This window comes from Alkalihalophilus pseudofirmus OF4 (genome assembly GCF_000005825.2).
GTDB lineage: Bacteria > Bacillota > Bacilli > Bacillales > Bacillaceae_D > Alkalihalophilus > Alkalihalophilus pseudofirmus.
The window spans coordinates 2,362,501-2,420,171 of record NC_013791.2 but is presented as its reverse complement, the minus strand read 5'-3'; the positions used below and the strand labels follow the sequence as shown (position 1 = coordinate 2,420,171).

The 57,671-nt window shown below is 40.6% G+C and carries 53 protein-coding genes and 1 other annotated feature (2 of these 54 only partly in view); of the genes, 49 read left to right on the top strand and 4 right to left on the bottom strand.

Annotated elements, in window-relative coordinates:
* The 37 genes from BPOF4_RS12210 to BPOF4_RS12030 all read left to right on the top strand — a co-directional run.
* A protein-coding gene (locus BPOF4_RS12210) for a UDP-N-acetylmuramoyl-tripeptide--D-alanyl-D-alanine ligase (protein ID WP_012959491.1) crosses the window boundary here: on the top strand, positions 1-1,034 show its 3' portion. It extends 334 nt beyond the left edge of the window; the window shows 1,034 of its 1,368 coding nt (coding positions 335-1,368); its start codon lies off the left edge, out of view; it ends in the stop codon at positions 1,032-1,034.
* Positions 1,035-1,079: 45 nt separating this feature from the next.
* Positions 1,080-2,054, top strand: a complete 975-nt coding sequence (gene mraY, locus BPOF4_RS12205; RefSeq protein WP_012959490.1) for a phospho-N-acetylmuramoyl-pentapeptide-transferase — start codon at positions 1,080-1,082, stop codon at positions 2,052-2,054.
* A 17-nt stretch (positions 2,055-2,071) separates the two neighbouring features.
* On the top strand, positions 2,072-3,424 hold the full coding sequence (gene murD / locus BPOF4_RS12200) for a UDP-N-acetylmuramoyl-L-alanine--D-glutamate ligase (RefSeq protein ID WP_012959489.1): 1,353 nt from the start codon (positions 2,072-2,074) through the stop codon (positions 3,422-3,424).
* A 170-nt stretch (positions 3,425-3,594) separates the two neighbouring features.
* Positions 3,595-4,695, top strand: coding sequence for a stage V sporulation protein E (gene spoVE / locus BPOF4_RS12195; RefSeq protein WP_012959488.1), 1,101 nt, complete (start codon positions 3,595-3,597; stop codon positions 4,693-4,695).
* A gap of 169 nt (positions 4,696-4,864) precedes the next feature.
* The gene (murG, locus tag BPOF4_RS12190; RefSeq protein ID WP_012959487.1) at positions 4,865-5,956 is read left to right on the top strand and encodes an undecaprenyldiphospho-muramoylpentapeptide beta-N-acetylglucosaminyltransferase; all 1,092 of its coding nucleotides are present in this window, start codon (positions 4,865-4,867) and stop codon (positions 5,954-5,956) included.
* Between the two features lie 92 nt (positions 5,957-6,048).
* Positions 6,049-6,966: a UDP-N-acetylmuramate dehydrogenase gene (gene murB / locus BPOF4_RS12185; protein ID WP_012959486.1), complete on the top strand. Its 918-nt coding sequence runs from the start codon at positions 6,049-6,051 to the stop codon at positions 6,964-6,966.
* Between the two features lie 129 nt (positions 6,967-7,095).
* Positions 7,096-7,881 carry a cell division protein FtsQ/DivIB gene (locus BPOF4_RS12180; protein WP_012959485.1) on the top strand — a complete coding sequence of 262 codons (786 nt, stop codon included), beginning with the start codon at positions 7,096-7,098 and terminating at the stop codon, positions 7,879-7,881.
* Positions 7,859-8,581: a DUF881 domain-containing protein gene (locus tag BPOF4_RS12175; protein WP_012959484.1), complete on the top strand. Its 723-nt coding sequence runs from the start codon at positions 7,859-7,861 to the stop codon at positions 8,579-8,581. The genes BPOF4_RS12180 and BPOF4_RS12175 overlap by 23 nt, the downstream gene beginning before the upstream one ends.
* A 3-nt stretch (positions 8,582-8,584) precedes the next feature.
* Complete coding sequence (locus tag BPOF4_RS12170) at positions 8,585-9,295, top strand: DUF881 domain-containing protein (protein ID WP_075682610.1); 711 nt, start codon at positions 8,585-8,587, stop codon at positions 9,293-9,295.
* Between the two features lie 6 nt (positions 9,296-9,301).
* Positions 9,302-9,661, top strand: a complete 360-nt coding sequence (locus tag BPOF4_RS12165) for a small basic family protein (RefSeq protein ID WP_012959482.1) — start codon at positions 9,302-9,304, stop codon at positions 9,659-9,661.
* Positions 9,662-9,835: 174 nt separating this feature from the next.
* A complete protein-coding gene (gene ftsA / locus BPOF4_RS12160) occupies positions 9,836-11,128 on the top strand; it encodes a cell division protein FtsA (RefSeq protein ID WP_012959480.1) in 1,293 nt (430 codons plus the stop codon).
* Positions 11,129-11,166: 38 nt separating this feature from the next.
* On the top strand, positions 11,167-12,312 hold the full coding sequence (gene ftsZ, locus BPOF4_RS12155) for a cell division protein FtsZ (protein WP_012959479.1): 1,146 nt from the start codon (positions 11,167-11,169) through the stop codon (positions 12,310-12,312).
* A gap of 180 nt (positions 12,313-12,492) precedes the next feature.
* Complete coding sequence (gene spoIIGA / locus BPOF4_RS12150) at positions 12,493-13,422, top strand: sigma-E processing peptidase SpoIIGA (RefSeq protein WP_012959478.1); 930 nt, start codon at positions 12,493-12,495, stop codon at positions 13,420-13,422.
* Positions 13,423-13,456: 34 nt separating this feature from the next.
* Positions 13,457-14,170: an RNA polymerase sporulation sigma factor SigE gene (gene sigE / locus BPOF4_RS12145; protein WP_012959477.1), complete on the top strand. Its 714-nt coding sequence runs from the start codon at positions 13,457-13,459 to the stop codon at positions 14,168-14,170.
* A gap of 108 nt (positions 14,171-14,278) precedes the next feature.
* Positions 14,279-15,097, top strand: coding sequence for an RNA polymerase sporulation sigma factor SigG (gene sigG / locus BPOF4_RS12140; protein ID WP_238446461.1), 819 nt, complete (start codon positions 14,279-14,281; stop codon positions 15,095-15,097).
* A 165-nt stretch (positions 15,098-15,262) separates the two neighbouring features.
* Complete coding sequence (locus BPOF4_RS12135) at positions 15,263-15,556, top strand: YlmC/YmxH family sporulation protein (RefSeq protein ID WP_041822900.1); 294 nt, start codon at positions 15,263-15,265, stop codon at positions 15,554-15,556.
* Positions 15,557-15,649: 93 nt separating this feature from the next.
* Entirely contained in the window at positions 15,650-16,468 is an 819-nt protein-coding gene (gene pgeF, locus BPOF4_RS12130) for a peptidoglycan editing factor PgeF (protein WP_012959474.1), read from the top strand.
* Between the two features lie 34 nt (positions 16,469-16,502).
* The gene (locus tag BPOF4_RS12125) at positions 16,503-17,192 is read left to right on the top strand and encodes a YggS family pyridoxal phosphate-dependent enzyme (protein ID WP_012959473.1); all 690 of its coding nucleotides are present in this window, start codon (positions 16,503-16,505) and stop codon (positions 17,190-17,192) included.
* A gap of 35 nt (positions 17,193-17,227) precedes the next feature.
* The gene (locus tag BPOF4_RS12120; RefSeq protein ID WP_012959472.1) at positions 17,228-17,674 is read left to right on the top strand and encodes a cell division protein SepF; all 447 of its coding nucleotides are present in this window, start codon (positions 17,228-17,230) and stop codon (positions 17,672-17,674) included.
* A gap of 26 nt (positions 17,675-17,700) precedes the next feature.
* Complete coding sequence (locus BPOF4_RS12115; protein ID WP_012959471.1) at positions 17,701-17,955, top strand: YggT family protein; 255 nt, start codon at positions 17,701-17,703, stop codon at positions 17,953-17,955.
* A gap of 53 nt (positions 17,956-18,008) precedes the next feature.
* Entirely contained in the window at positions 18,009-18,782 is a 774-nt protein-coding gene (locus BPOF4_RS12110) for a YlmH family RNA-binding protein (protein ID WP_012959470.1), read from the top strand.
* Positions 18,783-18,920: 138 nt separating this feature from the next.
* Entirely contained in the window at positions 18,921-19,415 is a 495-nt protein-coding gene (locus BPOF4_RS12105; protein ID WP_012959469.1) for a DivIVA domain-containing protein, read from the top strand.
* Between the two features lie 70 nt (positions 19,416-19,485).
* Positions 19,486-19,740 (top strand) — a binding site (T-box leader).
* Between the two features lie 104 nt (positions 19,741-19,844).
* Positions 19,845-22,610 (top strand): isoleucine--tRNA ligase, encoded by a 2,766-nt coding sequence (ileS, locus tag BPOF4_RS12100; protein WP_012959468.1) that lies wholly within the window; start codon positions 19,845-19,847, stop codon positions 22,608-22,610.
* A gap of 146 nt (positions 22,611-22,756) precedes the next feature.
* Positions 22,757-23,407 (top strand): TraR/DksA C4-type zinc finger protein, encoded by a 651-nt coding sequence (locus BPOF4_RS12095; RefSeq protein ID WP_012959467.1) that lies wholly within the window; start codon positions 22,757-22,759, stop codon positions 23,405-23,407.
* Between the two features lie 75 nt (positions 23,408-23,482).
* Entirely contained in the window at positions 23,483-23,947 is a 465-nt protein-coding gene (lspA, locus tag BPOF4_RS12090) for a signal peptidase II (protein WP_031311540.1), read from the top strand.
* Positions 23,948-24,862 carry an RluA family pseudouridine synthase gene (locus tag BPOF4_RS12085; protein ID WP_012959465.1) on the top strand — a complete coding sequence of 305 codons (915 nt, stop codon included), beginning with the start codon at positions 23,948-23,950 and terminating at the stop codon, positions 24,860-24,862.
* Between the two features lie 191 nt (positions 24,863-25,053).
* Complete coding sequence (pyrR, locus tag BPOF4_RS12080; protein ID WP_022628233.1) at positions 25,054-25,620, top strand: bifunctional pyr operon transcriptional regulator/uracil phosphoribosyltransferase PyrR; 567 nt, start codon at positions 25,054-25,056, stop codon at positions 25,618-25,620.
* A gap of 193 nt (positions 25,621-25,813) precedes the next feature.
* Positions 25,814-27,127 carry a solute carrier family 23 protein gene (locus tag BPOF4_RS12075; protein WP_012959463.1) on the top strand — a complete coding sequence of 438 codons (1,314 nt, stop codon included), beginning with the start codon at positions 25,814-25,816 and terminating at the stop codon, positions 27,125-27,127.
* Between the two features lie 218 nt (positions 27,128-27,345).
* On the top strand, positions 27,346-28,233 hold the full coding sequence (locus BPOF4_RS12070; RefSeq protein ID WP_139314700.1) for an aspartate carbamoyltransferase catalytic subunit: 888 nt from the start codon (positions 27,346-27,348) through the stop codon (positions 28,231-28,233).
* Between the two features lie 29 nt (positions 28,234-28,262).
* Positions 28,263-29,540 carry a dihydroorotase gene (locus BPOF4_RS12065; protein WP_012959461.1) on the top strand — a complete coding sequence of 426 codons (1,278 nt, stop codon included), beginning with the start codon at positions 28,263-28,265 and terminating at the stop codon, positions 29,538-29,540.
* Positions 29,540-30,634 (top strand): carbamoyl phosphate synthase small subunit, encoded by a 1,095-nt coding sequence (locus tag BPOF4_RS12060; RefSeq protein ID WP_012959460.1) that lies wholly within the window; start codon positions 29,540-29,542, stop codon positions 30,632-30,634. Before BPOF4_RS12065 ends, BPOF4_RS12060 begins: the two co-directional genes overlap by 1 nt.
* A 66-nt stretch (positions 30,635-30,700) precedes the next feature.
* Complete coding sequence (carB, locus tag BPOF4_RS12055; RefSeq protein WP_012959459.1) at positions 30,701-33,970, top strand: carbamoyl-phosphate synthase large subunit; 3,270 nt, start codon at positions 30,701-30,703, stop codon at positions 33,968-33,970.
* Positions 33,909-34,688: a dihydroorotate dehydrogenase electron transfer subunit gene (locus BPOF4_RS12050; RefSeq protein ID WP_012959458.1), complete on the top strand. Its 780-nt coding sequence runs from the start codon at positions 33,909-33,911 to the stop codon at positions 34,686-34,688. Before carB ends, BPOF4_RS12050 begins: the two co-directional genes overlap by 62 nt.
* Positions 34,685-35,629, top strand: a complete 945-nt coding sequence (locus tag BPOF4_RS12045) for a dihydroorotate dehydrogenase (RefSeq protein WP_012959457.1) — start codon at positions 34,685-34,687, stop codon at positions 35,627-35,629. Before BPOF4_RS12050 ends, BPOF4_RS12045 begins: the two co-directional genes overlap by 4 nt.
* Entirely contained in the window at positions 35,614-36,327 is a 714-nt protein-coding gene (gene pyrF / locus BPOF4_RS12040; protein ID WP_012959456.1) for an orotidine-5'-phosphate decarboxylase, read from the top strand. The genes BPOF4_RS12045 and pyrF overlap by 16 nt, the downstream gene beginning before the upstream one ends.
* Complete coding sequence (pyrE, locus tag BPOF4_RS12035) at positions 36,324-36,950, top strand: orotate phosphoribosyltransferase (RefSeq protein ID WP_012959455.1); 627 nt, start codon at positions 36,324-36,326, stop codon at positions 36,948-36,950. The genes pyrF and pyrE overlap by 4 nt, the downstream gene beginning before the upstream one ends.
* A gap of 19 nt (positions 36,951-36,969) precedes the next feature.
* On the top strand, positions 36,970-37,626 hold the full coding sequence (locus BPOF4_RS12030; RefSeq protein ID WP_012959454.1) for a class I SAM-dependent methyltransferase: 657 nt from the start codon (positions 36,970-36,972) through the stop codon (positions 37,624-37,626).
* A gap of 188 nt (positions 37,627-37,814) precedes the next feature.
* Here the strand turns inward: BPOF4_RS12030 and BPOF4_RS12025 are convergent, their stop codons facing one another.
* The 3 genes from BPOF4_RS12025 to BPOF4_RS12015 form a co-directional block, all read right to left on the bottom strand.
* A complete protein-coding gene (locus tag BPOF4_RS12025; protein ID WP_012959452.1) occupies positions 37,815-38,153 on the bottom strand; it encodes a hypothetical protein in 339 nt (112 codons plus the stop codon).
* Between the two features lie 133 nt (positions 38,154-38,286).
* A complete protein-coding gene (locus BPOF4_RS12020; protein WP_012959451.1) occupies positions 38,287-38,652 on the bottom strand; it encodes a Na-translocating system protein MpsC family protein in 366 nt (121 codons plus the stop codon).
* Between the two features lie 77 nt (positions 38,653-38,729).
* A complete protein-coding gene (locus BPOF4_RS12015) occupies positions 38,730-39,995 on the bottom strand; it encodes an L-lactate MFS transporter (protein WP_012959450.1) in 1,266 nt (421 codons plus the stop codon).
* A gap of 548 nt (positions 39,996-40,543) precedes the next feature.
* Between BPOF4_RS12015 and moaA the strand changes: the two genes are divergently transcribed.
* Positions 40,544-41,557 carry a GTP 3',8-cyclase MoaA gene (gene moaA / locus BPOF4_RS12010; protein WP_041822476.1) on the top strand — a complete coding sequence of 338 codons (1,014 nt, stop codon included), beginning with the start codon at positions 40,544-40,546 and terminating at the stop codon, positions 41,555-41,557.
* A 36-nt stretch (positions 41,558-41,593) separates the two neighbouring features.
* Here the strand turns inward: moaA and BPOF4_RS12005 are convergent, their stop codons facing one another.
* Positions 41,594-43,315: an Rqc2 family fibronectin-binding protein gene (locus tag BPOF4_RS12005; protein WP_012959448.1), complete on the bottom strand. Its 1,722-nt coding sequence runs from the start codon at positions 43,313-43,315 to the stop codon at positions 41,594-41,596.
* 217 nt (positions 43,316-43,532) lie between these two features.
* Here BPOF4_RS12005 and BPOF4_RS12000 point away from each other — a divergent pair, with 217 nt between their 5' ends.
* The 11 genes from BPOF4_RS12000 to pknB form a co-directional block, all read left to right on the top strand.
* The gene (locus tag BPOF4_RS12000) at positions 43,533-46,238 is read left to right on the top strand and encodes a calcium-translocating P-type ATPase, SERCA-type (RefSeq protein WP_012959447.1); all 2,706 of its coding nucleotides are present in this window, start codon (positions 43,533-43,535) and stop codon (positions 46,236-46,238) included.
* Between the two features lie 133 nt (positions 46,239-46,371).
* Complete coding sequence (locus BPOF4_RS11995) at positions 46,372-47,259, top strand: YicC/YloC family endoribonuclease (protein ID WP_012959446.1); 888 nt, start codon at positions 46,372-46,374, stop codon at positions 47,257-47,259.
* 98 nt (positions 47,260-47,357) lie between these two features.
* Positions 47,358-47,621 (top strand): extracellular matrix/biofilm regulator RemA, encoded by a 264-nt coding sequence (gene remA / locus BPOF4_RS11990; protein WP_012959445.1) that lies wholly within the window; start codon positions 47,358-47,360, stop codon positions 47,619-47,621.
* Positions 47,622-47,716: 95 nt separating this feature from the next.
* Positions 47,717-48,331 carry a guanylate kinase gene (gene gmk / locus BPOF4_RS11985; RefSeq protein ID WP_012959444.1) on the top strand — a complete coding sequence of 205 codons (615 nt, stop codon included), beginning with the start codon at positions 47,717-47,719 and terminating at the stop codon, positions 48,329-48,331.
* The gene (gene rpoZ, locus BPOF4_RS11980) at positions 48,332-48,550 is read left to right on the top strand and encodes a DNA-directed RNA polymerase subunit omega (protein ID WP_012959443.1); all 219 of its coding nucleotides are present in this window, start codon (positions 48,332-48,334) and stop codon (positions 48,548-48,550) included.
* Positions 48,551-48,761: 211 nt separating this feature from the next.
* Entirely contained in the window at positions 48,762-49,985 is a 1,224-nt protein-coding gene (gene coaBC / locus BPOF4_RS11975; RefSeq protein WP_012959442.1) for a bifunctional phosphopantothenoylcysteine decarboxylase/phosphopantothenate--cysteine ligase CoaBC, read from the top strand.
* Positions 49,982-52,393: a primosomal protein N' gene (gene priA, locus BPOF4_RS11970; RefSeq protein WP_012959441.1), complete on the top strand. Its 2,412-nt coding sequence runs from the start codon at positions 49,982-49,984 to the stop codon at positions 52,391-52,393. Before coaBC ends, priA begins: the two co-directional genes overlap by 4 nt.
* Before the next feature lie 68 nt (positions 52,394-52,461).
* Positions 52,462-53,412, top strand: a complete 951-nt coding sequence (gene fmt / locus BPOF4_RS11965; RefSeq protein WP_012959440.1) for a methionyl-tRNA formyltransferase — start codon at positions 52,462-52,464, stop codon at positions 53,410-53,412.
* Positions 53,405-54,751 carry a 16S rRNA (cytosine(967)-C(5))-methyltransferase RsmB gene (gene rsmB, locus BPOF4_RS11960; protein WP_012959439.1) on the top strand — a complete coding sequence of 449 codons (1,347 nt, stop codon included), beginning with the start codon at positions 53,405-53,407 and terminating at the stop codon, positions 54,749-54,751. The genes fmt and rsmB overlap by 8 nt, the downstream gene beginning before the upstream one ends.
* Positions 54,752-54,892: 141 nt before the next feature.
* Entirely contained in the window at positions 54,893-55,660 is a 768-nt protein-coding gene (locus tag BPOF4_RS11955) for a Stp1/IreP family PP2C-type Ser/Thr phosphatase (RefSeq protein ID WP_041822473.1), read from the top strand.
* Between the two features lie 5 nt (positions 55,661-55,665).
* A protein-coding gene (pknB, locus tag BPOF4_RS11950; protein WP_012959437.1) for a Stk1 family PASTA domain-containing Ser/Thr kinase crosses the window boundary here: on the top strand, positions 55,666-57,671 show its 5' portion. The gene runs 79 nt beyond the window's last position; 2,006 of the gene's 2,085 nt are visible here — the first part of the coding sequence; it begins with the start codon at positions 55,666-55,668; its stop codon lies off the right edge, out of view.

The window sequence follows — 57,671 nt, the reverse complement described above, 5'->3', positions numbered from 1 at the left end:
GCAGCAATGGCAAAACAACGACAAAAGACATCTTGGCTTCTCTTTTGTCACTTGAGGGTGAAACATATAAAACGCAAGGTAACTATAATAATCACATTGGCTTGCCATTAACCATTTTAGCTATGCCGTCTACGTGTAAGTATCTGATTTTAGAAATGGGTATGAGCGGCTATGGTGAAATAGAAAGGTTAAGTGAGATTGCCAAACCTGATTTGGCGATCGTTACAAACATCGGCGAGTCTCATATGGAGCAATTAGGCTCTAGAGCCGGAATTGCTAAAGCTAAAATGGAAATTAAAGAAGGCCTAAGTCCAGCTGGTTTTCTTTTTATTGATAGTGACGAGCCTTTACTTGATGGCTGGAAACAATCTTCCATTATGCGAGTAGGCTTTAATCATGCAGATATCCTAGTTGAAAATGTAGCGGCGACTGTTGACGGGTATCAATTTGACATAGAAGGTCATCATTTTGAGTTATCATTACTAGGCAAACATAATGTGAAAAATGCCGCATATTGTATAGCTGTTGCCCGTAAATTCGGGTTAGTTACAAGCAAGATTCAAACAGGACTTAGACAAATCTCACTCACTTCCATGCGATTAGAAAAGCTTACTGGGAACAAAGGTGAGCTTATCGTGAACGATGCTTATAACGCTAGTCCTACTTCAATGATTGCTGCTATAGACGCGCTAAAAGCGATCCCTTCCTATGAAAAGAGAGTGGTTGTACTAGGGGATATGTTTGAACTTGGTACGGAGGAAGAGGCGTTACATAAATCTGTAGCACAAGTAATTACGCCGCCTATTACCCATGTTCTGACACTTGGGGATCGTGCAAAGTGGATCTATGAAGAGGCGAGCCATATCTCTTCATCAAGTACTTTTGATGAAATGGCCCATTTTACTACAAAGCAGGAGCTCGCTGATCACTTATCAAAGCTTGTTGATCAGAAAACAGTCATTTTGTTTAAAGCATCAAGAGGAATGAAGCTTGAAGAAGTGATAACAGCGTATCAAGATAAACAGCAAGACTAAAAACAACAAGAAAAAGATGCAAAAAGAAAGGAGGAATGATTAGCAATGTTAGAAAGAGTTTTACTAATAACTTTACTCGTTTCATTTGGAGTTGCTGTCATTTTATCACCATTATTTATTCCGTTTTTAAGACGTTTAAAATTTGGCCAAAGTATTAGAGAGGAAGGCCCTGAGTCTCACCAAAAAAAGAGCGGAACACCTACGATGGGTGGAATCGTTATTGTATTGTCTATTATTGCAACGACGCTCTTCGTATCCTTTCAATATCTATCATTCAGCATGGAAATCCTATTGCTTTTACTCGTTACAGTAGGCTTTGGCCTTGTTGGATTTTTAGATGATTATATTAAAGTTGTAAAAAAACGAAATTTAGGATTAACCTCTAAACAAAAATTAGCAGGCCAGCTGATCATTGCCGGGTTATTTTACTGGGGACTCCTGCACCTTGGGATATCAACAGAGATCATGATTCCTGCAACAACAATTTCCATTGATTTAGGCTGGTTATATTTGCCTCTTGTGATCGTAATGCTAGTTGGTGCGTCGAATGCCGTTAACTTAACGGACGGCCTTGATGGCCTTCTTGCAGGAACGGGTGCGATTGCTTTTGGTGCGTTTGCTATTTTGGCATGGTATGCAGACTTAATTGATGTAGCTATTTTTAGTGCTGCTATTGTTGGGGCGGTGTTAGGTTTTCTCGTATTTAATGCCCATCCAGCAAAAGTGTTTATGGGAGATACAGGGTCGCTTGCACTAGGAGGAGCGATTGCTGCTATTGCCATTTTAACAAAACAAGAATTATTGTTAGTGTTAATTGGCGGAGTATTTGTTATTGAAACTCTTTCTGTTATCATTCAAGTCATTTCGTTTAAAACAAGAGGCAAGCGAGTATTTAAAATGAGTCCGCTTCACCACCATTATGAATTATCAGGGTGGTCAGAATGGCGAGTTGTTGTCACATTTTGGATGGTCGGGATGATCTTAGCGGTGCTTGGAATATACTTAGAGGTATGGATGTAAATGAGGTGTAAACATACATGAAAAATACAGAAATGTATCGTGGTAAAAACGTATTAGTCTTAGGGCTTGCTAAAAGCGGGGAAGCAGCAGCGCTGCTGCTTCATGAGCTTGGTGCAAAGGTCATTGTGAATGATGCAAAATCATATGATGAAAATGATCAAGCAAAAGCACTCGAGAAAAAAGGAATCAAAGTTGTTTGCGGAGAGCATCCGTTATCTCTTTTAGATCAAGAGCTTGATTGTGTTGTGAAGAATCCGGGCATACCATATCATAATCCAATTGTAAAAGAGGCTGTTAGACGTAACATCCCTGTCATCACGGAAGTAGAGCTAGCGTCTGTCTTATCTGAAGCTGACATGATTGCGATTACTGGCTCGAATGGCAAGACGACCACAACAACGTTAATTTATGAAATGCTTAAAAACAGTGCCAAGAATCCGCTTATTGCAGGAAATATCGGCACGGTTTCATGTGATGTGGCTAAGGGAGCAGCAAGTGACGACGTGATCGTTTTAGAAGCCTCGAGTTTTCAACTTCTTGGTACGGAGAACTTTCATCCGAACGTAAGTGTACTGTTAAATCTTTTTGATGCTCATCTAGACTACCATGGCACAAAAGAAGAGTATGTAGCTGCAAAGTCTAAAATAACAGCGAATCAGACGGAAGACGATGTCTTTGTATACAATCTAGATGATCCACTTGTCAGTCAGGTTGCCGAGAAAAGCAAAGCAGCAAAACTTCCTTTTTCAACAAAAGAAGTAGTGTCAGAAGGTGTCTATGTTAATCAAGGCTCTATCTACTTTAAGGATCAATTAATTATCGCTCTCTCAGAGGTCGTGCTTCCTGGGTCACATAATGTGGAGAATATCTTAGCTGCGGTAGGTGCTGCCATGACAATGGGAGCAAAAGTCACTCAAATCCAACATGTTCTAAAGACGTTTAGCGGTGTTGAACATCGTTTGCAGTTTGTTAAGAAAATAAACGACCGACTGTTTTATAATGACTCAAAAGCGACGAATATTTTAGCTGCAAAAAAAGCACTTGAAGCATTTAGCCAGCCTGTAATCTTACTTGCAGGAGGACTAGATCGCGGAAATGAATTTGATGAATTAGCGTCTTCACTTTCAAATGTAAAAGCACTCGTTGCCTTTGGAGAAACAAAGGAGAAGTTAGCCCGTACGGCTAAGGGAGCTGGAATTGCGGAAGTGGAATATGCAGACCGTGTAAAAGATGCAGTAGAGTGTGCTTACCGCCTTTCAGAAGAAGGCGATGTTATTCTATTGTCACCAGCATGTGCTAGCTGGGATCAATATAAGACCTTTGAAGAACGCGGGAATGAATTTGTTGCTGCGGTTGATAAATTAAAGTGAATAGCATCATTAGTTCTTATTGGTTAGAAAGCTGTTATCTAAAAAGGTAGCAGCTTTTTTGCATGTTTTTTAGGACATGTTTTTCTAGGTTTGTACATATGGTGTATAGAGAGAAGGTGGCTGCGACAGCTTAGCAGCAAGACAAAATGGGTTAAAATGAGGTGTCCCTATTGCAAAAAGAAAGACATGCACCAGATTATGTATTATTTATAACAACGATTGCTTTACTGACGATTGGTTTGATCATGGTTTATAGTGCATCAGAAGCATGGGCCTCATACAGATTTGATGATGCTTTTTTCTTTGCCAAGCGTCAGCTGTTTTTTGCCGGTGTCGGTGTGGTTGTCATGATTTTTATTATGAATGTGGACTATTGGACATGGAGAACGTGGTCAAAATTAATATTGATTATTTGTTTTATACTGCTTGTCATCGTTTTGATCCCAGGTGTTGGGCTCGTTCGAGGCGGGGCCAGAAGCTGGCTTGGTGTCGGAGCATTTTCCATTCAGCCTTCTGAATTTATGAAAATGGCGATGATTGCGTTTCTAGCAAAATATTTGTCTGAGAATCAAAAAAGAATAGTTTCTTTCAAAAAAGGACTCATTCCGTCTCTCTCGCTAGTCATGCTTGCCTTTGGAATGATTATGCTTCAACCTGACCTTGGTACAGGAGCAGTAATGGTCGGGACTTGTGTAGCGATGATATTCGTAGCAGGGGCGAAAATAAGTCATTTTGTCGGGCTTGCTATGGTTGGTGTTGCTGGTTTCGTCGGATTGATTGCATCAGCACCCTACCGGATAAAGCGAATTACCTCATTTCTAGATCCTTGGTCCGATCCTCTCGGCAGTGGATTTCAAATCATTCAATCACTCTATGCTATTGGTCCTGGCGGGTTAATGGGGATGGGGTTAGGGGAGAGCCGTCAAAAATATTTCTATTTGCCCGAACCTCAAACTGATTTTATTTTTGCTATCTTAGCAGAAGAGTTAGGTTTCATAGGTGGATTGTTTGTTATCATTTTATTTGGAATCATGTTATGGCGGGGGATTAAGATAGCCTTAGGAGCACCAGATTTATTTGGCAGCTTTTTGGCTGTAGGAATTATCGGGATGATTGCGATTCAGGTAATGATTAATATAGGTGTAGTAACTGGCTTAATGCCGGTAACAGGAATTACACTGCCTTTTCTAAGTTACGGAGGTTCTTCTTTAACGCTTATGCTCGTTGCTGTAGGAGTTCTATTGAATATAAGCAGGCATGCCAGGATGTGATTTCTATATGGCTCATTTATGTGACTTTTCTTTTTTCAGGAGAGTCACTTTTTTGTGGGAAACAAGCGGTAGTAGGCGATTCCTACAAAAAATCACACAGAATTGCGGTATAAACCAAGCATTGTTCGTGATAAAATGAACAATATGAAACAATTGTTGGAGGTACAATATGAGAGTAGTAGTGAGCGGTGGAGGTACAGGCGGACATATTTATCCTGCCTTATCCTTAATTAAGGAAATAAAGAAACAAGATCCACAAGCAGAGATTTTATATATTGGTACGGAAAAAGGGCTAGAAAGTGAACTTGTCCCAAGAGAGGGAATTCCATTTAAAACGATACATATCACCGGATTTAGACGGAAACTATCAGTGGATAATGTTAAGACCGTGCTACGCTTTTTAAAGGGTACAAAAGACAGCAAGAGAATGATGAAGGAATTTAAACCAGATGTAGTGATCGGCACAGGGGGATACGTGTGCGGACCAGTTGTTTATGCTGCAGCAAAAATGGGAATTCCAACGGTTATTCATGAGCAGAATAGCGTTCCTGGCTTAACAAATAAATTTCTTAGCAGATATGTAAATAAAGTAGCTATCTGCTTTAATGCAGCATCTGAATACTTCCCTAAAGAAAAGGTAGTATTTACTGGGAATCCGCGTGCAACAGAGGTAAAAAGTGTAAATGCAGCTGCTGGAGCAAAATCACTAGGGCTGGATAAAACTAAAAAAACGGTCTTAATTGTGGGTGGCAGCCGCGGTGCAAAACCGATTAATGATGCGTTTATTAGTGTATTAAAGCAAGCTTCCACTAGAAACTATCAATTTATCTATGTGACAGGTGCCGTACATTATGATGCTGTTGCTAAGAGGGTAGAAGAGGCAGGCAGCCCTGAAAATGTAATCATAAAACCTTTCATTCATAACATGCCGGATGTTTTGGGGGCAGTAGACTTGGTGGTGGCAAGAGCAGGAGCAACGACGCTTGCAGAACTGACAGCACTTGGCCTGCCAAGTATTCTTATCCCAAGTCCTTATGTGACAAATAACCATCAAGAGAAAAATGCAAGGTCTCTTGAAGAAGGCGGGGCTGCCATTGTTCGTCTTGAAAAAGAAATGAACGGTGAACAATTACTACAAGATATTGATTCGGTGTTTAATGAACAAGAAACGTGGGAAAAGATGCATGGTGCCGCGTTAAAGCTTGGTGTGCCAACGGCAGCGAATGATTTAATGAATGTCTTAAAAGACGTTTCACGCTGAGTAGCAAAACACATAGAATATGAAGATATACGAGGCGACAAAAAATAGAATCATCAAGAAGAATGCGGGATTGTAGAAAGAGGGATGTAAGAATGGAGCATGTTATTCAAAAGTTAAAAGAAAAAGAAGTTGGAACGATTAAAGTGAGTGAGCCGCTTAGCCAGCACACAACATGGAAAATCGGCGGACCAGCTGATGTTTTAGTTGAACCGGCAAATATAGAAGGCTTAATCAATACGATGGAAATAGTGAAGGAAGCAGGAGTCCCTTGGCGTGCAATCGGCAGAGGTTCTAATCTGCTTGTTTCCGATGAAGGGATCGAAGGCGTTGTCATTAAGCTTGGTAAAGGCTTAGATCATTTAGAGATTGATGATGAAGAAATTACAGTGGGCGGGGGTTATCCGTTAATTAAATTAGTAACGATTATCAGCCGCCAAGGTCTATCTGGTTTGGAGTTTGCAGGGGGAATTCCAGGTTCAGTGGGCGGAGCTGTTTTCATGAATGCTGGTGCTCATGGGGCGGAAGTAGCAGATATACTAATCAAGGCGCGTGTTCTGTACCCTGATGGCCGCCTTGAATGGATTAAGGGAAGCGATATGCAGTTCTCTTACCGTACATCACGCCTTCAACATGAAAAGGGGATTTGTGTAGAAGCAGTCTTTAAGCTTAAAAAGGGTGAGAAAGAAGAGATTGTTAAACACATGCAAAAGAATAAAGATTATCGCCGCGAAACACAGCCGTGGAGCCATCCAACATGCGGCAGTGTGTTCCGTAATCCACTGCCAAACCATGCTGGTGCTTTGATAGAAGAAGCTGGCTTAAAGGGCTACCAAATCGGCGGTGCTCAAATATCGGATATGCATGCAAACTTCATCGTAAATGTTGACAATGCAAAAGCTGAAGATGTGTTGAACTTAATTAAGCATGCTAAAGAAACGATTAAAGAGTCAAAAGGAATTGAAATGGAGACAGAAGTAGAAATGATTGGAAGAAAGCTTAAAACCCCTTAAACATCAGTGAATCTCTCGTTTGTCTATGGTATAATTAAACAAATGTAAAGATAGCCCCTCTTATATACCTATGAAAAAGGATTGGGCTATTATACTATTGTATCGGAGACGATAATCGGGGGATGGACAATGAGTAATGAAAAAGTGGTTACCATTAATGAGCGGATACCTTCACTAAAAGAACAGCGTAAGCAAAGAGCCAACAGAAGGCTGCTGTTCTTTTTATCGCTTTTCTTTTTGTTGTTGTTATTAATGGTCTATTTTCAATCTCCTTTAAGTCATATACGAACGATAGAAGTAGAAGGGAATTTTTTAATAAGTGATGAACAAGTGATTGAGAGCTCTCAGTTAACAACTGGGACAAGCATGTGGAATCTTGATGAAGAAGTAATTCGTAACCATTTATTGATTCGTCCTGAAATTGCCGATGTCACAATCAGCCGGAAATTCCCAACTACAGTTGTCTTAAATGTGCATGAGCATTCCCGTATTGGTTATTTATATTCGGATGGCAAGTATTACCCATTGCTAGAAAGCGGGACATTTTTAAGTGAACTGCCACGACATCAATTTCCTGCAGATGCTCCTATTTTAATTGGGTGGGAGCAGGGAGAAGCCTTGACGGAATTTGCTCAAGAGTTGATCAATACACCTGAACAATTAATCGCACGAATGTCAGAGATTTTCTATTCGCAGACTGAGACGGAATCAGATGAAGTGATCATACATATGAATGATGGGTTAGAAGTACATTCCACAATTAAAGACTTCTCTTCTAGAATGCTTCCTTATCCTTCAATCGTGCGAGAACTTGATCCTTCAAGAAAAGGGATATTACACATGAAGATGAGTCCGTATTTTGAGGATTTTGACCTTGAGGAGGAAGAAGATAGTGAAGTTGAAAGTGAAGGGTAAACATGTAATCTTATCCTTCGTTCTGCTCGTAACTGGCTTTATTCTGGCACTAAGCTATGAACTGACGAATGAAAGACAGGCTGAATTAACACCTGGTTATGAGAGGCAGTGGAGACATGAGGATGAGCTTCGTAACCAGATTTCAAATTTACAAGAGCGAAATCAAGAGTTACAAGAGGAACTTAGGGAATATCAGACAGAAGTTCGGCTGCTTGAAGACGACATAGCATCTGAAAGTGCGGAACAAGAACTTCGTACGACAAATTTGATTGAAGATCTAGATCGGCTTCGTAAGGTGGTAGGGAATGTACCTGTTAAAGGACCTGGATTAGAAGTGTCTTTGGAAGATGCATCCTATGTTCCTGAAGGGTCAAACCCTAATGATTACATTGTACATGAGATCCATGTTCAAAAAGTAGTTCATGAGCTCTTTGTAGCAGGCGCAGAGGCTATTGCAATAAATGGACATCGCATTTCTCATAAATCCTACATTCAATGTGCAGGGCCGGTTATTATTATTGATGGTAATACATCTTATGCGCCGTTTGTGGTCACAGCTATTGGGGATGGAGAGAAGTTTGAACAAGCCATTTCTCTCGTCGGAGGAGTAAAGGACCAGCTGTTAAATGACGGGATTAGTATTAGAATCCAACAGCAAGGGTTAATTGAACTCGACCCATATTTAACAGAGGGTGGGTGATGATTGTTGGAACGTAAATGGATTTTTACTATTGTGGTTTTTATTATCGGGTTTATGCTCGCAATTCAATTTAAAACAACCCAAGAACCTGTTGTGCGTGATACGCGTGACATAAGAGAATTGCGTCAGGAAATTGAGCAAGAACGTGAGAGAGAAAGGTATTTAACGAACGAAATAAATAAAGCGCAAGAATTAATAGCTCAGTACAGTTCGCCTCAAAATTCCGACCAAAATCATTTAACAGATGTTTTGGATCAGCAGATAAGTGACCTGCGGGTAGAAGCTGGATTAACTGAGGTAAGCGGATCAGGTGTTATCCTTACGATAGAGCCCTTTTATGATGAACGAGCCCCTCATTTAATGAGAAGAACACCATCACCAGAACGTTTTCGATATCTAGTGAACGAGCTGAATGTATATGGTGCCACTCATATTGCAGTAGCAGATGAAAGGCTGATTACAACCTCTGCTTTTAGGGACGTAAATGGAATTACACACCTAAATTATCGCAGGCTTCCTCCTACCCCTCTTAAAGTGAAAGTGTTGACGGATGATCCAGAGAGGCTTGCTAACCGCATGATAGTATCAGAGTCTGTTGAATATTTTGAAATAGATGGTTTCATGTTAACAGTGGAGCAAGTGGGGGACTTAACATTGCCTGGATACGATCAAACACCTCGCGTAAGATATATGGAAGAAGTAAAGGAGGGGTAACATTCGATGTGGCTTCCGTTAATAGGATTACTTCTTGGTGTTTTATTAGGTATAATGACCGAATTTAGAGTCCCTGCAGAGTATTCAAACTATCTATCCATCGCCGTTTTGGCTGCTTTAGATACTTTATTTGGCGGGATTCGAGCGCACTTACAGGAGACCTTTGACTCAAATGTATTTGTGACCGGTTTTTTCTTTAATATTTTACTTGCTGCAGGTTTGGCTTTTCTAGGTGTCCATCTTGGTGTAGACTTATACCTAGCAGCGATTTTTGCTTTTGGTGTGCGACTTTTTAATAATATTGCAGTAATCAGGCGTATGTTACTATCTAAGTGGCAGGCTAAACGAAGTGAAGGACAAGCTTAAAAACCATTAAATTAATGAAAAAAAAAGAAAATGAGCGATTTTAAAAGGAAAACCAAGCTTAATGTTGAATAATTCTAATATTCAACATTTGAGCTTCGGTATGGTAAGCCCAATTTCTAAAAAAACTTATGAAACAATGAAAAACGTGATTAGTTTAAAAGGAGGTGCCACAGTTTGAACAACAGTGAAATCTATGTAAGTCTTGACATCGGTACATCCAATGTGCGAGTAATCATAGGAGAAGTGGCCAACGGAACAATTAATATTATTGGAGTAGGAAACACTCATTCTGAAGGAATTAGAAAAGGTGCAATTGTAGATATTGATGAGACTGTTCGATCTATAAAAAGAGCAGTTGAACAAGCTGAGAGAATGGTAGGGCTATCGATTAAACAAGTCATAGTCGGAGTGAATGGCAACCATGTTCAATTACAGCCGTGTCACGGAGTTGTCGCTGTTTCAAGCCCTGACCGTGAAATTGGTGATGAAGATATCGCTCGAGTGATCGATGCTGCACAAGTTGTATCTATTCCGCCAGAGCGAGAGATTATCGATGTTATTCCGAAGCAGTTTGTAGTAGATGGTTTAGATGAAATTAACGATCCGCGTGGAATGATTGGTGTTAGGTTAGAAATGGAAGGTACAATTATTACTGGATCTAAGACCATATTACATAATTTACTTAGATGTGTGGAACGCGCAGGGTTACAAATTGCAGATATTTGTCTGCAGCCGCTTGCATCTGGTTCTGTTGCTATCTCAAAAGATGAGAAGAATCTCGGAGTTTGTTTGATTGATATTGGCGGCGGTTCCGCTACTGTATCAGTTTTTGAACAGGGTACACTTCAGTCAACATCTGTTCTTCCAATCGGCGGGGATCATATTACCAATGACATAGCGATTGGCCTGCGGGTGTCGACGGAAGAAGCAGAACGAATTAAAGTAAAATACGGGCACTCTTTTATTGATGAAGCTTCTGATGAGGAGCGCTTTAGCGTTTCTGCTATCGGCAGTGGAGAAAAAGATGAATTCAGCCAGTATGATTTAGCTCATATTATTGAACCTCGTATGGAAGAAGTGTTTGAGCTGATCTATAAGGAGATCATGAGGCTGGGCTATCGAGACTTTCCAAGTGGCTATGTCTTAACGGGCGGGACCGTGATGATTCCTGGAGTGTTAGAACTTGCTAAGGAATTATTGCAAGGTAACGTCAGGGTAGCTATACCTGATTACATTGGTGTACGTGAACCTCAGTACACAACAAGTGTTGGTTTGATACAATTTGCGTACAAAAATGTTAAAATTCAAGGCAAAGAAATTGCTGCTTCTGTAGCAGATTATGAAGCGACAGAACAACCGCAAGATCAGAAACGCAGTACGAAGAATGAAAAAGAACAATCAAGAACAGAAGAAAAACCAAAAGCTAAATCTAAGATGAAGAATTGGTTTAAAGTGTTCTTTGAATAAGAGCGAACGAGGCAATAGTCTGATTAGGGGGACCTTAAATGTTAGAATTTGAAATGGATATGGATCAGTTAGCACAGATAAAAGTTATTGGTGTAGGTGGCGGCGGTAGTAATGCCGTTAACCGAATGATTGAAAATGGACTGCAAGGAGTAGAGTTTATTGCAGTTAATACAGATGCTCAAGCCCTTCACTTATCGAAAGCTGAAACTAAACTTCAGCTAGGCGGAAAGTTAACACGCGGTCTTGGTGCAGGAGCAAATCCTGAAATCGGGAAAAAAGCTGCTGAAGAAAGCCGCGAGCATTTAGAAGAAGCACTTCAAGGTGCTGACATGGTATTTATCACTGCTGGAATGGGTGGTGGAACAGGGACTGGTGCAGCGCCTGTTATTGCAGAGGTTGCTAAAGAAATTGGAGCTTTAACAGTAGGTGTTGTTACACGTCCATTTACGTTTGAAGGCCGTAAACGTCAAACGCAGGCAGCTACAGGAATTCAAGCTTTAAAAGAAAAAGTAGATACACTTATTGTGATTCCAAATGACCGTCTTCTTGAAATTGTTGATAAAAACACACCGATGCTTGAAGCATTCCGTGAAGCAGATAACGTGCTTCGTCAAGGTGTACAAGGTATTTCTGACTTGATTGCTGTACCTGGATTAATTAACCTTGACTTCGCCGATGTGAAAACAATTATGACAGATAAAGGTTCAGCATTAATGGGTATTGGGATTGCTACAGGTGAGAACAGAGCATCTGAAGCGGCTAAAAAAGCCATCTCGAGTCCATTACTTGAAACATCTGTTGATGGCGCACAAGGTGTTTTAATGAATATTACGGGTGGATCTAACTTAAGTTTATATGAAGTGCATGAAGCAGCTGAGATTGTTTCTGCAGCTTCAGATGCTGAAGTGAACATGATCTTTGGTTCCGTTATTAATGAGAATTTAAAAGATGAAATCGTTGTTACTGTTATTGCTACTGGATTTGATGACACTGAAAATAAACCTCAGCGTCAAACACCTCAAAATCAAATGAAACAACAGCAGCAACAACAACAATCAAAACCACAGCAAGAAGAACCTCAAAAAGAATCTAGGTTCCAGCAGCAAGCACCGCAGCCTCAAGATTCTTCTGACACATTAGATATTCCTACGTTCTTACGTAATCGTAGAAATCGTTCAAGATAACAAGGGAAGCATCAGCGCCTAGCGCTGATGCTTTTTTTATGTTTTATACTCTTCGTCCAGAGATAGACATATTCAGTGAAAATCTTTCAAAATTACATCGAATTACTCGTCATGAACTGACAGACTAATTAATAGACTTTATATATACTTAATTTCAAAAGAATGGTAAGAAGGGATGCGATGACTCTTTATCTTGATGTAATCTGGTTTCTTAATTTTTGTATTGATTATTTATTAATTGCTCTCACAGCCATTGTACTAAAGAGACGATTTAACCGAATCCGCTTTATAGTTGGCGCGCTTTTTGCATCTTTGATTGTTTTTTTGATGTTCACACCATTAGGCGCTTTATTCTATCAGCCTTGGATGAAAGCAATCTATTCTATATTTATTATCCTTATCGCATTTGGTTTTAAGAGATGGAGTTATTTCTTTCAGGGACTATTGATGTTTTACTTTGTCACCTTTATAACTGGCGGCGGATTGTTTGCTCTTCACTTTTTTTGGCAGACTGAAATTGATTTTCTAGCTGCTGTTTCCTCTCCTGCACAAGCCGGGTTTGGGAGCGGAATCAGCTGGGTGTTTGTAGTCTTTGGATTTCCGCTCGTATGGTATTTTTCTAAAGCTGGAATCGAAACGATTGAAGTGAAAAAAATTCAATACGAGCAGCTAGCAACCGTTACGATTCACCTCTTTGGCCAGTCTATTAAAACACAAGGCCTAATAGATAGTGGCAATAAGCTGCATGATCCTATAACACGTGCGCCAGTCATGATCATTGAGACAACTTGCTTAGAGGAAACATTCGGACAAGATGTCATTTCTGCTATCTCAACTTTAGACGTATTTAATGATTCAGATAGCAAATTATCAGATGAATGGATGAAGAGGACGAAGATTATTCCGTATAAAGTAATTGGACAGAGCAATCCATTTCTAACGGCCATAAAACCAGATAGTGTCTCGATTGAACATGATGGACAAGTGTACCATTCCAACCAAGTTTTGATTGGACTTCAAGAAGAATCACTATCACCTGATCAAACCTATCAATGTATCGTTCATCCCGCGCTTGTAAGACAACCCTCTATAAGCCCTGTCGCAAATTAAAGATTATTACCTTACATCATAGGAGGCGATTTTATTGTTAAAACTTAAATTAAGGCTATTGTGGTATCGAATTATGCACAAGCTGGGAATGAAGCCAGATGAGATTTATTATATCGGCGGCAGTGAAGCCTTACCCCCGCCGCTTTCTAAAGAAGAAGAAGCCGTATTGTTGAAGAAACTACCAACGGGTGATAAAGCCGTTCGATCGATGCTGATCGAGAGAAACCTGCGTCTTGTGGTGTATATAGCGAGGAAGTTTGAAAACACAGGAATCAATATAGAGGATCTAATCAGCATAGGAACCATCGGTCTCATAAAAGCGGTAAATACCTTTAATCCTGAAAAGAAAATTAAGCTCGCAACCTATGCTTCTCGTTGTATAGAAAATGAAATTCTAATGTATTTACGCAGAAACAATAAAACACGGTCTGAAGTGTCCTTTGATGAGCCTCTTAACATCGATTGGGATGGCAACGAGTTATTGTTGTCAGATGTACTTGGAACAGAAGAGGATATCATTACGCGCGGAATTGAAGAAAAAGTAGATCGTAAATTATTAGTAAAAGCTCTTCATACGTTAAATGAACGTGAAAAGCAGATCATGGAGCTTCGTTTTGGACTTGCTGGGGAAGAAGAAAAAACACAGAAAGATGTGGCAGATATGCTTGGGATCTCTCAATCCTATATATCCCGTTTAGAAAAACGAATTATTAAACGACTACAAAAAGAGTTCAATAAAATGGTGTAAAAAATTTTTTTACTGAAGTTTTCGTTTCGTATCAAGCTCTCTCCCTTTTAGTCAAAATTGACTGATTTTAGCTTGTGCATATTTTTCCCACCTCAGGAGATACTTTACTTGACATCATCTCCCGCGTTAGGAGGGAAAGAATTGACACGAAATAAAGTTGAAATCTGTGGGGTAGATACATCAAAGCTTCCAGTATTAAAAAACACCGAAATGCGCGAATTATTTACTCAGTTACAAAGTGGTGATGACAGTGCAAGAGAAGTGTTAGTTAATGGTAATTTACGTTTAGTGTTAAGCGTTATTCAACGATTCAACAATCGCGGGGAGTACGTCGATGATTTATTTCAAGTAGGTTGTATTGGGTTAATGAAATCAATTGACAACTTTGATTTAAGTCAAAATGTCAAATTTTCAACGTATGCAGTACCTATGATTATTGGTGAGATAAGAAGGTATCTGCGTGATAATAATCCAATACGAGTTTCAAGATCTTTACGTGATATCGCTTATAAAGCGCTGCAGGTCAGAGATCAACTGATGGCTGAAAAAAAGCGTGAAAATGAGCCGACAGTACAAGAGATTGCAAAAGTTCTTGATGTGCCAAAAGAAGATGTGGTTTTTGCCCTTGATGCAATTCAAGACCCTGTCTCTTTGTTTGAACCGATTTACAATGATGGGGGAGACCCAATCTTTGTAATGGATCAAATAAGTGATGAGCGTAATAAGGATGTTAACTGGGTAGAAGAAATTGCATTAAAAGAAGCCATGATCCGCCTGAATGATCGAGAAAAAATGATTTTAAATATGCGCTTCTTCCAAGGGAAAACTCAAATGGAAGTCGCTGATGAAATTGGTATTTCACAAGCTCAAGTATCAAGGCTAGAAAAGGCCGCTATCCAACAAATGAATAAGCATGCTCAAAGTTAACACGTTTTGTAAACAAATCAATCAGCAAAAGGCTCTTACGAACGATTTCGTAAGGGCTTTTTGTCATTTCTACCCTTAGTCTCATTTAAACTTGTTCATAATTCATAGAACTAAGCGCATACAATGGGAGGAGAGGATATGACTGAAAAAGAGGTGATGAGTCACATGATGAAAATATCTGATCTGCAGGCAAAAGATATCGTTAACATGGAGAATGGAAAAAGGCTAGGTCACTTAACTGATTTAGATATTAATTTACAAACAGGTGAAATTGAAGCAATGGTAATAAACGGGACGGGTAAGATGATGGGGCTTTTTGGCAGGGAAGAACAGGAAGTGATCATTCCTTGGAAGAACATCATTAAGATCGGTTCCGATGTTATATTAGTTGAAGTACCAGAAGGGTTTAGACGGCCATTTACTAATATGAGCCAGCGAACGACAACAAGAAGGCGGTGAAAAAGGAATAAAGTCGTTTCTTGTAAGCGGTCAATTATGGTAAACTATAACCAAACTAAGTTTTTAGAAGCAGCAAGTCGGAGGTGGAACATAATGGGAGAGGTATTTAGTGAAATCCACCCAGAATGTTTATCAGTAGAACCATGGCAAAATGAAAACTCAGATCTTGTTGCTGGCATTACAACAAGAAAGGGCGGATTAAGCGAGCCGCCTTTTAATACCCTTAATATGGGGTTCCATGTGAATGATGAATCAGATACTGTATTAAAAAATCGTGAGAGATTTGCTGAAATTATTTCCTTTCCTTTGAGTCAATGGGTAGGTTCAGAACAGGTTCATGGTTCAACAATACAGAAAGTAACAAAAGAAGACATGGGTTTAGGAGCAAGAACAATACAGGATGCGATTTCTGCTGCAGATGGTTTGTATACCAAGGAGCGAGGAATCTTATTAACCAGCCTATATGCAGATTGTGTACCTTTGCTTTTCTTTGCAAAAAACCACGGAATAATCGGTGTCGCCCATGCAGGCTGGAAGGGAACTGTCCAATTAATTGGTCCTAAGATGATTGAGAAATGGAACAATGATGAAGGAGTTCCTCTTAATGATATTCAGGTGGCTATTGCACCTTGCATTAGTAAAGAGGCATACGAAGTTGATGATTTTGTCATTAATAAGGTGATTAATGCACTACCCTATGCTGAAGAAAAAGTAGTTTACACAAAAAAGGTAAATGGAAAATATCAATTAGATTTAAGGTTATTAAATAAGCATTTATTAATTGAAGCTGGCATCGAAGAACGAAATATTTATGTTTCTTCTATTTGTACAGCTGAAGATGACAGACTCTATTCATACCGGGCTGAATCAGGTAAAACAGGCAGATTTATGAGTTATATCGGCCTTAGGTAAATGGTTGGTAAGAAGAAAGTAAGGTGAAGTGAATATGTCAGTCAAGGAGAATTTTGACAAAATACAAAGTGAAATAGCGTCCATTTGTGACCGGATCGGTAGAGATCCTGCCTCGATAAATGTGGTTGCAGTGACCAAATATGTCAGCAACGAGCGAGCAAAAGAGGCGATTGATGCAGGCGTTGTTCATTTAGGGGAAAATAGAGCGGAAGGATTAGCTATGAAACAAGAAGACATTCAAGAACAGGTTTCTTGGCATTTTATAGGCTCCCTCCAGTCAAAAAAAGTAAAAAAAGTAGCCCCTCATATTTCTTATCTGCATTCTCTTGATCGGGTGTCGCTTGCTAAAGAATTGGACAAGCGTTTAGATAGGGAACTGGCATGTTTTGTTCAAGTAAATGTCTCAAAAGAAGAGTCGAAAGCAGGTCTTGATATAGAGGAAGTAGATGAGTTTATACAAGAGTTAGAAGCGTACCCTTCCTTGAAAATTATAGGTTTAATGACAATGGCGCCATTTGTCAATGATCCCGAAGAGACGAGACCAATCTTTAAGGCCTTAAAGAAAATTCAATTAGATATTCAGGCCAAAAACTATTCTCATGCTCCGTGTACAGAGCTGTCAATGGGAATGTCTAATGACTACCAAGTAGCTATTGAAGAAGGAGCCACCTTTATACGTATTGGTACATCACTTGTCGGCAATGAGAAAAAAGAAGGAAATTGATAAAAGAGGACAACTATTAAGAGGAGGGATGGTTTATGGGGATGAAAAAGAAATTTAAGCGATTTTTTGAATTAGAAGATGACGTAAGGGAATATGAAGAGGTTGTCGAAGAAGCTTCAGAAGATGAAATAGAGCCCACTCCCCAAAGAGGGAAAAAAAGCAGTGATAAGCAGCAGGCAGCAAATGTTGTAAGTCTACAAAGCGTGCAAAAAGGGGCTAAAGTCATTTTAGTGGAACCTAGAACATATGATGAGGCACAGGAGATTGCCGACCATCTTAAAAGCCGCAAAGCCGTCATTATCAATTTACAACGCGTCTCCCATGACCAGGCAAAGCGGGTAGTCGATTTTTTGAGTGGGACAGTGTATGCTATTGGAGGAGACATTCAAAAGCTAGGTCAAAATATTTTCTTGTGTACACCTGATAATGTAGATGTTTCAGGAACCATTACAGAAATGATGCAAGATCAGTTTGATCGTTAAGGTATGGTAAAGGTGGTGAAGTATTCGTGCAAACAATAGGTGCATTGCTTTATAACGCAATGTATATATACTCATTTTTAATTATTGGATATATTCTTATGTCTTGGTTCCCGAATGCCCGTGAATCCTCTTTCGGGCAATTTTTAGGAAGCATTGTCGAGCCATATTTGGAACCATTCAGACGTTTTATTCCGCCGCTAGGTATGATTGATTTATCGCCGATTGTAGCGATTATTGTTCTACGTTTAGCGAGCGCGGGAGTTCTTGCCATTTTTAGTTAAGGTGAAGGATGCGGGCAACTTAGTTGAAGGAGTTCGATTAAAGGAGTTCGTTCATGTCGATTTTTCAGCATTTTAGGGAAGAAGAAAGGCCTTTTGTTGAACAAGTATTATCGTGGAAAGAGGAAGTCAGTGTGATGCATCAAGAGCGCAGAACCGATTTCCTTGACCCAAGAGAGCAAGATATTGTTCGATTAATTATTGGAAATGATGACGAGCTGTCGTATCAATTTTTTGGAGGAGCAGATGACTCTGAGAGAAAGCGAGCTTATCTTTGCCCTTCCTATTTAGTAATTGAACAATCTGATTTTAATTTAGCTTATTTCTCGATAAATTACCCTGCCAAATTCATTACACTCACCCATTCTGATGTATTAGGTTCTTTGATGAATATTGGGCTTAAACGAGAAAAATTTGGGGATATCATGATTACTCAGGATGATATTCAATTAGTTGTAGCAAGTGAAATCGCTGACTTCGTGAAAATGAATGTAGAGAAGATTGGTAAGGCTAGTATTGACTTAGTGCCTATTTCACTTGAACAACTAAAAACACCAGAAGAAAAATGGACGGAGGAGGGCACGACCGTTTCCTCAATGAGGCTTGATGTCATCCTCTCAGAAATCTATAATCTTTCTCGTGCAAAAGTGAAGCCGTATATTGAAAGAGGCTTCGTTAAAGTGAATTGGCGGGTAACAGATCACGTGGACTTCTTGGTTAAAGAAGGAGATTACATATCTGTTCGTGGACACGGACGCAGTAAAGTGCTAGAACAATTAGGCCGGACAAAAAAAGATAAAATTAGAATTCGTTACGCGAGATTATTATAGTCAGATAATGATGTTTCCAATTATTTCTTTGTGGGAATAAAAGGTTTTACTCTTTTTTTGTCGAATATAAGAAAAATAAACTACAGAGTAATGAAAAAGTGAAATTCCAAGAAAAGTTTAAAATTGGGGGTGGCAAAGGTGCCTTTAACACCATTAGATATTCACAACAAGGAATTTACCAGAGGTTTCAGAGGGTATGATGAAGATGAAGTCAATGAATTTCTTGATCAAGTCATTAAAGACTATGAAGCTGTGCTGCGTGAGAAGAAAGAATTGTTTGATCGAGTAACTGATTTAGATGAGAAGCTTGAGCACTTTAAGAACATTGAAGAAACATTAAACAAGTCTATTCTAGTTGCTCAAGAGTCAGCAGAAGAGGTAAGGCGCAATGCGCAAAAAGAAGCTCAGTTAATCGTTAAAGAAGCTGAGAAGAATGCTGATCGTATTATTAATGATTCTTTATCAAAGTCACGTAAAATCATGATTGAGATGGAAGAATTAAAAAAGCAGGCATCTGTTTATAAAATGCGTTTCAAAATGTTAATTGAAGCGCAATTAGAGATGTTAAAAACAGATGACTGGGACGAGTTTGTCGAACCAGAAGAACATGAATTGGAAAAAGAACAATCCTAATTCATTCATTTTCGCTGTGCACCTTGCACAGCGCATCTCATTTAGCATATAATAATGATTACTTATATAGCATACGACAATGATAAGGGATAGTATGTAAGGAATCTTAGAGAAGCGATTCAGGGGTGGTGCGAGCCTGAACTATAGATCTTTACAGAAAATCACCCTTTAGTTTTGCACCGAACGAAGTTGATCTAGTAGGCTGCGACGTCACGTTCACGTTACGAATGCTAAGTGGAGAGAAATCGTTATTGCACGGTCTTCATGCATTACACTATTTCTTTTCATTAGGGTGGTACCACGGGTAAGTCTTCTCGTCCCTATTTGGGATGAGGGGACTTTTTTTGTTTTCGTGCTATACGTTAGGAATGATTCACATAAATGTTTCACAATAATCGAGTAGTGAAAACAACAAGGAGGAAATAAGGAATGGATTATAAACAAACGTTACTTATGCCAAAAACGGATTTCCCGATGCGCGGGAACTTACCGAACAATGAACCGAAACGTCAAGAAAAATGGAACGAGCAAGATATTTACCAAGCCGTGCAAAAAAGAACAGAAGGTCGTCCTCTATTTGTACTGCATGATGGACCTCCTTATGCCAATGGCGATATTCACATGGGTCATGCTTTAAACAAAGTACTGAAAGACTTCATTGTTCGCTATAAATCAATGAATGGATTTCATGCTCCATATGTACCTGGTTGGGACACACATGGTCTGCCAATTGAAACAGCATTAACTAAAAACGGTAAAGTAAAACGCAAGGAAATGACCGTTGCTGCTTTTCGTAAGCTTTGTGAAGAGTATGCACGTGAGCAAGTCAGCCGTCAGTGTGAACAATTTATGCGGTTAGGTGTCAGAGGAGATTGGTGGAACCCTTATGTAACCCTGGATAAAGAATATGAAGCTCAGCAAATTAAAGTATTCGGTGATATGGCTAAAAAAGGCTATATCTACAAAGGGAAAAAACCTGTTTATTGGTCGCCTTCTTCTGAATCAGCTTTAGCTGAAGCTGAAATTGAGTATCATGACAAACGTTCGCCTTCTATTTATGTGGCTTTTAATATTAAGGATGGCAAAAATGTTTTAGCTGGTGATGAGAAAATCATTATTTGGACAACAACTCCTTGGACGATCCCAGCAAACTTAGGAATTTCTGTACATCCTGAGCTTGATTACAACGTAGTAAAAGTAAATGACGAGAAATATGTCGTTGCAGCTGGCTTACTTGAAAAGCTTCAAGCTGAATTTGAATGGGAGCAAGTAGAAGTTGAAAAAACTGTAAAAGGTCAAGAGCTTGAGCATGTTGTGGCGACCCACCCGCTTTACGGACGTGATTCACTCGTTATGTGTGGAGACCATGTAACACTAGATGCTGGTACAGGTTGTGTTCATACAGCACCAGGACACGGGGAAGAAGATTATCTTGTCGGACAAAAGTATGGTCTGGATGTTTTATGCCCGGTTGATGATAAAGGGAATATGACAGAGGAAGCTCCTGGATTTGAAGGAATGTTTTATGATCAGGCGAATAAGCCGATTACTGAAAAGCTCGATGAAGTGGGCGCATTAATGAAATTAACATTCATTACCCACTCTTATGCTCATGATTGGAGAACAAAAAAGCCGGTAATCTATCGTGCTACAGCTCAATGGTTTGCTTCCATTGCTGATTTCCGAGATGAGCTTCTTCAAGCGATTAACGATGTAGAATGGATCCCTTCATGGGGAGAAACAAGACTTTACAACATGGTTCGTGACCGTGGGGATTGGTGTATTTCGAGACAGCGTGCATGGGGTGTGCCTATTCCGGTATTTTACGGGGAAAATGGTGAACCGATTATCACGGATGAAACGATCGATCATGTATCAGCTCTTTTCCGTGAACACGGGTCAAATATTTGGTTTGAATGGGATACAAAAGAGTTATTGCCTGAAGGCTTTACTTCAGAACATAGTCCAAACGGTGAATTTACTCGTGAAATGGATATTATGGATGTATGGTTTGACTCAGGTTCATCCCATCAAGCGGTACTTGAAGAACGCGCAGAATTAGCTCGCCCGGCAGATCTTTACCTTGAAGGTTCAGACCAATATCGCGGCTGGTTTAACTCTTCTTTATCAACTAGTGTTGCCGTAACTGGAAAAGCACCATATAAAGGCGTACTAAGCCACGGGTTTGCTCTTGATGGGCAAGGGCGCAAGATGAGTAAGTCGGTAGGTAATGTTGTCGTTCCTAACGATGTTATGAAGCAATTGGGAGCCGACATTTTAAGGCTTTGGGTAGCTTCTGTAGATTATCAGTCTGATGTACGTGTTTCTGATAAGATTTTAAAACAAGTATCTGAGTCTTATCGTAAAATTCGTAACACCTTCCGTTTCTTGCTCGGTAATTTACATGACTTTGATCCTGCTGTGAATCGTGTAAAGAACGAGGATCTTGATGGCGTTCATTTATTTATGCTTGTTAAATTAAATGAAGTGATTGAAAAGGTAAAAGATGCATATGATCAATACCAATTCTCTACTGTTTATCACACGATCCATAATTTCTGCACAATTGAATTAAGTTCGTTCTATATGGATCTGGCTAAAGATACTCTTTATATTGAACATGCAGATCACGCTGAGCGTCGTAAAATTCAAACGGTTATGTACGAAAGTGTTCTTACGTTAACGAAGCTAGTATCACCGATCCTATCTCACACTGCTGATGAAGTATGGGAAGAGATCCCTGCTGTAAGTGAAGCAAGTGTTCAGTTAACAGATATGCCAGAGGCTGAATCATTTGGTGATGTGGAACAGTTGAAAGCCAAATGGCAGCACTTCATGGCTGTTCGTGATGATGTTCTTAAAGCATTAGAACAAGCAAGAAATGATAAGAAAATTGGTAAATCATTAACAGCTGCTGTTACATTATATGCAGATGGGAATGTATTAGAGTTATTAAACACTACACCTAATTTAGAGAAATTATTTATCGTCTCAGCGGTTCGAATAAAAGCTGGCGTTGAGGCAGCACCTGAAGATGCTATGAGCTTTGATACTCTTCGTATCGTTGTTGAAAAAGCAGAAGGTGAAACATGTGAGCGCTGTTGGGTAGTTACACCGACAGTTGGAACAAATGATTCTCACCCTGGACTGTGTAAGTCATGTGCAGAGACGGTTGAGACGCATTACAATAACTAACACTACAAATCACCACTTTTCATAAGTGGTGATTTTCTTCTGTTTACATCAATTGGCTGAGTTCTCTTTTCGTTGTTTTCACTAAGTTTGGTTAAGCTATAACAGAGCTTATCTGGAAGCTGAAAGCTCAAAAGGGGAGAATTTTTATGCGGAATTGGAGTAAACAAAAAAGACAGCTAGAAGAAATGAAAAAGTCATTAGAAGCACGAATTAATTCAGATGACCATCATGAATCAAAGCATGCATTATCAGCTTCAACTGGTGAATTATCACAATATGATAATCATCCCGCTGATACGGCGACGGATCTTTATGAGCGTGAGAAAGATACAGCGATATATGCGCATCTTGAAAAAGAGCTAGCGGATGTCAATCAAGCGCTTGATAAAATTGAGAACGGGACGTACGGTGTGTGTGCACGTACAGGGAGAGATATTCCTATTGAGCGGTTAGAAGCCAATCCAACTGCAACGACAACGGTTGAAGAGGCACGAGCGCATATTGCTGATGATCGTCCTGTTGAAGAAGAGGTGCTGGATTCTTTTGGCCGCTACAACTATGACGATGATGATACAGAAACAGAGTTTGATGCAGAAGATGCATATCAATCAGTAGCCCGCTTTAATGAGAATTCGATGATTTATGAAGATGCCTCAATGGATGATGGGGATGAATTAATAGGGTATGTTGAAGAGCTAGAAGGGTTTCTCTCAACAGGAATAGAAGGGTATACTGGAGATGAGAATGTTCAGTTCCAGCGCAACGTGCATTATGATCACTATATGGATGAATTGTAGGGGGAGGACATCCCCCCTTTTTTGTGCTACAATGCATAAGTGTGGAAACAAGTGAACAAGAGCGGAGGAACGAGTTTGATGTACTATATCATTGCCCTCATAGTGATTTTGATTGACCAAGTAACAAAATGGATTGTTGACACCTCAATGGAGATTGGTGAATCCATTTTAGTGATTGAGAATGTGTTATACATAACATCTCACCGTAATCAAGGGGCTGCCTTTGGTATTCTTCAAGGACAAATGTGGTTTTTCTATATTATTACGACTATCGTGATTATTGGAATTATTTATTACATGGAAAAAGAAGCAAAAGGTGATGTTTTATTTGCTACTTCCTTAGCACTAATTTTAGGCGGGGCTGTCGGTAACTTTATTGACCGCGTTTTTCGAGGAGAAGTTGTTGACTTTGTAGATACATTTATTTTTGGTTATAATTTCGCGATCTTTAACGTAGCAGATGCGGCTCTTTGTATAGGAGTCGGACTACTATTTATTAAAATGTTTCAAGATGAGCGAAGGAAGAAGGAGACAGCTTAAATGGAAGAAATTCAATGGACAATTTTAGAAGAGAATAAAAACGAACGAATTGATAAATTTCTAACTGCTCAAAATGGTGAGTGGTCAAGATCTCAAGTGCAACAATGGATCAAAGACGGTCAAGTCCAAGTTAATGGAAAGGCCACTAAATCTAATTATAAAATGCAAGTAGAGGACCAAGTCACTTTATCTATTCCTGAGCCTGAAGAGTTAGACGTTATTGCAGAAGACATTCCATTAGATGTCGTGTATGAAGATGCAGATGTCATTGTGGTGAATAAACCGCGCGGTATGGTAGTACACCCAGCTCCAGGCCACTATACGGGTACACTGGTAAATGCCTTGCTGTATCATTGTAAAGATTTGTCTGGAATCAACGGTGTTATTAGGCCGGGAATTGTACACAGAATTGATAAAGATACGTCAGGATTACTGATGGTAGCAAAAAATGATCATGCACATGAATCATTAGTGAGCCAGTTAAAAGCAAAAACAACCAAACGACATTACAAAGCGATTGTGCATGGGGTCATCCCGCACCAACATGGAACGATTGAGGCGCCAATTGGTCGTGATAAAAAAGATCGTCAAAGCATGACGGTAACAGAAGATAACAGCCGCGATGCAGTGACTCACTTTACTGTACTCGAATGTTTTAAAGACTTTACGTATGTACAGTGTGAATTAGAAACAGGACGTACCCACCAAATTCGTGTTCACATGAAGTACATTGGATATCCTTTAGCTGGAGATCCTAAATACGGTCCGAAAAAGAAAACGCTCGAGATTGAAGGGCAGGCTCTGCATGCGGCAACGTTAGGTTTCACCCATCCGAGAACAGGGGAGGAGCTAGAGTTTTCTGCCCCTATCCCAGAAGATATGGAACATTTACTTCATTATTTACGAAAGAAGTAATTGACACTTGCGCTTTATTCTGCGATAATGAAGTCAATCAAATAGTCCTTTAATAAAGTCCCGTGAGGCTTGGAAGGAAACGGAATGATTGTGGGGATAAGTGTATCTGCTTATCACACATCACAAAGCTGTACGTTTACCTCTAGCCTGCTTGGCTGGAGGTTTTTTTTATGCCGGCATCACGGTAGTTAATGGATCATAAGAAGGTGAGAAAAATGAGTCGAGTGATTTTAGATGAACAAGCTGTAAGGCGAGCAACTACACGAATTGCTCATGAGATTATTGAGCGAAACAAAGGAGTAGAGCGCTGCGTCTTAGTGGGTATAAAAACACGCGGGATCTACTTAGCTAGGAGACTTGCTGAGCGAATTGAGCAAATTGAAGGTGTGAAAGTAGAAGTAGGAGAGGTCGATATCACGCTCTACAGAGATGACTTGTCGCACAAGTCAGAGACGGATGAACCGGTCCTGCAGGGAACGGACATTCCAATTGATATTACCAACCGCAAAGTGATCTTAATTGATGATGTATTATATACCGGAAGAACAGTTAGAGCTGCACTCGATGCATTAATTGATTTAGGCAGGCCGGAGCAGATTCAACTAGCGGTTCTCATTGACCGGGGCCATCGCGAGCTGCCGATCCGCCCTGATTATGTAGGAAAGAATGTACCGACATCTAAAAGTGAAAAAATCGTTGCTAAGCTCAGTGAAGTGGATGCAATGGATGAGGTCACAATCGAACAACGAACAGAATAAACGAAACGAACATAAAAATAAAATGTACACAGCAAAAAACCTCATACGTATACCTCTTTAACCCAGTCCTGCGAGGCTGACAAGAGGGTAAATCCTTACATGGAGTCTGACGGCTAAAGTCAACTTTGTTAGGTGAAACCTCTTTGTCATACGCAAAGAGGTTTTTTGTTTGGAGAAACGAGGAGGAATCATCATGAAACAACAAACAGAAATCGGAATTAGAGACATACCCCGTTTTGACAAATGGTTCGTATTAAGTCTTCAACATTTATGTGCCATGTTTGGAGCAACCATTCTTGTCCCATTTTTAGTCGGCTTATCTCCATCCGTTGCCTTATTATCAAGCGGTCTCGGAACTTTAGCTTACTTGCTGATCACAAAAGGACAGGTGCCAGCGTATCTAGGGTCATCCTTCGCCTTCATTGCACCAATCCTTGCTGCCACATCGCTAGGCGGACCAGAAGGAGCAATGCTTGGAAGTTTCTTAGCAGGTCTTGTTTACGGAGCAGTTGCTTTATTAATCAAAACGAGCGGAGTAGGCTGGATTATGAAACTCCTGCCACCGATTGTAGTTGGTCCTGTTATTATCGTAATCGGTCTAGGGTTAGCAGGTGTCGCAATTGATATGGCGATGTATATACCAGGTCTTGATGAACAAGTTTACAGCACAACCCATTTTACAACAGCACTAGTAACACTGTTAATTACCATTATCGTTTCAATGTTCTTTAAAGGATTTTTAGGTCTTGTACCAATCATGTTTGGAATTATCGGCGGGTACTTATTCGCTTATACTCAAGGGTTGGTTGATTTTACTCCCGTTAGAGAGGCAGCTTGGATTGCTGCACCAGAAATGCTGATCCCATTTGTGAGCTACACACCGCAGTGGTCATGGGCGATCGCCTTCATTATGATGCCGATTGCGGTTGTCACAATCGCTGAACATATCGGTGATCAAATGGTATTAAGTAAAGTCGTTGGCAAGAATTTTATTAAGAAACCAGGCCTGCACCGATCCATTCTTGGAGACGGAGTGGCAACAATGATTGCTTCCTTCATCGGGGGGCCGCCAAATACGACGTATGGTGAAAACATCGGCGTATTAGCGATTACAAGAGTGTTTAGTGTGTTTGTTATCGGCGGAGCAGCAACACTAGCAATCGGGTTTGCCTTCATCGGAAAAATTTCAGCACTTATCTCTACGATTCCGACTGCTGTTATGGGTGGTGTATCGATCCTCTTGTTCGGTGTGATCGCATCATCAGGTCTTAGAATGTTAATCGATAACAATATTAACCTTGGCAGTAAACGAAACTTAATTATCTCATCAGTGATTCTAGTCATTGGAATCGGCGGAGCATTCATTCAAGTAACTGATGAAATTCAATTAGCAGGCATGGCGCTTGCAACTATTATCGGAATGCTTCTTCACCTGGTGCTTCCGAATAAAGAAGAAAGCTACAGCAAAAAAGATCCATTTGCTGAAGATGAAAAACAGGCAGCTTAAAAAACAAGTTGCTTAATAAAAAAACAAGCTGCTTAATATGTTGCTACACCTTTAAAGAAGTACAGAGAGACTTCAAAGGAATAGTGCAAGAAGGAGAGGTCCCAACAGACCTCCCTGCTTCCCTATACCCTGAGAGTCTTCTCTCAGGGTTTTTTGTATAAAAATGGATGTAAATAAGGAGGCATTTAGCGATGCAGATGAGCTTAGAGAAGGTAAGTGTGAGAGGACTTCATACAATGACGGATTTGACTCTTCAAGAGATTGACTGGATTTTAGCTGAGGCTGAAGCATTCTCCAAGGGAATGAGCTGGAGACCTTTAAATCAACTGTTTGTTGCCAACTTATTTTTTGAGCCGAGCACCCGTACAAAAATGAGTTTTGAAGTTGCTGAACGAAAGCTTGGACTAGAAATTCTCTCTTTTGACGGAGAAACATCAAGCGTACAAAAAGGAGAAACTTTGTATGATACAGCTAAAACACTTGAGTCAATCGGTGCGAACGCTCTAGTCATCAGACATCCGCAAAATGAGTATTACGAAGAAATCAAAAGTAAGCTCGAAATTCCAGTCATAAATGCAGGGGATGGTTGCGGCCAGCACCCTACACAATCACTGTTGGACCTTCTTACGATTAAACAAGAGTTTGGAACATTTCAAGGTCTCAGGGTCGTAATCTGCGGTGATCTCAGGCATAGCCGCGTCGCACGTTCTAATGCAGAAATCTTAACTAGATTAGGTGCAAATGTGATGATCTCTGGACCAAAAGAATGGATGGAAGGTTTCGGCAGCCACTATCGTTATATTTCAATGGACACAGCAGCTGAGAAGTCTGATGTCATGATGCTGCTTCGAATCCAAAATGAACGCCATCAACAAAATAATGCACTTACAAATGAGCTTTATCATAGCCGCTTTGGATTAACAGTTGAAAGAGAAGCAAGAATGCAAAAACATGCCATTATTATGCATCCGGCACCTGTAAATAGAGGGGTAGAAATTGCAAGTGAGTTAGTAGAATCAAGACGGTCTAGAATTTTTAAACAAATGCAAAATGGGGTCTATGTTCGTATGGCAGTCCTAAAGCGTGCATTAGAACAAATTCAATAAGACCAAATCAATAAATGGGGGAATGAATGATGATTACAACATTAAAAAACGGCTTCATCTTATCAGAATCTGGTGAATTAGTAAGAGCAGATGTTTCTTTTGAAAATGGAAAAGTAGTGAGCACCATCCCAAACGATGCAGAGCAACAGATCATCGATGTGGCAGGAAAGTTAATCACTCCAGGATTTGTTGATGTGCATGTACACCTCCGTGAGCCCGGCGGTGAAAAGAAAGAAACGATCGAGACGGGAACTAAAGCGGCAGCAAGAGGTGGATTCACGACCATTTGTGCAATGCCTAATACAAGACCTACACCTGACACAAAGGAACAACTTAACTGGATGAATGATCGCATTAAAGAGACAGCAAGTGTAAATGTACTGCCTTATGCAGCGATTACGACACGATTGCTTGGCCGTGAATTAACCAATTTCGAAGAGTTAAAAGAGTCAGGTGCATTTGCATTCACTGATGATGGTGTTGGAATTCAGTCAGCTAGTATGATGCTAGAAGCGATGAGAAAGGCAGCAGCACTTGATATGGCGATTGTTGCTCACTGTGAAGAAAATACACTTATTCAAAATGGTTCAGTACATGAAGGACGTTTCTCTAAAGAAAATGGCTTGAATGGCATTCCTTCAGTATGTGAATCCGTACATATTGCAAGAGACGTGCTGCTCGCTGAAGCTGCAGGTGTTCATTATCATGTGTGTCATATTTCAACAAAAGAATCAGTCCGAGTGGTACGTGATGCCAAACGCGCTGGTATACGAGTAACAGCAGAAGTAACACCGCACCACTTGCTCCTATGTGAGGACGACATTGACGGGCTGGATGCAAACTATAAAATGAATCCTCCCCTTCGCAGCAAGGAAGATCAGGAGGCATTAATTGAGGGACTGCTAGATGGAACGATCGATTTCATTGCGACCGATCATGCACCGCATACAGCTGAAGAGAAAGCACAAGGAATCGATCGTGCACCATTTGGCATTGTAGGTCTTGAAACTGCATTTACCTTACTAAATACACATCTAGTGAAGAAGAACGTGATTACATTAAAACAGCTGATTGATTGGCTGACAGTAGCACCAGCCAAAACATTTAAGCTGAATGCGGGTGGATTAAAAGAAGGTGCTGCGGCAGACCTTTGTGTGATTGACTTAGAGCAGGTGGAAACGATTAACCCAGATGATTTTGCATCTAAAGGTAAAAATACACCTTTTAAAGGCTGGAAGACAACAGGGTGGCCGATGATGACTTTTGTTGGCGGTGAACTTGTATGGGAAAAGGAGCGTGTAAAGTAATGAAAAGACAATTAATTTTAGAGGATGGGACGTATTTTGTGGGCAGAGGATTTGGAGCAGATACGGAACTAAAAGGAGAAGTAGTCTTTAATACAGGAATGACAGGTTATCAGGAAATATTATCTGACCCTTCTTACTGCGGTCAAATTGTTACATTGACTTACCCGCTGATTGGAAACTATGGAATCAATCGTGATGATTTTGAATCAATTACACCTGCCATTCATGGTTTGATTGTAAGAGAAGTAGAGCGCGAGCCTAGCCATTGGAAGAATGAAGAATCACTTCATACATTTCTTCAGGCAAGAGGAATCCCAGGATTAGAAGGAATCGACACACGTAAGCTTACTCGATTAATTCGTGAGCACGGCACCTTAAGAGGGCGCATTTGTTCAATGGATGTAGATCGTGACGAAATCGTACAAGAGCTTTCAAACAGTGGATGGCAGCACGATCAAGTTGAAACGGTTTCTGTAAGAGATGCGTACCATGCACCAGGCAAAGAAGAACGAATTGTGTTGGTCGACTTCGGTATGAAGCATGGCATTTTACAGTCATTGATCGAGCGACATTGTGATGTGGTTGTTGTGCCATATGACACGAGTGCAGAAGAAATTCTCAGACTTAGACCGGATGGGATTTTACTAAGCAATGGCCCAGGTAATCCAGAAGATGTACCTCAAGCAATCACGATGATTCAAGAACTTTTAGGGAAGGTGCCGATCTTTGGAATTTGTCTAGGACATCAGCTTTTAGCACTTGCTTCAGGTGCGACGACAAGTAAATTACGCTTTGGCCACCGTGGCTCTAACCACCCAGTAAGAGAAATTGCCACTGGCAAAATCGATATCACTGCTCAAAACCATGGCTATACGGTTGATAAAGAGAGTCTAGTAAACACAAGACTTGAAATGACACATGAGGCTGTAAATGATGGAACAGTAGAAGGATTGAAGCATCTCGATTATCCAGCTTTTAGTGTTCAATATCATCCAGAAGCATCGCCAGGTCCTGAAGATGCAAGTTATCTATTTGATGCATTTTTACACATGATAGCGGAAGAGAAAAAATCAAAAGAAATTCAAGCAATCTAAATAAGCATTTAATGCATCGATAGACCATCACAATACAATGGAAATGCCGAGAGGAGTTTTTTAATAATGGGTAAACGTACGGACATTCAAAAAATCTTAGTCATAGGGTCAGGTCCCATTGTCATTGGTCAAGCAGCGGAATTTGATTATGCAGGAACTCAAGCTTGCCAAGCGTTAAAAGAAGAAGGGTATGAAGTCATTTTAATCAATTCAAATCCTGCCACAATCATGACAGATACAACAATGGCTGATCGTGTGTATATTGAGCCGATTACACTTGAATTCGTCAGCCGAATTATCCGCCAAGAGCGTCCTTGTGGAATTGTAGCCACTTTAGGGGGACAAACTGGTCTTAATATGGCAATGGAGCTTGATGAATCAGGAATATTAGATGCCTATAATATTGAATTACTCGGTACCGATTTAAAAGCAATTAAACAAGCTGAAGATAGAGAGCAGTTTCGTGCATTAATGAATGAATTAAATGAACCAGTGCCTGAGAGTGAAATTGTTCATACAGTTGAAGAAGCGCAAGTATTTGTCCGGAAAATCGGCTATCCGATCATCGTTCGTCCTGCATATACACTAGGTGGAACAGGCGGCGGTATTGTTCATAATGATGAGGAATTAATCGAGATCGTATCTAGCGGCCTTAAATACAGCCCTGTAACGCAATGTTTAGTAGAAAAAAGCATTGCTGGGTTTAAAGAAGTAGAGTATGAAGTCATGCGAGATGCATCAGATCAAGCAATCGTTGTATGTAACATGGAAAACTTTGATCCAGTCGGAGTGCATACAGGAGATTCAATCGTATTTGCACCAAGCCAAACACTAACGGATCGTGATTATCAAATGCTCCGTAATTCATCTTTAAAAATCATTCGTGCATTAGGGATTGAAGGAGGATGCAACGTTCAGTTTGCGCTAGATGCAGATAGCGATCAGTACTATATTATCGAAGTGAACCCGAGGGTCAGCCGTTCTTCTGCACTTGCAAGTAAAGCAACAGGGTATCCGATTGCAAAAATGGCTGCCAAGATTGCTGTAGGGTATGCACTTGATGAAATTCAAAACCCGGTTACAAAAACAACGTATGCCAGCTTTGAGCCTGCCCTAGATTATGTAGTATCTAAAATTCCGCGCTGGCCTTTTGATAAATTTGAAGCGGCTAATCGTAGGTTAGGAACGCAAATGAAGGCAACAGGGGAAGTTATGGCGATCGGACGCAACCTAGAAGAATCTTTATTAAAAGCAGTTCGCTCTCTTGAAGCAGGGTATGATCATTTGTTTGATGCAGACGTAACAAATTTAGAAACAAATGAATTAAAAGAGAAAGTTACGAAGCCGGATGATCAACGAATCTTTGCCCTCACTGAATTACTAAGAAGAGAAGTTAAAGTAGAAGAGCTGCATGAACTGACAGATATTGATCGCTTCTTTTTACAAAAACTCAATCGAATCGTGGCTTTAGAGAACAAGCTGGGTGAGCACAATGGAGACCTTGATGTGTTGAAGGAAGCTAAAGAACGAGGATTCTGTGATTCTCAAGTAGCAAAGCTTTGGAATCTCACAGAGGATGCAGTCTATGAAACTCGGATGGAAGAGGGAATTGCCCCAGTATATAAAATGGTAGATACATGTTCAGCAGAATTTGAATCTCGCACCCCTTATTACTACGGGACGTATGAAGAGGAAATGGAATCTGTTCGTACAAGCAAAAAGAGCATTCTTGTATTAGGATCAGGCCCGATCCGTATTGGTCAAGGGATTGAATTTGATTATGCAACGGTTCATACGGTATGGGCGATTAAAGAAGCAGGGTATGAAGCAATCATTATGAATAATAATCCAGAAACCGTATCGACTGATTTTAGTACATCCGACAAGCTGTACTTTGAGCCATTGACGGTAGAGGATGTAATGCATGTAGTGAATCATGAAAAGCCAGAAGGTGTGATTGTTCAATTCGGGGGACAGACAGCGATTAATCTAGCGGATCAATTAGCTGCGCGCGGAGTAAAAATCATTGGAACATCTCTAGAAGATATGGACCGTGCAGAGGATCGCGATAAATTCGAACAAACATTAATGGCGCTAGATATCCCGCAGCCATTAGGTAAAACAGCAACATCCGTTGAACAAGCAGTGAAAATTGCTGCAAATATCGGCTACCCAGTGCTAGTCAGACCATCATATGTACTCGGCGGCCGCGCGATGGAAATTGTGTATAAAGAAGAAGAACTGCTGCACTATATGACGCACGCAGTGAAAATTAATCCAAAACACCCAGTCTTAATCGACCGCTATCTAACAGGAAAAGAGCTAGAAGTAGATGCGATTTCTGATGGAGAGAATGTATATATTCCGGGAATGATGGAACACATCGAACGTGCAGGGGTGCACTCAGGGGACTCAATCGCTGTCTATCCGCCGCAAACGGTGCCTGATCACCTTAAACAGAAAATTATTGACCGTACGATTGCCATTGCTCGGGGGTTAAACATTGTGGGGCTGTTAAATATTCAATATGTATGGCATCAAGATGAAGTGTATGTACTAGAAGTAAACCCAAGATCAAGTCGTACCGTTCCATTTTTAAGTAAAATCACGGGCGTTTCGATGGCTAATCTAGCAACCAAAGTGATGCTCGGTCAAACCTTGCCGGAGCTAGGATATCAAACAGGTTATCATCCCGAATCTGTTGTTGTTTCTGTCAAAGTACCTGTGTTCTCATTTGCGAAGCTGCGCCGAGTAGATATCACGCTTGGACCTGAAATGAAATCGACTGGTGAAGTAATGGGTCGTGATGTGACTTTAGAAAAAGCATTATACAAAGGGTTAATTGCTTCTGGAATGAAAATACCAACTCACGGTTCTGTACTGTTTACAATTGCTGATAAAGACAAAGAAGAAGCGCTTAGTTTAGTAGAACGCTTTAATAAGATCGGCTACAACATTCTTGCTACAGCTGGTACTGCTCAATTTATCAAAGAGCTTGGCATCCCTGTAACAACTGTGAACAAAATCGGTGAAGAAAAACCGCACTTACTCGATGTGATTAGACAAGGTGAAGCGCAGTTTGTCATCAACACCTTAACTCGCGGTAAACAGCCAGCACGTGACGGATTCAGAATCCGCCGTGAAGCGGTAGAAAACGGGGTCGTTTGCTTAACATCAATTGATACAGCAGATGCACTTCTTAGTGTGTTGGAATCTATCACATTTACTTCAGAATCCATGCCTCATATGCAAGCACCAAAAGGGGGAGTCAAGCATGCAGAAGCAAGCAATGTTGAAAGTGGAAAGTCAACGGTTAGTAGCGGATCGTATCTATGAGCTGATATGCAGCGGCGAGCAAGTGAAGCAGATGGTGAATCCTGGCCAATTTGTGCATCTTAAAACAGGCTCATTTGATGATTTGTTGTTAAGACGTCCATTAAGTATATGTGATGTTGACCGCTCCACAGAAACTCTTAAAATGATTTATCGAGTGGAAGGAAAGGGAACCGAAAGGCTGTCTCACAAAAAGAGCGGGGATGAGATTGATTTACTAGGACCGCTTGGGACAGGATTTCCGGTAGAGGAAGCACAGCCAGGAGAGACGGCTCTTCTGGTTGGGGGCGGAATAGGTGTACCACCGCTGTATTATCTATCAAAGCAATTAATTAGTCGCGGGGTCCGAGTTATTCATGTACTCGGATTCCAATCCAAAAAAGACGTGTTTTATGAAGGAGAATTCAAGCAGCTAGGGGACACATATATAGCGACAGTGGATGGTACTTATGCGACGAACGGATTTGTTACTGATGCAATAGATGAGATGGAACTCCAATCAGATATCGTATACAGCTGCGGACCAACACCAATGCTTCGTGCGTTAAGTGATTTGTACAAAGGTAAACGAGCATATGTGTCATTAGAAGAGAGAATGGGCTGCGGCATTGGAGCTTGCTTTGCATGTGTATGTCATACCGAAGATGATCCTACAGGCACAAGCTACCGCAAAGTATGTACGGATGGTCCAGTATTTAAAGTCGGGGAGGTTGTGATATGAGTCGCTTAAATACAAATCGCTTGAATATCGAATTGCCAGGACTTTCATTAAAGAACCCGATAATGCCAGCTTCAGGATGCTTTGGATTTGGGGCTGAATATGCTGAGTTTTATAACTTAGATCTGTTAGGGGCGATCATGATTAAAGCAACGACTGCTGAAGCTCGCTTTGGAAATCCGACTCCGCGTGTAGCTGAAACGACAGCAGGAATGCTGAATGCTATCGGGCTTCAAAATCCTGGTTTAGAAGGTGTACTGACAAAAGAACTTCCGAGACTGAGTCAATACGATGTGCCAATCATTGCAAATGTGGCAGGAGCACAAATGGAGGATTATGTTGAGGTTGCTAGAGAACTTTCACAAAGTCCAACTGTGGCAGCACTGGAATTAAATATTTCTTGTCCGAACGTAAAACAAGGCGGAATTGCATTTGGAACGGTCCCAGAAGTAGCCGCTGAATTAACCGCAGCGGTCAAACAAGTTTCAACTAAACCCGTATACGTTAAGCTCTCTCCAAATGTATCTGATATTGTGGAAATGGCAAAAGCAGTAGAAGCGGCAGGAGCTGATGGATTATCGATGATTAATACGTTGCTTGGCATGAGAATTGATTTAAAATCTCGAAAGCCTATATTAGCAAACGGAGCAGGCGGACTATCTGGACCTGCTATTAAGCCGGTCGCTATACGAATGATTCATCAAGTAAGCCAGGCTGTTTCCATACCGATTATCGGAATGGGAGGAGTCCAGGCGGTGGACGATGTTATTGAAATGATGCTGGCAGGGGCAAGTGCTGTGGCTATTGGTACGGCAAATTTCGTAGATCCTTATATCTGCCCAAATATTATTAAAGAACTACCGGATAAATTAGATGAATTAGGTGTAGATCATATAACCGATTTAATCGGAGGGAGTTGGAAGGAATTATGCAGCGTCCGCTAATTGTAGCTTTAGATGTTCATCAAAAAGAGGCTAGAGATAGACTTTTAGAAACATTTAAGCATGATTCGATTTATATGAAAGTGGGTATGGAACTTTATTACCAAGAAGGTCCTAGAATCATTGAACAATTAAAAAAAGATGGCCATCATGTTTTCTTAGATTTAAAGCTGCATGATATTCCCAATACTGTTGGCCGAGCGATGAAAGTATTAAGCAGTTTGGAAGTAGACATGATAAATGTGCATGCAGCAGGCGGTCGTAAAATGATGGAAGCAGCTCTTGAAGGTTTAGAAGCAGGAAAACCTGCAAATGCTCCTAGACCGAAGTTGATCGCTGTAACACAATTAACAAGTACAGATCAAGAGATGCTGACAGATGAACTACTTATTAAAGAAGAGATCGCACATGTCGTTTCAACTTATGCTGCATTAGCTAAAAAAAGCGGGTTAGACGGCGTAGTGAGCTCCGCCTTAGAAGTCCCGCTTATTCACGAAGTATGCGGAGAAGATTTTCTCACTGTCACTCCAGGCATACGCAGACTTAGTGATGCCAAAGGAGATCAAAAACGAATTGTCACCCCAATGAAAGCAAAAGAGCTTGGGAGCTGGGGGATTGTCGTAGGAAGAAGCATTACAGAATCGATTGACCCATACCAAACCTACTTGGAAATGAAAAAAGAATGGGAGGAAGGAAAATGAACAAACAAATTGCAGCATCCTTACTTGATATTGAAGCGGTCACCCTTTCGCCAAATGAGCCTTTTACATGGAGCTCAGGTATAAAATCGCCGATCTACTGTGATAACCGTATGACTCTATCTTATCCAAACGTCCGTCGCATGATCGCAGGTGAATTTGAAACATTAATCAAAGAAAAGTTTCCAGATGTAGATGTGATTGCTGGAACGGCTACTGCTGGTATTCCACATGCGGCATGGGTAAGCGAACTGCTTGAGCTGCCGATGGTGTATGTACGCGGGAGTGCAAAAGGGCATGGAAAACAAAATCAAATTGAAGGGAAACTTTCGTCTGGCCAGAAAGTGGTCATTATTGAAGACTTAATTTCAACTGGAGGAAGTGCTATAAAAGCAGCAGAAGCGCTAAGAGAAGCTGGCGCGAACGTATTAGGTGTGGCAGCAATCTTTACTTATGAATTAGCTGATGCGAAGACGAACTTTAAAGAGGCGGACCTAGAAACCTCTGTTTTAACAACTTTTTCAACTCTGCTTGATGTTGCCAAAGGCCGTGGTACAATTAGTGGAGAAGAAGAAAAAAAGCTGCTTGCCTGGAGCAATGACCCTTCTTCTGTTAAGTGGACTTAATAAAAAAGGGTGAAGACGGATGAGAAAAATGGATGGTGCAGAGTTTGATTCCCTCGTTTCTTTTTTTGATGGAATGGCAAGAACGAATTGGCTGAGTAAAGTGCATGATCAATTAAAAGAAATGAGCGGAACATGGCGTTCCAAAGAGATCCTAGATGTTGGCTGCGGCACAGGCCGTCTGTTGACAAGAGGTTTGAATGAGGCTGATCGTATAGTCGGAGTAGATCTATCCGAAGAAATGATCACAGCTGCAAAGGAGCTATTTCAAACGAGTAATACAGATACGAAAAATGATTTCATCGTAGGCGATGCCTATCATCTGCCTTTTGAAGACGAGACATTTGATTGTGCGCTATCCACGTGTGTGATGTTTTTGCTGCCAGAGCCAGAAAAAGGCATTACAGAAATGCTGCGAGTGACAAAAAAATCTGGTACGATCGTGATGTTAAATCCGAGTGAAACAATGAATCCTGAGCGAGCCTCATCTTATGCAGACCGCAACCAGATGACAGGGTTTGAAAAAGAGACCTTAGTTAAATGGTCGAATGTATCTACGAGACGGCATAGGTATTCAGAGCAATCTCTTTCAAGCGTATTAACAAAGCTTGGAGCAAAAAAGGTCACTCATCAACCTGTGGTAGGAGGTCTTGCGATGATTACGGTGGCCCAAAAATAATACATATAAAAAAAGAGTATGGGAATCCATACTCTTTTTGATTTAAGAATCTTTTTTGAATAATTCCAGCATGGCATAGAAAGCCTCTACTCCTTGAAACATAAAGATACCTACAGCTGTTACTGACAGCAATCCAATCAAAATGAAACGAACGAGTATCATCGTTATTCCCCCTCTACGTATATGAATTATGAATAATTAGAGTAAAAAAAAGAGAATAAGAATTCATTTGACCGGTACTTTCTAATGGTTAGAAATAACTGTAATCTTCTTTTATACCATTCCGGATTGTGATAAAGAAGTATTGTAAGATGAATCAATATAAAGAGAATCAAACTTTGGTTTAGATTTAGTGTAAAAGCAGTTTTGTGCTCTTGTTTATAGGATGTTTCTGGTTCAAGCTCAAGCGAATAGAAGCTAGCGCCGTTAACCGGCAGGTCATACGCATAGGGCTGATCAGATTGTTTTGGATAAAACATAATCAATGCCACAAATATAATAAAGGAGATTTTTATCCTATGATTCATTGAAAACCCCCCCTAAAACGTTTCCTACATCATATCTTATCTTTTACTGCTTGCCTAGTATTCTTGAAAATAAAAACTCACTAACAACTATGCAGCATGCCTCAATGTTAGTGAGTTAAAAGGGGATATTCAATTACTTATCCGAACCAAATTTCTCTTCAATGTTTTGATCAAAAACAAATACACTCATCCCAAAATCTCTTTCAATATCAATATCAACAAACAAGTCAATAAAATGACACTGAAGCAGTTCTTCCATTTCAATTGGGTGATTTTTACGATACATATCTTTGACCATTTCGGTACGAGCAGACCTAAGCATTTGCTTTCCGTCGTCTGCACTGGCTATAAATCGTTCGATTGGAGAAAGGTTTCCTTCCATCTCACATATAGCCCAATTTTTACAAAAGGTCGTTTGGATTTTACCCGGCCCTTTACCCATATGTTTTTTGCGGAATGAGCGAACGACATTGCTAAATTCTGCTTCATATTTATTCATCTGTGTCAGTCCTTTTTATATAATCATAGATTCCTTTATAAATCTATGAAATATCGTAGACCTCATACAAAAAATTGTCAACTTGCTACTTGGCTGCCTTCTGCTTTTTGGGCCTCTTTTAGCTGCTTAATGTCTGAACGTATAAAGATTGATACAATAAGAGCAACGACAAACATTCCAGTGAAAATGTATAATGTTCCTGCATAGCTGTTCGTCGTTTCACGAATCGTTGAAGCGAGTATCGGACCGACTAACCCTGCTAGCGCCCATGCAGTTAAAATATATCCATGAATGGCACCAAGCTGTTTTGTTCCGAATATATCACCAATATAAGCTGGGATGGCTGCAAATCCACCGCCGTAGCACGTTAGAATTAAAAATACAACGGCTTGGAAAGCAATCGCATGTGATAGGGACGGGAGCAGCATGAATGATGCAATTTGGATAATGAAAAAGGTTGTATACACATTTGGACGACCGATGTAGTCAGAGATGGAGGCCCAGCCGATTCGTCCAAATCCATTAAATAACCCCATAATTCCAACCATTGTAGCAGCAGCTACTGCTGACATGCCGGCTATTTCTTGAGCCATTGGAGAGGCTACTGAAATTATGGCAATTCCACACGTTACATTAATAAATAACATGATCCATAAATACCAGAAGCGCTTTGTTTTAACAGCTTCATTCGCAGTTAATTGAGATAGATCAGCAACAGGCTTTTTATCGCCTGATTGAATTTTCTCTTCAAATCCCTTAGGCATCCATCCTTTTGGGGGCGGAGCAAGGTAGCTTGCAGACCCCAGCATTACGACTAAGTAAACGACACCTAAAATGTAAAATGTATTTGCAATGCCAACTGAGTTGATCAGGCTGTTCATGATAGGGCTTGCAATCATTGCTGCAAAGCCAAATCCCATAATAGCTAGTCCAGTAGCTAATCCTCTGCGGTCTGGAAACCATTTAACAAGGGTTGAAACAGGGGTTATATACCCAACCCCGAGTCCAATTCCTCCGAGGACCCCATATGTAACATATAATAGAAAAATTGATTCAATACTTGTAGCAAAGCCAGCTCCTATGGTTCCTATCCCAAAGAAAATGGCTGCAACAATTCCAGATTTCCTTGGTCCATGTTTTTCCACAAAATGACCCATAAAAGCAGCTGATACTCCCAAAAACAAAATAGCAATACTAAATGTTAATGAAACAGCACTAAGTGACCAGCCATATGCTTCAATTAACGGGTTAGTGAAAACACTCCAAGCATACACAGAACCGATGGAAATATGTATACCTACTGCACTAAGGGCAATAAGCCAGCGGTTTTTTGTTGTCTCCATATCATGTTCCTCCTCTTTTCTTTTATCTCTCTGCCAAAAGGAATATTTCCACATAAAAAAACCGACAAGTCTTAGATTGATTCATATACAATACACTTACTGTACATGAATGAACCTATAACTTGACGGTTAATCATCAGCAGGGACTCTACTCACTAATCAAACATCAATCATTCTTTTAGGTGTGCCTTATGTTATGGTCGGTAGCAGGGACGCTGCTCCGTAGCATGACATAATCACAATTGTTGAACATTTGTCACAATTTTATCATGGAAACGTATTCACAGACAAGGAAAAATTCATACAAATTTAAAATTTGATGTAATAAAGACAATGAGCATTGTGTATTCCATGTTAATCGGAAAAAACTTTAAGGTTGTGAAATGAAGAAGTTTATGCTTTCATAGATGGTAACTTTAACTTGCTTGTTAAAAAGAAAGGGGTTTCCGGTCGGGATAGTCACAAAAACATCAATAATGAAAATGAATAGTTATACAAAGTTTAGAAAGAACATGAATCAATTAAATATATTGAAAGCGGGTGGTTAAATGAATAAAGCAGCAGATCAATTCAACCGGCCCCTAAGAGACCTTAGAATTTCAGTTACAGATCGCTGTAACTTTAGATGTCATTATTGTATGCCTAAAGAGGTATTCGGTCCTGATTACCCTTTTTTAAAGAAGGACGAGCTCCTTAGTTTTGAGGAAATTACAAGACTTACTACTCTTTTTACAAAAGCTTCATCAATTGAGAAGCTGCGTATTACAGGCGGGGAGCCGCTGATGCGTAAAGATGTTGATCAATTAATTGATCAGCTCCGTCGGGCAACAAAGATTGACGATATTGCGATGACAACGAACGGAGTAATGCTTCCTAAAATGGCCAGCCGTTTAAAAGAAGCTGGATTAAAAAGAGTGACCGTCAGCTTAGACAGCTTAAATGATAAGCGATTCGGTGAGATTAATGGACGAGGCATAGGGGTAGATCAAGTACTTAAAGGGATGGATGCAGCAGCGGAAGCAGGGCTTGGTGTTAAGGTGAATATGGTTGTTCAAAAAGGGGTTAACGACCATGAAATTCTTCCAATGACAACGTTTTTTAGAAAAAAAGGCTACACCTTAAGGTTGATTGAATATATGGATGTTGGAACGAGCAATGGATGGAGATTAAATGATGTTCTGACTAAACGGGAAATGATCGAAAAGATTAATCAAGTGATGCCTATACAACCGATCGCCCCGCGTTATGAAGGAGAAGTAGCAACGAGGTATCGTTTTATTGGTTCAGATGACGAAATCGGGATTATCTCCTCTGTTTCAGATGCCTTTTGCGCTTCGTGTAACCGTGCAAGAATATCCGTTGAAGGGAAACTTTATACATGTTTATTTGCGACCAAGGGAACTGATTTTAAGCAGATGCTTCGTGATGGTTCGGCAGATGAGGACATTATTTATCAAATCCATTCAGTCTGGAATAGGCGGGATGATCAATACTCTATTGAGAGAACCGAGGAATCTTCTAGAAATAGAGAAAAAATTGAAATGTCACATATAGGTGGATAAAAAACAAAGAGAGCGGCATATGTCCGCTCTCTTTTATTATGTGGTTTGTTTCGATCTTAGGCTCAGTACCAAATCTTCATCAGGAGTCACAAAAACGGTTGTTTGCTGATCGTATGTCACAAATCCTGGCTTAGAACCATTCGGTTTTTTTACATGTCTGATCTTTGTATAGTCAACGGGCACTGAACTAGATTGACGGGCTTTACTAAAGAAAGCAGCAACGGTCGCGGCTTCAATTATTGTTTGTTCATCCGGATCAGTGCTTCTGATCACCACATGCGAACCTGGTATATCTTTTGTGTGAAGCCAAATCTCATCTTGTCTTGCAAACTTATTTGTTAAATAGTCATTTTGTTTATTATTTTTACCGACATAAAAGGTAAGGTCAGAAGAAGATGTGTATACTTCAAGCTGAGGCTTTTCTTCTTTTTTCTTCTTTTTTGAAGGCTTTTGTCTGCGTTTTAGATAGCCTTGCTCAATCAGTTCTTCCCGAATTTCTTCGATGTCTCTTGGTGAAGCACTCTCCATTTGTTGAATTAACTGATCGAGATAATCAATATCTTCTCTAGTTTGCTCCATTTGTTCGAGTACAACCTGAACTGAATTTTTCGCTTTATTGTATTTCTTAAAGTAAGCTTGAGCATTATCTGAAGGAGATTTTAACGGGTCAAGTTTAATCTCAATCGTTGGCTGTTCCTCTTCATAATAATCGATTACTTCTATTTTTTTGTCCCCGCGCTTTACTGAATAAAGGTTAGCTGTAAGCAGTTCACCATATTTTTGATACTCTTTTGCCTTATCAGCATCTGTTAGTGTCCGTTCAAGTTTAACTAATTTCTTTTTGTTTTTTTGATATTCATTGCGAAGCATTTTTTCTAAGTCAAACGCTTGCTGCTTTACGCGGTCACGTTCTGCTTTGCCGTAAAAGAAACGATCAAGCATGTTACTAATTGTAGGAAATGAGCGCTGCTCTCCGTTTAGATGATGTAAATCAATCACACTAAAGTATTCTTTTCCATCAGCTTCAATCATCTGCGGTGTATACTCATGATCTTTAACCGAAGAGAAGACTACAAGAAATGCTTGCGGTAATGTTTGTCTATTGCTCATTCCAGAACGATCAATAATTTCTTTTGCTACAAGAGGAGATAAACCGCTGAAACGGTCGACCAGCTGCCGGTCAAGCTTCCCCTGGTTAAAGTCCATTTCTTTTAAAACAGCTGATTCATCAAGGTCTAACGGGTTTTGTTTTTCTTGTTCTGGCGGTCGTTTATACAGTTGACCTGGTAAAACAGTCCGATAGCTGCTTTGAGAAAGACTGACATGCTTAATGCTGTCTAAAATAACGCCGGAATCAGCATCGACGAGCATAATATTACTATGGCGTCCCATAATTTCAATTATTAATTTTTTCGATTGAACATCACCAAGTTCATCTTTATTTCGTATGGTCATCTCAATAATACGTTCCATATCAATTTGTTCAATCGATTCAATAATCCCGCCTTCGAGATGTTTACGTAAAAGCATACAAAACATAGGAGGCTTCTCCGGATTTGTATACTTTTCATTCGTTAAATGAATGCGGGCAAAGCTGGCATTTGCAGACATTAACAGCTGGTGATTAGCACCATTGGCTCGAATCGTGAAGACAAGTTCTGTTTTAAATGGCTGATAAATTTTAGAAATACGACCTGACTGCAGTGTATGTGAAAGTTCGTGTGTGATTGCACGAGTCATAATGCCGTCAAATGACATATGTAGCACCTCTTCTCTAACCACAAACCAGCCTTGCATACTTTTCTTTTGATAGATAGTCGTAAGAAGCTGGCTTGTTCAATTTGCTTTCATGAGTATAGCATGTTTTTCACTCTCGCTGAATAAGATGGCTTGTATAAATGACTATTAAGAAGAGGTCGCAAGTTGCGAGAGTCTTCTTAGTGAGCAGAAGTAGGACTAAATGTGGGGTGGCGGCATGCAATGGTTGAGAATGACTACAGAAGAAGTAGAACGATCGGTAAGGACCAAAATTGAGACAGGCTTAACAGAGAAAGAGGTTCAAAAGAGGCTTGGCGTTTACGGAGCCAATAAACTTGATGACGGTAAGAGAACACCCGCTTTCTTAGTGTTTCTGAATCAATTTAAAGATTTTATGGTTCTTGTTTTGTTAGCTGCAACATTAATCTCTGGCTTATTAGGAGAGTACATTGATGCAGTGACGATCATGTTTATCATCTTGTTGAATGGGATTTTAGGCTTTGTTCAAGAAAGAAAGGCTGAAAAATCGTTAGATGCCCTAAAAGAGCTGTCTTCACCGCAAATGATGGTTAATCGAAGCGGTGTGTGGCAAAAGGTTCTCTCCACTCAAGTCGTACCAGGAGATGTGGTGAAAGTGACAAGCGGTGATCGGATTGGTGCAGATATCCGTTTAATTTCAGCAAATGGGTTAAGGGTAGAAGAATCATCTTTAACAGGTGAATCAGTACCTGTTCAAAAACATGCATCACCGCTTGATGCAAAGGATGCCTCCTTAGGTGATCAAGAGAACATGGCGTTTATGGGAACGATGGTTACGCAAGGTAATGGGGTTGGTGTTGTTGTAAACACTGGTATGAAAACAGAAATGGGCAAGATTGCACACTTGCTGCAATCAACCGAATCACTTGTTACACCTCTTCAGCACAAATTAGAGCAGTTAGGAAAGATTTTGATTGCTATTGCCTTATTACTAACGGCTCTTGTCGTTATTATTGGGGTATGGCAGGGTCATGACGTTTATACAATGTTCCTATCAGGGGTTTCCCTTGCTGTAGCGGCAATACCTGAAGGTCTTCCGGCGATCGTCACAGTAGCATTAGCACTTGGTGTTCAACGGATGATTAAACGAAGAGCCATTGTTAGAAAGCTCCCCGCCGTTGAAACATTAGGGTGTGCATCTGTTATTTGTTCGGACAAAACGGGGACGCTCACCCAAAACAAAATGACCGTCACAAGGCTATGGTCTGGCGGCAAGCTGTGGGAAGTCAGCGGAAATGGGTATGAACCAAGCGGTGCGTTTCGTTTGGCCGGAGTAGAAGTGCTGCCTGAGCGTGAAAGGGCTCTGCAGCAATTACTTAGTTACGGAGCAATATGTAATAACGCTTCACTTATGACGCGGTCTATTAAGCAGGGGATGTTACGAAAAGAGAGAACTGAATATGTGTTAGATGGAGATCCGACTGAAGGGGCTCTTGTCGTAGCTGCCATGAAGGCTGGATACAGTACAGAGGGTCTGAATGATCAATACACTAGAGTAATGGAATTTCCTTTTGACTCCGCAAGAAAGATGATGAGCGTCATAGTTAAAGATAAGAAAGGGAGATCTTTTATTATTACAAAAGGAGCTCCTGATGTCGTTTTATCTCAATGTACAACCATTTCATATAATCAACAAACAGAGGCGTTCACATCGTCTAGAAGAACAGAAGTAGAGGGCGTTATTTCTAATCTGTCATCTAAAGCGCTTAGAACGATTGCCATTGCTTATAGACCATTAAAGGCAAATGAAGTATGCAGCCAGCCTTTTGAAGCAGAGAGACAATTAACGTTTCTAGGGTTAGAGGGAATGATTGACCCGCCAAGACCTGAGGTGAAGGGGTCAATTCTTGAATGCAGGGAAGCTGGAATTAAAACGGTCATGATTACAGGCGATCATCGCCTTACTGCTTCTGCAATTGCAAAAGAGTTAGGGATCCTTCGTGAGGGAGGCCAAGTGTTAGAGGGAAGAACATTAAAACAAATGAGTGTAGAGGACCTTGAGGGATGCGTTGATGATGTAGATGTATACGCCAGGGTCTCTCCTGAGGATAAATTAAAAATCGTTAAAGCACTCCAGGCAAGAGGGCATATTGTGGCTATGACAGGAGATGGCGTTAATGATGCACCGGCCATTAAAGCAGCCAACATTGGAATAGCAATGGGTATTACAGGAACAGATGTCGCAAAAGAAGCTTCCTCGCTTATTTTAAGCGATGATAACTTTGCAACGATTAAATCCGCCATTAAAGAAGGCCGTAATATTTATGAAAACATCCGGAAATTCATCCGCTATATGATGGCATCCAATGTCGGTGAGATTTTAGTTATGCTATTTGCGATGATGCTAGGGATGCCGCTTCCATTAGTTGCTATTCAAATTTTATGGATTAATCTAGTGACAGATGGGCTGCCTGCTATGGCACTTGGGATGGACCAAGCAGAAGGCGACGTCATGAAGCGAGCGCCAAGAAGCCCAAGGGAAGGAGTCTTTGCTCGAGGGTTAACATGGAAAATTCTAAGCCGCGGTTTTATGATTGGGGCTGTTACCCTAGCAGCATTCTGGATTACTTTAGAAGCACATCCTGAGGAGTTAATCAGGGCTCAAACTGTTGCGTTTGTCACGCTTGTGATGGCTCAGCTCATTCATGTCTTTGATTGCCGCAGCGAGTACTCAGTTTATCACCGAAATCCATTTGAAAATCGATATTTAGTTGGAGCGGTATTAATCTCTGTTTTACTTATGATTGCTGTTATTTATTATCCTCCGCTGCAGCCAGTCTTCCATACGGTTGCACTTGATATGCGTGAGTGGCTGCTCGTACTTGGAATGGCTGCGATCCCGACTGTTGTATTAGGAGGATTTCAGCTGTTTAAAAGAAGATAAGTGATGAAAAAACGAGTTCATGAACATATGAACTCGTTTTATTTTTCTAAAAGCTCAGAATAATTGGCGCCTTGTAGTTTCTACTTGTTACCAGATATAAAGTTCGTTAAAATAAGAGAATGGATGTGATAAGATGCGAAGTATGACTGGTTATGGACGTTACAGTTTTAAGTGCGATCATTTTTCGATCATAGTAGAAGCAAAGGCAGTGAATCATCGCTTCTTTGAGTGCAGTACTCGTATCCCAAATGAGTTTCTTCATTTAGAAGAAAAGATACACTCTACAGTACATAACGAAATAAAACGCGGGAAAATTGATCTTTTTATTCATGTTGAAAAAGCCGAATTTAGTAGGCATAAGCTTGAAGTGGATTATGAGTTACTCAAAGAGTACATCAAAATTGCCAATGAATTAAAGGGATCATCAAATCAAGTTGGTGGATGCTTAGATGTAAACACACTTCTTTTTGATGACCGGCTTGTTAAAAAAGTGGAAATGGAAGATAAGCATGCAGAAGAAATCAGTTTGGCGATCTTAAATTCCGTAACTGCTTGTGTTCAAGAACTCGTTGATATGAAAGAACGAGAAGGGGACCGGTTGAAAAAAGATCTTTTTATTCAACTAAACCATATTTCAAATGTTCTTTCTAAAATTGAAACAAAAGCACCAGATATTAATCTACATTTACAAAAGAGAATGGAAGAGCGTGTGGCCTCGTCTTTAAAGGAGCTCAGTGAAGCGGTAGTTGACCGCATCATTGCTGAAGCATGTTTGTATGCTGAAAAAGCAGATGTAAATGAGGAGCTTGTAAGGATGCGATCGCACCTTAGCCACTTTAAGGAAATTAGTGAAAATCACGATTTTCCTATCGGCAGAAAGCTTGATTTTCTCGTTCAGGAAATGAACCGTGAAATTAATACAATCGGTTCGAAAATTCATGATGCAGAAGTAAGACAATTTGTTGTTTCATTGAAAAGTTACATAGAAAAGATTAAAGAACAAGTACAAAATGTTGAATAGAACGTAGAATTCGAACGCTTTTTCGTATATAGTTAGGTTAGTTTGGATAAAAATGATGAGAGTGGTAGTCGGCTCTCCTAACAGATGGGGGAACATGCATGAATATTAAACTCATTAACATTGGATTTGGAAATATTGTATCAGCTAATCGAATTATTTCCATTGTCAGTCCTGAATCTGCACCGATCAAACGCATTATTCAAGATGCACGTGATCGAAACATGCTGATCGATGCTACATATGGTCGTAGAACAAGAGCAGTTATCATTGCAGATAGTGATCATGTAATTTTAAGTGCAGTACAGCCTGAAACGGTCGCACAGCGCTTAACTAGTAAGGAAGATGGTGCAGAAGAGGCATAATCACATCTTGTGAATGCCTTATTTTTAATCAGGTACATCTTAATTATGAAAGATGCAGCCACTACGGGGTAATCTATGTGGTGTAGGAGGTTTCCATGAAGAAAGAAAAGGGTTTATTAATTGTATTATCTGGCCCAGCAGGCGTTGGGAAAGGGACGGTTTGCGGAGCATTACGTAAAGAGGAAACAGATATTCAATATTCTGTTTCTGCCACAACCAGGCAGCCGAGAGAAGGAGAAGTGAATGGAGTTAATTACTTCTTTAAGAGCCGTGATCAATTTGAAGAAATGATTAAAAATGATCAATTACTAGAATGGGCAGAGTATGTCGGTAACTATTACGGTACGCCAGTTGATTATGTGAGGCAGACGCTTGATAATGGACAAGATATTATCTTAGAGATTGAGGTTCAAGGAGCTTTGAAGGTTCGTGAAAAGTTCCCAGAAGGCGTGTTTATTTTCCTTATGCCTCCGAGCTTAGCTGAGCTAAGAGCGCGTATTGTAGGGCGCGGCACGGAAACTGAAGAAGTGATTAATAAGCGGATGACTGTTGCAAGGGAAGAAATTGACATGATGAAAAAATACGATTACGTCGTAGAAAATGATCAAGTAGACCTTGCTGTGGATCGAATTAAATCCATTGTTGTTGCTGAACATTGTAAAAGAGAAAGACTTATTGAAAAATATAAAGAGTTAGTGGAGGTTGACTAAATGTTATACCCATCAATTGATTCATTAATGGATAAATTAGATTCAAAATATACACTTGTCACTGTATCGGCAAAGCGTGCAAGAGAAATTCGTGAAGATTCAAGCCGCGGTCCGCTTGTGAACCGCCCTAAAGCACATAAGCCTGTTGGTATGGCGCTTGAAGAAATTGTGGAAGAACATCTGCGTTTTGAGCGTATTACCCCAGTAGAAGAAGAGTAATTCATACAACCAATGAAAGAGTCTGACCCTCAAGTAAACCAAGATTGATACTTGCAGCAAGCCTGTTTGGATCATTTGATTACTGTTATAGAGGGCAGGCTCTTTGTTTAGGTTAAGATTGGGTGGCATAATAGATTAAGAGAAGCTATTTATTACATAAAAAATAGAAACGGTGCAATAGCAACTGTGCATATAAAGGGTGAGAACAAACATGGTAAATGGTAAACATATTGTACTAGCTGTAACTGGAGGCATTGCTGCGTATAAAGCCTGCGCGTTAACGAGTAAACTTGTTCAAGCAGGTGCCGAGGTAAAGGTAATGATGTCTGAGTCTGCAAAAGAATTTGTTAATCCTAACACATTTCAAGCATTATCAAGAAACCCTGTATATGATTGGACCTTTCATGAACCAGATCCGTCAAAGATTGCTCATATTGATCTGGCTGATTGGGCAGATCTTGTTGTAGTCGCTCCTGCTACTGCAAATGTCATCGGAAAACTAGCAAACGGGATTGCTGATGATATGATTACGACCACGCTGCTTGCGACAAAGGCAGATGTCTATTTAGCCCCTGCTATGAACGTAAACATGTACAACCATTCTGCTGTACAGAAAAACATGCAGACGCTTAAAGATTTTGGTTACTCTTTTATAGAAGGTGAAGCAGGGTATCTTGCTTGCGGGTGGACAGGCAAAGGTCGCATGGCAGAGCCTGAGGTCATTGCTGATATGATTAATCGTGTATTTGAAGAGAGGGATACCAATTCTCTAAATGAGTTAAAAGGAAAACATGTGGTAATTACAGCGGGACCGACTCAAGAAAGGATTGACCCAGTTCGTTATTTCACGAATCACTCAACTGGTAAGATGGGCTACGCCGTAGCTGCAGCAGCTAAACGGGCAGGAGCAGAAGTGACGCTGGTATCCGGTCCGACCAATCTTCCTCGTCCAGCTGGTGTGGATGTCATCAAAGTCATATCAGCTGAGGAAATGTATCAGGCTGTAATGTCTGTATATGATTCTGCAGATATTGTCATCAAGTCAGCAGCAGTCGCTGATTACAGACCAAAAGAAACGTTTGAACAGAAGAGAAAGAAAAGTCCAGGTGAGTGGAGCGTTGAAATGGAGAGGACTCGGGATATCCTGAAAACACTTGGTGAAAAGAAGGCGAATCAAATTTTGGTTGGCTTTGCGGCTGAATCGGAAAACGTTGAAGAATATGCGAAACAAAAACTACTAAAAAAGAATCTCGATTTAATTGTAGCAAATAACATTACCACGCCAGGTGCAGGATTTGGGTCTGACACTAACATTGTGACGATTCTTTCTAAAGACGGCGAGGTTAAGAATTATGAACAGCAAACGAAAGATGCCGTAGCGAAGCAGATATTAACCGATATTATAGATTATATTGAAAGGAATAGGAATGAATGATCGCAAAAGTGATTGTGGATGTGCCCGCCCAACAAACCGATCGCCTGTTTGATTACCGCATTCCGCCTGAATGGGAGGAAGTGGTCAAGCCAGGAATGCGGGTCGTCGTCCCATTTGGACCGAGGACCATCCAAGGGTTTGTAATCGAGATTGCGGAGTCTTCTTCTCATAATAAATTAAAAAAAATCTCGAATATCCTTGATGTGATCCCTGTTTTAACTCAAGAATTATTAGAGTTAGGAGAATGGCTGACAGATCAGACGTTAAGCTTTAAAATATCAGCTTACCACGTCATGCTGCCTGCTGCTCTTCGTGCAAAAGTGAAAAAAGAAGTCGTATTGAAAAGAGACCCGGCCTCTTTTGATATGGCGCTTCAAGCGGCATTTGGAAAATCTGACCGACTGAACTGGGATGTTCTAACGAAAGAGCATGCCTCACTCGTTCGGCTCGTTCAGACCTATATTCAAGAAGGGGTGCTTGATCTTGAATATGTTGTCGTTGATAAAGGAAATAAAAAGACAGAACGGGTTCTTAGGCTTGCGGCTGAGGGAGAGTCAGAAGAAGAACTATTACGTCATCTGTCTGCGCGTGCGGCAAAACAGCGAGAGGTAATCTCGTTTTTATATAACCAAAAGAATCCAATCAAAACGAATGAGCTCTTGCGTATAGTAGAAACCACTCGTGCGACGATAACTCCTCTTCTTAAAAAAGGACTGCTTAATGAGACGGAAGAAGAAGTGTACCGTGACCCAACGGAAGGGTTGGATATCCAAGAAACAAAGCCGCTTGAATTAACTGAAAAACAAGCAGCTGTGATTGCGCCTATTCTCAAAAGTCTTGAAAGTGAGGTTCACGAACCATTTTTATTACACGGAGTGACTGGCAGCGGCAAAACAGAGATTTATCTTCAAGCGATTGACCGCACATTAAAGGATGGGAAAGAAGCCATTGTGCTCGTCCCTGAAATTGCTCTTACCCCGCAAATGGTGAACCGTTTTAAGGGCAGATTTGGCTCTAAAGTAGCTGTTCTACATTCAGGTCTTTCAATGGGAGAGAAATACGATGAGTGGCGCAAGATTCATCGTGATGAAGTGAAGGTAGTTGTCGGGGCGAGGTCAGCTATTTTTGCTCCGTTTAAAAACTTAGGAATTATTATTATAGATGAAGAGCATGAATCAAGCTATAAGCAAGAGGAAAACCCTCGTTATCATGCTAGAGATGTAGCGATGTTCAGGGGCCGGTATCATCAATGTCCGGTAATTTTAGGAAGTGCGACCCCGTCGCTAGAATCGTATGCCAGGGCGAAAAAGGGTCGATATACTTTGTTGCCTCTGACCGAACGTGTAAATAATCGTGCAATGCCTGAAGTGAATGTTGTAGACATGCGTGAAGAGTTAAGAGCAGGCAACCGGTCAATGTTCTCAGCTGCTTTACTTGAAAAGATGCAAGAGAGAATGGATCGCAATGAACAAACGGTTCTATTTTTAAACCGCAGAGGGTACTCAACCTTTGTGATGTGTCGGGATTGCGGGTATGTAGCAACATGTGATCATTGTGATATATCTCTGACATATCATCGCAGTCAGAATCAACTTAAGTGTCATTATTGCGGTCATGAGGAAGCAATGCCGACTGTATGCGAGTCCTGCGGGAGTGAACACATTCGATTTTTTGGGACAGGAACGCAGAAAGTCGAAGAAGAAATCGCGCGAGTCCTTCCTTCTGCTAGAGTCATTAGGATGGATGTAGATACAACAAGAAAAAAAGGCTCTCATGAACGGCTTTTAACGTCGTTTGGAAAAGGAGAAGCGGACATTTTGCTAGGCACTCAGATGATCGCTAAAGGCCTGGATTTTCCAAACATAACCCTCGTTGGTGTCCTCGCTGCAGATTCCATGCTGCATATACCTGACTTCAGGGCGAGTGAGAGAACGTTTCAGCTGATGGAACAAGTAAGCGGAAGAGCCGGGCGGCATGAATTATCTGGAGAAGTCGTTATTCAAACATACACTCCTGAACACTATAGTATCGAGCTTGTAAAGTCTCATAACTATGAAGCTTATTTTGAAATGGAAATGGCTCAGCGTAAACATGCTGGTTATCCGCCTTATTTTTATCTGACGTTAATTAATGTCTCTCATCCGGAAATTACTAAAGTGATTGGCGTAACGGAAAAAATCACCTCATTTTTAAAAAGAGAGTTTTCAGATGAAACGGTTGTTTTAGGCCCTACAGCCTCGCCTATTGCACGGATAAAAGATAGATATCGCTATCAATGCATGATAAAATACAAAAATGAACCGAAGCTTGTAAATACACTGCGGGAAATTCAGCAGCATTATTTAAAAGAAATGAATCAAGGCCAGCTGAATATATCAATTGATTTACATCCTTATTTATTTATGTAAGTAAACTATTTAATTAAAGATTGAATGAGATACATTCGCACGTTATTTTTGAAAGGCAGGATTAGAATATGAAGATTGTATTTATGGGAACACCGGACTTTTCAGTACCGGTGTTGCGTCAATTAGTGATGGATGGGTATAACATTGCAGCCTGCATCACCCAGCCGGACCGCCCTGTAGGCAGAAAGAAGGTTATGACACCTCCTCCGGTAAAAGTAGAAGCAATGAAACACGGGATTCCTGTGCTTCAGCCAGAACGCATTAGAAATCAAGAAGAAATTGAGCGTGTGTTAGGATATGAACCTGATCTAGTCGTTACAGCAGCTTATGGTCAAATATTGCCAAACGATATTTTAGAGAAGCCAGCGTACGGCTGTATTAATGTTCATGCTTCTCTATTGCCGAAGTATCGCGGCGGAGCACCTATTCATCAGTCAATTATTGATGGTGAGAAAGAAACCGGTATTACCATTATGTATATGGTTGAGAAGCTAGATGCAGGTGATATATTAACACAAGTGCGTGTACCGATCTTAGAGGAGGATCATGTTGGTTCGATGCATGATAAATTAAGTGCTGCAGGTGCTAAATTGTTAAGTGAAACGATCCCAGCTTTAATTAAGGGTGAAATTACACCGCAAAAGCAAGATGAAACGAAGGTAACGTTTGCTAGAAATATCACGCGTGAGATGGAAAAAATGGACTGGAGTAAAACGGGTGAGGATTTATACAACCAAGTCCGCGGACTGAATCCATGGCCGGTTGCATTTACGACCCTTCAACAAAAGCCTTTAAAAGTGTGGCGTGCAAAGAAAGTGAACGTGGCAACAGAACATGAATCAGGTACGGTGATCGAAATTAGAGATGACTCTTTTGTCGTTGCTACAGGTAATCAAACAGCTCTTGAAATTATGGAGCTTCAACCATCGGGCAAAAAAAGAATGACTGCTGAGGACTTCTTGCGCGGGGCAGGGAGTTCCCTTAAAACGGGGATGAAACTTGGAGATGAAAATGAGTAAAAATGTACGTGAAGTAGCAGTAGATGTGTTATTACAAATTGAGAAAAATCAAGCTTACAGTAATCTTTTATTGAATCAAACGATTAATAAATCAAAGCTAGACCGCAGAGATATTGGTTTACTCACTGAGCTTGTCTATGGAACAATTCAACGTAGAGATACACTCGACTACTTTCTTGCTCCTTTTGTTAAGAAGGGTATTGATAAGTTAGAAGATTGGGTAAAGGTATTGCTTAGGTTATCAGTCTATCAGCTTGTATATCTCGATCGTATTCCAGACAGGGCGGTTGTACACGAAGCGGTAACGATCGCTAAAAAAAGAGGCCATAAAGGAATCAGCGGGATGGTTAACGGAGTCCTACGCAGTATCGGGCGAGAAGGCGTTCCTGATATTAAAAATGAAAAAGACCCTATTAAACGATTAGCTTTAGAAACGAGTCATCCAAAGTGGCTTGTAGCTCGCTGGGTTAAGCAATTTGGTGAGGAAGATACCCGCTTAATGTGTGAAGAGAACTTAGTCTCTCCTGCTGTTACAGTGCGTGTAAACCAAACAAAAGCAACAAGAGAAGAAGTGATCAGCATGCTTGAAGCAGATGGGATTGCGGCTGTCAAAGGAGAGCTTAGTGAGGACGCTCTTATTATTAAGTCCGGACAAGTGTTTGAATCGAAAGCGTTTAAACAAGGGTATGTGACGGCTCAAGATGAAAGTTCTATGCTTGTAGGCAGAGCGCTTGGGGCGAACAGTGGTGAAAGAGTTGCGGATGTATGTGCTGCCCCTGGCGGTAAAACAACTCATATTGCAGAACAAATGAATAACGAGGGCAGCGTTCTCGCTTTTGATTTACATGATCATAAAGTGAAGCTAATACGAGGACAAGCAGCAAGGCTTGATTTATCAATTATTGATACCCAGGCAGCAGATGCACGTAAGCTGGCTGAGAAATTTGAGCCAGAGAGCTTCGACCGCATTCTTGTAGATGCGCCGTGTTCTGGATTTGGTGTTATAAAGAGAAAGCCAGATATCAAGTGGGCCAAGAAAGAAGCAGACATTAAAGCGATTCAATCCATTCAGCAGGCGATATTAAATGCTGTTGCCCCGTTATTAAAAAAAGGCGGTACGTTAGTATACAGTACGTGTACGGTGGATAAAGATGAGAATGAGGAAACCGTTGAAGCGTTTTTAGCTGAGCACCCTTCATTTGTTAAAGATGAAGATTTAAAAAATCGCCTTCCTAAGCAGGTGATTGACTCAAAACGATTTAAATCAGGGATGGTTACAATATTGCCCCAAGATTTTAACAGTGACGGCTTCTTTATTTCGAGCTTGGTTAAACAGTAACCTTAAAATAGCTTAGAGTAAATGCCCATAGAGGGAATGCCAATGTAGGCGGCGAAGTTAAGGGTATGAAACCTTATTAGGATGAGGACTAAGGAGAGTTCAGCTCATTTGATTTGGGGAGAAGAGGTAGGTGGTAGCAGGATGCGGTATACGTTTATGACAAACGTTGGGAAAGTGCGTACACATAATGAGGACAGCGGAGGCGTATTTGAGAATTCGAGCGGAATTCTGGCCGTTGTAGCTGATGGAATGGGTGGACACTTAGCAGGAGATGTTGCAAGTTCCATGTCTGTATCGTTTCTAGAAAAGGAATGGAGTGAAGTAAGCTCACCTTTTTCTGCTAAAGAAGCAGAGCACTGGCTGAGAAATAGCTGTTTAAAACTGAATGAACATCTCTATCAACATGCATTAGACAATAAAGAATGCCAAGGCATGGGTACGACAATTGTTGCCGCTCTATGTACAGAAGAGTTTGTCTCAATTGCTCATGTGGGAGACAGCAGAGTGTATATTAAAAATGAGTTTGGCTTTAAGCTCAAAACATCTGATCATTCACTCGTACAAGAATTATTGAATACGGGTCAAATCACAGAAGCTGAAGCTGAACATCATCCAAGAAAAAATGTACTTTTACGGGCTCTGGGTACGGAACCTGTTATTAAAGTCGATGTGCAGACACTTCAAGTAGAAGACGATCAATTAATTATGCTTTGCTCAGACGGTTTATCTAACAAAATCGAAACAGCTGAGATGGAAAATATGCTTACGGCAGAACAATCGATAGAGGCGATAGCGGAATCATTCATTAAAAAGGCGAATGAACGTGGTGGAGAAGATAATATTTCAATTGCAATCGTTAAGTATGAAGAACATTCTAATCATGCCTTAGATACGGACAAGGCTAGGTGAGGGAAATGATAGGTACTCGTATTGCGGGCCGATATCAAATTCTTGAAGTAATCGGCGGCGGCGGAATGGCAAATGTGTATAAAGCATTAGATGTCATTTTAGACCGTCATGTTGCAGTAAAAGTTCTCCAACCACAGTTCTCAGAAGATGAACAGTTTATTAAACGTTTTCGCCGGGAAGCACAAGCTGCAACAAGTTTAAACCATCCGAATGTCGTTAATATTTTTGATGTCGGAGAAGAGGGCAATACGTATTACATTGTAATGGAATACGTAGAAGGATTTACGTTGAAAGAATTAATTCAATCGGAAGGTCCTCTGCCTGTTGAAAAGGTGCTTGATCTGCTCAAGCAAATGATGGCTGCGATCTCACATGCCCATGCGAACCAAATTATCCACCGTGATATTAAACCGCATAATATATTAGTGAGTAAGGACGGCGTTGCGAAGGTCACAGATTTTGGAATTGCGCGTGCGATTTCATCGGCTACGATCACGCATACTAATTCAGTTATGGGTTCTGTGCATTATTTGTCCCCAGAACAAGCCCGCGGAGGTCATGTTACGTACCGCTCTGACATTTATTCTATGGGAATTGTCTTGTTTGAAATGGTCACAGGTACGCTGCCTTTTAAGGGTGATACGGCCGTGTCTATTGCAATTAAGCACCTTCAAAATGAGGTGCCTTCTGCAAAATCGATCGTCCCAGGACTGCCACAAAGTATTGAAAATGTGATTAGAAGGTCGACAATTAAAGATCCGTTAAAAAGATATGCATCGATTCATGATATGGAAGAAGATGTCGAAACGGTCTTAAATCCAGACAGACTAAATGAAAATGTATATTATGCTAATGATGTTGAAGAAGACATGACAAAGGCTATTCCTATCATTAAAGATGACGATTTAAAAGAAGATGATGTTGACAAAACAATTGAAATAAAATCCAATGAACGCACGGCACCTGTTGCTGCCCCCGCACCGCCTCCAAAGCCTGCGTCTGAGCAAGCTGAGGCAGGAGAAGAGCCTGCACCTAAAAAGAAAAAGAAGAAAAAATGGCTGATTATCAGTCTTATAGCGTTGTTTTTATTAATCGGTTCTACGGCAGCGGCTTTTGTCCTGTTTCCTAATCTCTTCTATGTGGCAGAGGTTGAAGTTCCTGATGTTGTTGGTATGCCGTATGAAGAGGCTGAAGAAGAGCTTCTTGGCCTTAACCTTGTGGTCGAGCGCGAGGATGAGGAGATAGAAGGTGTTGAACCTGGTCATGTTGCGCGGCAAAGCCAAAGGGCAGGTTCGAGAGTAAAGGAACAATCAAGGGTGGTCCTATATGTTAATATAGAAGACGCGAGCTTTGAACTCGATGATGTCATTGGGCTTCCTATTGAAAGGGCAGAGCGCCTTCTCGATGAACAAGGCTTAACGGTCGAACGCATTGAGCAGGAAGATACGACCCAAACACCTGGCATCGTTACCGAGCAGCGTCCTAGTGCTGGTGAAACAGTGGTAGCAGGTGAAACAACGGTTTATTTAACGTATGCGGTTCAATCAGAGATTAGGCTTCGTAATTTAGAGGGCGAACGGGAAGATGCCGCACGTGAGTATTTAACTGAGGTAGGCTTAAACGGCCGTTTCCAAAATGAATACTCTGATTCAGTGGAGGCAGGTCTCATCATACGTCAATCACCTGGAGCATTTACGATGCTGCAGCCGGGTGATGATGTGCAGTTAATTGTCTCAAGAGGACCTAGAGAAGAAGAACCACCCCCAGCGTCAGAGGATACGCCAGAAGATAGCGGAAGCACCGAAGAGCCAGATCCTGAACCAGAAACACCAGCAACAAAACAATATGAAGTCAATCAGCCTGTTGACGTATCGCAAGAGGACCAAGAGGCCGGTAATAGTTATGAGATCCGCATCATATATCGTGATGCGACAACAAATGGGGCTGATGAAGTATTTGTTGAGGAATCAATAACTGAACCGAAAACCTATTCCATACCTCTAGAGGTAAG

Excerpts from the sequence above, each read along its gene's own strand:
- mraY (WP_012959490.1), top strand. The coding sequence starts at position 1,080 with ATGTTAGAAAGAGTTTTACTAATAACTTTACTCGTTTCATTTGGAGTT.
- murD (WP_012959489.1), top strand. The coding sequence starts at position 2,072 with ATGAAAAATACAGAAATGTATCGTGGTAAAAACGTATTAGTCTTAGGG.
- murG (WP_012959487.1), top strand. The coding sequence starts at position 4,865 with ATGAGAGTAGTAGTGAGCGGTGGAGGTACAGGCGGACATATTTATCCT.
- murB (WP_012959486.1), top strand. The coding sequence starts at position 6,049 with ATGGAGCATGTTATTCAAAAGTTAAAAGAAAAAGAAGTTGGAACGATT.
- BPOF4_RS12180 (WP_012959485.1), top strand. The coding sequence starts at position 7,096 with ATGAGTAATGAAAAAGTGGTTACCATTAATGAGCGGATACCTTCACTA.
- BPOF4_RS12165 (WP_012959482.1), top strand. The coding sequence starts at position 9,302 with ATGTGGCTTCCGTTAATAGGATTACTTCTTGGTGTTTTATTAGGTATA.
- ftsZ (WP_012959479.1), top strand. The coding sequence starts at position 11,167 with ATGTTAGAATTTGAAATGGATATGGATCAGTTAGCACAGATAAAAGTT.
- spoIIGA (WP_012959478.1), top strand. The coding sequence starts at position 12,493 with ATGACTCTTTATCTTGATGTAATCTGGTTTCTTAATTTTTGTATTGAT.
- BPOF4_RS12135 (WP_041822900.1), top strand. The coding sequence starts at position 15,263 with ATGATGAAAATATCTGATCTGCAGGCAAAAGATATCGTTAACATGGAG.
- pgeF (WP_012959474.1), top strand. The coding sequence starts at position 15,650 with ATGGGAGAGGTATTTAGTGAAATCCACCCAGAATGTTTATCAGTAGAA.
- BPOF4_RS12125 (WP_012959473.1), top strand. The coding sequence starts at position 16,503 with ATGTCAGTCAAGGAGAATTTTGACAAAATACAAAGTGAAATAGCGTCC.
- BPOF4_RS12120 (WP_012959472.1), top strand. The coding sequence starts at position 17,228 with ATGGGGATGAAAAAGAAATTTAAGCGATTTTTTGAATTAGAAGATGAC.
- BPOF4_RS12110 (WP_012959470.1), top strand. The coding sequence starts at position 18,009 with ATGTCGATTTTTCAGCATTTTAGGGAAGAAGAAAGGCCTTTTGTTGAA.
- ileS (WP_012959468.1), top strand. The coding sequence starts at position 19,845 with ATGGATTATAAACAAACGTTACTTATGCCAAAAACGGATTTCCCGATG.
- BPOF4_RS12095 (WP_012959467.1), top strand. The coding sequence starts at position 22,757 with ATGCGGAATTGGAGTAAACAAAAAAGACAGCTAGAAGAAATGAAAAAG.
- BPOF4_RS12085 (WP_012959465.1), top strand. The coding sequence starts at position 23,948 with ATGGAAGAAATTCAATGGACAATTTTAGAAGAGAATAAAAACGAACGA.
- pyrR (WP_022628233.1), top strand. The coding sequence starts at position 25,054 with ATGGATCATAAGAAGGTGAGAAAAATGAGTCGAGTGATTTTAGATGAA.
- BPOF4_RS12075 (WP_012959463.1), top strand. The coding sequence starts at position 25,814 with ATGAAACAACAAACAGAAATCGGAATTAGAGACATACCCCGTTTTGAC.
- BPOF4_RS12065 (WP_012959461.1), top strand. The coding sequence starts at position 28,263 with ATGATTACAACATTAAAAAACGGCTTCATCTTATCAGAATCTGGTGAA.
- BPOF4_RS12060 (WP_012959460.1), top strand. The coding sequence starts at position 29,540 with ATGAAAAGACAATTAATTTTAGAGGATGGGACGTATTTTGTGGGCAGA.
- carB (WP_012959459.1), top strand. The coding sequence starts at position 30,701 with ATGGGTAAACGTACGGACATTCAAAAAATCTTAGTCATAGGGTCAGGT.
- BPOF4_RS12050 (WP_012959458.1), top strand. The coding sequence starts at position 33,909 with ATGCAGAAGCAAGCAATGTTGAAAGTGGAAAGTCAACGGTTAGTAGCG.
- BPOF4_RS12045 (WP_012959457.1), top strand. The coding sequence starts at position 34,685 with ATGAGTCGCTTAAATACAAATCGCTTGAATATCGAATTGCCAGGACTT.
- pyrF (WP_012959456.1), top strand. The coding sequence starts at position 35,614 with ATGCAGCGTCCGCTAATTGTAGCTTTAGATGTTCATCAAAAAGAGGCT.
- pyrE (WP_012959455.1), top strand. The coding sequence starts at position 36,324 with ATGAACAAACAAATTGCAGCATCCTTACTTGATATTGAAGCGGTCACC.
- BPOF4_RS12030 (WP_012959454.1), top strand. The coding sequence starts at position 36,970 with ATGAGAAAAATGGATGGTGCAGAGTTTGATTCCCTCGTTTCTTTTTTT.
- BPOF4_RS12025 (WP_012959452.1), bottom strand. The coding sequence starts at position 38,153 with ATGAATCATAGGATAAAAATCTCCTTTATTATATTTGTGGCATTGATT.
- BPOF4_RS12020 (WP_012959451.1), bottom strand. The coding sequence starts at position 38,652 with ATGAATAAATATGAAGCAGAATTTAGCAATGTCGTTCGCTCATTCCGC.
- BPOF4_RS12015 (WP_012959450.1), bottom strand. The coding sequence starts at position 39,995 with ATGGAGACAACAAAAAACCGCTGGCTTATTGCCCTTAGTGCAGTAGGT.
- moaA (WP_041822476.1), top strand. The coding sequence starts at position 40,544 with ATGAATAAAGCAGCAGATCAATTCAACCGGCCCCTAAGAGACCTTAGA.
- BPOF4_RS12005 (WP_012959448.1), bottom strand. The coding sequence starts at position 43,315 with ATGTCATTTGACGGCATTATGACTCGTGCAATCACACACGAACTTTCA.
- BPOF4_RS12000 (WP_012959447.1), top strand. The coding sequence starts at position 43,533 with ATGCAATGGTTGAGAATGACTACAGAAGAAGTAGAACGATCGGTAAGG.
- BPOF4_RS11995 (WP_012959446.1), top strand. The coding sequence starts at position 46,372 with ATGCGAAGTATGACTGGTTATGGACGTTACAGTTTTAAGTGCGATCAT.
- remA (WP_012959445.1), top strand. The coding sequence starts at position 47,358 with ATGAATATTAAACTCATTAACATTGGATTTGGAAATATTGTATCAGCT.
- gmk (WP_012959444.1), top strand. The coding sequence starts at position 47,717 with ATGAAGAAAGAAAAGGGTTTATTAATTGTATTATCTGGCCCAGCAGGC.
- rpoZ (WP_012959443.1), top strand. The coding sequence starts at position 48,332 with ATGTTATACCCATCAATTGATTCATTAATGGATAAATTAGATTCAAAA.
- coaBC (WP_012959442.1), top strand. The coding sequence starts at position 48,762 with ATGGTAAATGGTAAACATATTGTACTAGCTGTAACTGGAGGCATTGCT.
- priA (WP_012959441.1), top strand. The coding sequence starts at position 49,982 with ATGATCGCAAAAGTGATTGTGGATGTGCCCGCCCAACAAACCGATCGC.
- fmt (WP_012959440.1), top strand. The coding sequence starts at position 52,462 with ATGAAGATTGTATTTATGGGAACACCGGACTTTTCAGTACCGGTGTTG.
- rsmB (WP_012959439.1), top strand. The coding sequence starts at position 53,405 with ATGAGTAAAAATGTACGTGAAGTAGCAGTAGATGTGTTATTACAAATT.
- BPOF4_RS11955 (WP_041822473.1), top strand. The coding sequence starts at position 54,893 with ATGCGGTATACGTTTATGACAAACGTTGGGAAAGTGCGTACACATAAT.